Source organism: Peribacillus sp. FSL E2-0159 (genome assembly GCF_038643155.1).
GTDB classification, from domain to species: Bacteria; Bacillota; Bacilli; order Bacillales; family DSM-1321; genus Peribacillus; species Peribacillus simplex.
The window spans coordinates 2,166,346-2,224,016 of the sequence record NZ_CP152053.1; the positions used below are offsets into that span (position 1 = coordinate 2,166,346).

The 57,671-nt window shown below is 37.4% G+C and carries 55 protein-coding genes and 5 pseudogenes (2 of these 60 only partly in view); 55 read left to right on the top strand and 5 right to left on the bottom strand.

What is annotated here, in order from left to right:
* From NYE63_RS10675 to NYE63_RS10835, 33 genes and pseudogenes are all read left to right on the top strand, one after another.
* Window positions 1–644: the 3' portion of a DeoR/GlpR family DNA-binding transcription regulator gene (locus NYE63_RS10675; RefSeq protein ID WP_342605099.1), read on the top strand. Its footprint begins 133 nt before the window's first position; 644 of the gene's 777 nt are visible here — the last part of the coding sequence; its start codon lies beyond the left edge, outside the window; its stop codon occupies window positions 642–644.
* 851 nt (window positions 645–1,495) lie between these two features.
* Window positions 1,496–2,323 (top strand): MerR family transcriptional regulator, encoded by an 828-nt coding sequence (locus tag NYE63_RS10680; RefSeq protein WP_342605100.1) that lies wholly within the window; start codon window positions 1,496–1,498, stop codon window positions 2,321–2,323.
* A 130-nt stretch (window positions 2,324–2,453) separates the two neighbouring features.
* A complete protein-coding gene (locus NYE63_RS10685) occupies window positions 2,454–3,941 on the top strand; it encodes a UbiD family decarboxylase (RefSeq protein ID WP_342605101.1) in 1,488 nt (495 codons plus the stop codon).
* 55 nt (window positions 3,942–3,996) lie between these two features.
* Window positions 3,997–4,572, top strand: a complete 576-nt coding sequence (locus NYE63_RS10690; protein WP_063236062.1) for a non-oxidative hydroxyarylic acid decarboxylases subunit B — start codon at window positions 3,997–3,999, stop codon at window positions 4,570–4,572.
* A gap of 35 nt (window positions 4,573–4,607) precedes the next feature.
* Complete coding sequence (locus tag NYE63_RS10695) at window positions 4,608–5,069, top strand: pyridoxamine 5'-phosphate oxidase family protein (RefSeq protein ID WP_342605102.1); 462 nt, start codon at window positions 4,608–4,610, stop codon at window positions 5,067–5,069.
* Between the two features lie 279 nt (window positions 5,070–5,348).
* The gene (locus NYE63_RS10700; protein WP_342605103.1) at window positions 5,349–6,182 is read left to right on the top strand and encodes an alpha/beta hydrolase; all 834 of its coding nucleotides are present in this window, start codon (window positions 5,349–5,351) and stop codon (window positions 6,180–6,182) included.
* Between the two features lie 240 nt (window positions 6,183–6,422).
* The gene (locus NYE63_RS10705; RefSeq protein WP_342605104.1) at window positions 6,423–7,109 is read left to right on the top strand and encodes a cyclase family protein; all 687 of its coding nucleotides are present in this window, start codon (window positions 6,423–6,425) and stop codon (window positions 7,107–7,109) included.
* A 14-nt stretch (window positions 7,110–7,123) separates the two neighbouring features.
* Window positions 7,124–7,843 (top strand): carboxymuconolactone decarboxylase family protein, encoded by a 720-nt coding sequence (locus tag NYE63_RS10710; protein ID WP_283902250.1) that lies wholly within the window; start codon window positions 7,124–7,126, stop codon window positions 7,841–7,843.
* 21 nt (window positions 7,844–7,864) lie between these two features.
* Entirely contained in the window at window positions 7,865–8,554 is a 690-nt protein-coding gene (locus tag NYE63_RS10715) for a CoA transferase subunit A (protein WP_342605105.1), read from the top strand.
* Window positions 8,547–9,179: a 3-oxoacid CoA-transferase subunit B gene (locus NYE63_RS10720; RefSeq protein WP_283902252.1), complete on the top strand. Its 633-nt coding sequence runs from the start codon at window positions 8,547–8,549 to the stop codon at window positions 9,177–9,179. Before NYE63_RS10715 ends, NYE63_RS10720 begins: the two co-directional genes overlap by 8 nt.
* Window positions 9,180–9,199: 20 nt before the next feature.
* The gene (locus tag NYE63_RS10725; protein ID WP_063236055.1) at window positions 9,200–10,315 is read left to right on the top strand and encodes a muconate cycloisomerase family protein; all 1,116 of its coding nucleotides are present in this window, start codon (window positions 9,200–9,202) and stop codon (window positions 10,313–10,315) included.
* Window positions 10,316–10,390: 75 nt separating this feature from the next.
* Window positions 10,391–10,729 (top strand): DUF3870 domain-containing protein, encoded by a 339-nt coding sequence (locus NYE63_RS10730; protein WP_063236054.1) that lies wholly within the window; start codon window positions 10,391–10,393, stop codon window positions 10,727–10,729.
* A gap of 4 nt (window positions 10,730–10,733) precedes the next feature.
* The gene (locus tag NYE63_RS10735) at window positions 10,734–11,927 is read left to right on the top strand and encodes a thiolase family protein (RefSeq protein ID WP_342605106.1); all 1,194 of its coding nucleotides are present in this window, start codon (window positions 10,734–10,736) and stop codon (window positions 11,925–11,927) included.
* A gap of 27 nt (window positions 11,928–11,954) precedes the next feature.
* Window positions 11,955–12,767: a dioxygenase gene (locus NYE63_RS10740; protein ID WP_342605107.1), complete on the top strand. Its 813-nt coding sequence runs from the start codon at window positions 11,955–11,957 to the stop codon at window positions 12,765–12,767.
* 225 nt (window positions 12,768–12,992) lie between these two features.
* A complete protein-coding gene (locus NYE63_RS10745; protein WP_342605108.1) occupies window positions 12,993–14,360 on the top strand; it encodes an MFS transporter in 1,368 nt (455 codons plus the stop codon).
* A 207-nt stretch (window positions 14,361–14,567) separates the two neighbouring features.
* Entirely contained in the window at window positions 14,568–15,908 is a 1,341-nt protein-coding gene (locus NYE63_RS10750; RefSeq protein ID WP_342605109.1) for an MFS transporter, read from the top strand.
* A 31-nt stretch (window positions 15,909–15,939) separates the two neighbouring features.
* On the top strand, window positions 15,940–16,746 hold the full coding sequence (locus NYE63_RS10755) for a sugar phosphate isomerase/epimerase family protein (protein ID WP_342605110.1): 807 nt from the start codon (window positions 15,940–15,942) through the stop codon (window positions 16,744–16,746).
* Between the two features lie 866 nt (window positions 16,747–17,612).
* Window positions 17,613–18,932 carry an MFS transporter gene (locus tag NYE63_RS10760; RefSeq protein WP_342605731.1) on the top strand — a complete coding sequence of 440 codons (1,320 nt, stop codon included), beginning with the start codon at window positions 17,613–17,615 and terminating at the stop codon, window positions 18,930–18,932.
* A 21-nt stretch (window positions 18,933–18,953) separates the two neighbouring features.
* Window positions 18,954–19,447: pseudogene (locus NYE63_RS10765) on the top strand (nucleotide disphospho-sugar-binding domain-containing protein); the annotation flags it as partial.
* 1,187 nt (window positions 19,448–20,634) lie between these two features.
* The gene (locus NYE63_RS10770; RefSeq protein ID WP_342605111.1) at window positions 20,635–21,792 is read left to right on the top strand and encodes an aminotransferase class I/II-fold pyridoxal phosphate-dependent enzyme; all 1,158 of its coding nucleotides are present in this window, start codon (window positions 20,635–20,637) and stop codon (window positions 21,790–21,792) included.
* Window positions 21,793–21,881: 89 nt separating this feature from the next.
* Window positions 21,882–21,998 (top strand): annotated as a pseudogene (locus NYE63_RS10775) (D-cysteine desulfhydrase); the annotation flags it as partial.
* A 272-nt stretch (window positions 21,999–22,270) separates the two neighbouring features.
* Window positions 22,271–22,603 carry a hypothetical protein gene (locus tag NYE63_RS10780; RefSeq protein ID WP_342605112.1) on the top strand — a complete coding sequence of 111 codons (333 nt, stop codon included), beginning with the start codon at window positions 22,271–22,273 and terminating at the stop codon, window positions 22,601–22,603.
* 413 nt (window positions 22,604–23,016) lie between these two features.
* Window positions 23,017–23,726 (top strand): annotated as a pseudogene (locus tag NYE63_RS10785) (IS4 family transposase); the annotation flags it as partial.
* 207 nt (window positions 23,727–23,933) lie between these two features.
* Entirely contained in the window at window positions 23,934–24,749 is an 816-nt protein-coding gene (locus tag NYE63_RS10790; RefSeq protein ID WP_342605113.1) for an amino acid ABC transporter substrate-binding protein, read from the top strand.
* Window positions 24,750–24,761: 12 nt separating this feature from the next.
* Window positions 24,762–25,445, top strand: coding sequence for an amino acid ABC transporter permease (locus tag NYE63_RS10795; RefSeq protein WP_076370548.1), 684 nt, complete (start codon window positions 24,762–24,764; stop codon window positions 25,443–25,445).
* Between the two features lie 20 nt (window positions 25,446–25,465).
* A complete protein-coding gene (locus NYE63_RS10800; protein WP_342605114.1) occupies window positions 25,466–26,209 on the top strand; it encodes an amino acid ABC transporter ATP-binding protein in 744 nt (247 codons plus the stop codon).
* A 187-nt stretch (window positions 26,210–26,396) separates the two neighbouring features.
* Window positions 26,397–26,828 carry an aminotransferase class I/II-fold pyridoxal phosphate-dependent enzyme gene (locus NYE63_RS10805; RefSeq protein WP_342605115.1) on the top strand — a complete coding sequence of 144 codons (432 nt, stop codon included), beginning with the start codon at window positions 26,397–26,399 and terminating at the stop codon, window positions 26,826–26,828.
* Window positions 26,829–26,959: 131 nt separating this feature from the next.
* The gene (locus NYE63_RS10810; RefSeq protein WP_342605116.1) at window positions 26,960–27,142 is read left to right on the top strand and encodes a hypothetical protein; all 183 of its coding nucleotides are present in this window, start codon (window positions 26,960–26,962) and stop codon (window positions 27,140–27,142) included.
* A gap of 28 nt (window positions 27,143–27,170) precedes the next feature.
* The gene (locus tag NYE63_RS10815; RefSeq protein ID WP_342605117.1) at window positions 27,171–27,752 is read left to right on the top strand and encodes a cysteine dioxygenase family protein; all 582 of its coding nucleotides are present in this window, start codon (window positions 27,171–27,173) and stop codon (window positions 27,750–27,752) included.
* 707 nt (window positions 27,753–28,459) lie between these two features.
* The gene (gene trxB, locus NYE63_RS10820) at window positions 28,460–29,437 is read left to right on the top strand and encodes a thioredoxin-disulfide reductase (protein WP_342605118.1); all 978 of its coding nucleotides are present in this window, start codon (window positions 28,460–28,462) and stop codon (window positions 29,435–29,437) included.
* 2 nt (window positions 29,438–29,439) lie between these two features.
* Complete coding sequence (locus NYE63_RS10825; protein WP_342605119.1) at window positions 29,440–29,781, top strand: thioredoxin family protein; 342 nt, start codon at window positions 29,440–29,442, stop codon at window positions 29,779–29,781.
* A 27-nt stretch (window positions 29,782–29,808) separates the two neighbouring features.
* Window positions 29,809–30,282 (top strand): dCTP deaminase, encoded by a 474-nt coding sequence (gene dcd, locus NYE63_RS10830; protein ID WP_342605120.1) that lies wholly within the window; start codon window positions 29,809–29,811, stop codon window positions 30,280–30,282.
* A 397-nt stretch (window positions 30,283–30,679) separates the two neighbouring features.
* A complete protein-coding gene (locus tag NYE63_RS10835) occupies window positions 30,680–31,081 on the top strand; it encodes an SgcJ/EcaC family oxidoreductase (RefSeq protein WP_342605121.1) in 402 nt (133 codons plus the stop codon).
* Between the two features lie 279 nt (window positions 31,082–31,360).
* On the opposite strand, the gene NYE63_RS10840 is transcribed toward NYE63_RS10835, so the two are convergent.
* Together NYE63_RS10840 and NYE63_RS10845 are read right to left on the bottom strand one after the other, a co-directional pair.
* The gene (locus NYE63_RS10840) at window positions 31,361–32,794 is read right to left on the bottom strand and encodes an aldehyde dehydrogenase family protein (protein WP_342605122.1); all 1,434 of its coding nucleotides are present in this window, start codon (window positions 32,792–32,794) and stop codon (window positions 31,361–31,363) included.
* 27 nt (window positions 32,795–32,821) lie between these two features.
* On the bottom strand, window positions 32,822–34,456 hold the full coding sequence (locus tag NYE63_RS10845) for an acetolactate synthase large subunit (RefSeq protein ID WP_342605123.1): 1,635 nt from the start codon (window positions 34,454–34,456) through the stop codon (window positions 32,822–32,824).
* A 408-nt stretch (window positions 34,457–34,864) separates the two neighbouring features.
* Here NYE63_RS10845 and NYE63_RS10850 point away from each other — a divergent pair, with 408 nt between their 5' ends.
* From NYE63_RS10850 to NYE63_RS10865, 4 genes are all read left to right on the top strand, one after another.
* Window positions 34,865–35,017 carry a YfhD family protein gene (locus tag NYE63_RS10850; protein WP_155726546.1) on the top strand — a complete coding sequence of 51 codons (153 nt, stop codon included), beginning with the start codon at window positions 34,865–34,867 and terminating at the stop codon, window positions 35,015–35,017.
* Window positions 35,018–35,705: 688 nt separating this feature from the next.
* On the top strand, window positions 35,706–35,951 hold the full coding sequence (locus NYE63_RS10855) for a hypothetical protein (RefSeq protein ID WP_342605124.1): 246 nt from the start codon (window positions 35,706–35,708) through the stop codon (window positions 35,949–35,951).
* A gap of 173 nt (window positions 35,952–36,124) precedes the next feature.
* A complete protein-coding gene (locus tag NYE63_RS10860; protein WP_342605125.1) occupies window positions 36,125–36,253 on the top strand; it encodes a hypothetical protein in 129 nt (42 codons plus the stop codon).
* 460 nt (window positions 36,254–36,713) lie between these two features.
* Entirely contained in the window at window positions 36,714–37,208 is a 495-nt protein-coding gene (locus tag NYE63_RS10865; RefSeq protein ID WP_342605126.1) for a transcriptional regulator, read from the top strand.
* A gap of 473 nt (window positions 37,209–37,681) precedes the next feature.
* Here NYE63_RS10865 and NYE63_RS10870 read toward each other — a convergent pair whose 3' ends face one another.
* Entirely contained in the window at window positions 37,682–37,822 is a 141-nt protein-coding gene (locus NYE63_RS10870) for a hypothetical protein (protein WP_342605127.1), read from the bottom strand.
* A gap of 156 nt (window positions 37,823–37,978) precedes the next feature.
* On the opposite strand from NYE63_RS10870, the gene NYE63_RS10875 reads away from it, so the two are divergent.
* From NYE63_RS10875 to NYE63_RS10920, 10 genes and pseudogenes are all read left to right on the top strand, one after another.
* A complete protein-coding gene (locus tag NYE63_RS10875; RefSeq protein ID WP_342605128.1) occupies window positions 37,979–38,176 on the top strand; it encodes an IDEAL domain-containing protein in 198 nt (65 codons plus the stop codon).
* Between the two features lie 779 nt (window positions 38,177–38,955).
* Window positions 38,956–39,555, top strand: a complete 600-nt coding sequence (locus NYE63_RS10880) for a nucleotidyltransferase family protein (protein ID WP_342605129.1) — start codon at window positions 38,956–38,958, stop codon at window positions 39,553–39,555.
* Window positions 39,556–39,690: 135 nt separating this feature from the next.
* Complete coding sequence (locus NYE63_RS10885; protein ID WP_342605130.1) at window positions 39,691–41,850, top strand: xanthine dehydrogenase family protein molybdopterin-binding subunit; 2,160 nt, start codon at window positions 39,691–39,693, stop codon at window positions 41,848–41,850.
* Entirely contained in the window at window positions 41,847–42,314 is a 468-nt protein-coding gene (locus NYE63_RS10890) for a (2Fe-2S)-binding protein (protein WP_342605131.1), read from the top strand. The genes NYE63_RS10885 and NYE63_RS10890 overlap by 4 nt, the downstream gene beginning before the upstream one ends.
* Window positions 42,308–43,174 carry a xanthine dehydrogenase family protein subunit M gene (locus NYE63_RS10895; RefSeq protein ID WP_342605132.1) on the top strand — a complete coding sequence of 289 codons (867 nt, stop codon included), beginning with the start codon at window positions 42,308–42,310 and terminating at the stop codon, window positions 43,172–43,174. The genes NYE63_RS10890 and NYE63_RS10895 overlap by 7 nt, the downstream gene beginning before the upstream one ends.
* Window positions 43,175–43,200: 26 nt before the next feature.
* Window positions 43,201–43,995 carry an XdhC/CoxI family protein gene (locus NYE63_RS10900; RefSeq protein WP_342605133.1) on the top strand — a complete coding sequence of 265 codons (795 nt, stop codon included), beginning with the start codon at window positions 43,201–43,203 and terminating at the stop codon, window positions 43,993–43,995.
* A 1,012-nt stretch (window positions 43,996–45,007) separates the two neighbouring features.
* The gene (locus NYE63_RS10905) at window positions 45,008–45,514 is read left to right on the top strand and encodes a hypothetical protein (RefSeq protein WP_342605134.1); all 507 of its coding nucleotides are present in this window, start codon (window positions 45,008–45,010) and stop codon (window positions 45,512–45,514) included.
* Between the two features lie 363 nt (window positions 45,515–45,877).
* Complete coding sequence (locus NYE63_RS10910; RefSeq protein ID WP_342605135.1) at window positions 45,878–46,228, top strand: PadR family transcriptional regulator; 351 nt, start codon at window positions 45,878–45,880, stop codon at window positions 46,226–46,228.
* Complete coding sequence (locus NYE63_RS10915; RefSeq protein ID WP_342605136.1) at window positions 46,215–47,057, top strand: permease prefix domain 1-containing protein; 843 nt, start codon at window positions 46,215–46,217, stop codon at window positions 47,055–47,057. The genes NYE63_RS10910 and NYE63_RS10915 overlap by 14 nt, the downstream gene beginning before the upstream one ends.
* A 123-nt stretch (window positions 47,058–47,180) precedes the next feature.
* Window positions 47,181–47,318: pseudogene (locus NYE63_RS10920) on the top strand (IS110 family transposase); the annotation flags it as partial.
* 238 nt (window positions 47,319–47,556) lie between these two features.
* On the opposite strand, the gene NYE63_RS10925 reads toward NYE63_RS10920, so the two are convergent.
* Window positions 47,557–48,942, bottom strand: a complete 1,386-nt coding sequence (locus NYE63_RS10925; RefSeq protein WP_342605137.1) for a cytochrome P450 — start codon at window positions 48,940–48,942, stop codon at window positions 47,557–47,559.
* Between the two features lie 870 nt (window positions 48,943–49,812).
* Here NYE63_RS10925 and NYE63_RS10930 point away from each other — a divergent pair.
* The 3 genes from NYE63_RS10930 (at window position 49,813) to NYE63_RS10940 (ending at window position 52,089) form a co-directional block, all read left to right on the top strand.
* Window positions 49,813–50,367 (top strand): GNAT family protein, encoded by a 555-nt coding sequence (locus NYE63_RS10930; protein WP_063236547.1) that lies wholly within the window; start codon window positions 49,813–49,815, stop codon window positions 50,365–50,367.
* An 861-nt stretch (window positions 50,368–51,228) separates the two neighbouring features.
* A complete protein-coding gene (locus tag NYE63_RS10935) occupies window positions 51,229–51,630 on the top strand; it encodes a hypothetical protein (protein WP_342605138.1) in 402 nt (133 codons plus the stop codon).
* 75 nt (window positions 51,631–51,705) lie between these two features.
* On the top strand, window positions 51,706–52,089 hold the full coding sequence (locus NYE63_RS10940) for a hypothetical protein (protein WP_342605139.1): 384 nt from the start codon (window positions 51,706–51,708) through the stop codon (window positions 52,087–52,089).
* A 276-nt stretch (window positions 52,090–52,365) separates the two neighbouring features.
* Here NYE63_RS10940 and NYE63_RS10945 read toward each other — a convergent pair whose 3' ends face one another.
* Window positions 52,366–52,680 (bottom strand): hypothetical protein, encoded by a 315-nt coding sequence (locus NYE63_RS10945; protein WP_342605140.1) that lies wholly within the window; start codon window positions 52,678–52,680, stop codon window positions 52,366–52,368.
* A 221-nt stretch (window positions 52,681–52,901) separates the two neighbouring features.
* Here NYE63_RS10945 and NYE63_RS10950 point away from each other — a divergent pair, with 221 nt between their 5' ends.
* From NYE63_RS10950 to NYE63_RS10970, 5 genes and pseudogenes are all read left to right on the top strand, one after another.
* The gene (locus NYE63_RS10950; RefSeq protein WP_342603074.1) at window positions 52,902–54,197 is read left to right on the top strand and encodes an IS110 family transposase; all 1,296 of its coding nucleotides are present in this window, start codon (window positions 52,902–52,904) and stop codon (window positions 54,195–54,197) included.
* A 489-nt stretch (window positions 54,198–54,686) separates the two neighbouring features.
* Window positions 54,687–55,343: a hypothetical protein gene (locus NYE63_RS10955; RefSeq protein WP_342605141.1), complete on the top strand. Its 657-nt coding sequence runs from the start codon at window positions 54,687–54,689 to the stop codon at window positions 55,341–55,343.
* Between the two features lie 431 nt (window positions 55,344–55,774).
* Entirely contained in the window at window positions 55,775–56,611 is an 837-nt protein-coding gene (locus tag NYE63_RS10960) for a DUF1835 domain-containing protein (protein WP_342605142.1), read from the top strand.
* 8 nt (window positions 56,612–56,619) lie between these two features.
* Window positions 56,620–57,003 (top strand): annotated as a pseudogene (locus tag NYE63_RS10965) (cytochrome c biogenesis protein CcdA); the annotation flags it as partial.
* Between the two features lie 304 nt (window positions 57,004–57,307).
* On the top strand, window positions 57,308–57,671 hold the 5' portion of the coding sequence (locus tag NYE63_RS10970; RefSeq protein WP_342605143.1) for a multicopper oxidase domain-containing protein. It continues 662 nt past the right edge of the window; the window shows 364 of its 1,026 coding nt (coding positions 1–364); its start codon is at window positions 57,308–57,310; its stop codon lies off the right edge, out of view.

The window sequence follows — 57,671 nt, forward strand, 5'->3', positions numbered from 1 at the left end:
AGGAGAGAAAGATCATTCGAATACGGGGTGGGGCGAAAAAGGCTCTGCTTTCCAATGAAGTCCATAATTATGGTGAGCGTATGAACATGGCATCGGAAGCTAAAAGTAAGATCGGAAAATTTGCAGCTTCTTTGATAAACGATGGTGACCATCTTATTTTGGATGCCTCCACAACAGTTCAATTTCTAGCTAAATATTTAACGAGCCGGAACAATACGGTTGTGACTAATTCGATTAACGTTACCAGTGTATTAAGCCCAAGAGAAGATATAAAAGTTAATTTATTAGGTGGAACATTAAGCACTAGACACCAAGCCATATATGGTTCAAGAGCCATTAGAGATGTCCAGGATTATAAGGTGAATAAATGCATCATTGGTACTTGCGGAATATCTTCTGAAGGACTGTCTACTTCCATCGAGGAAGAAGGCCTCCTCGTTCATGAAATGATTAAGCGTTCTGACCAGGTCATTGTGATTGCAGATTCAACGAAATTCAATAAAACTTTTTTTCAAAAGGTATGTGACTTAGACTCCGTTGATATAGTGATTACAGACAAAGAAGTACCAAAAAACATGCAGGAAATCCTAAAAAAACATGTGGTAGAAGTGATTGTGGTTCCAGGTCAAGAAAGAGACAATTGAGTATTAGAAATATGGGTTCGAGTTTAAAAACTACTCCCTTGATATAATGAGTATCAGTAAACTTCGAATTTCTTGGTTTCAGCCTGAAATAGTGTTGAACGACAAGCAACAAGATATGCTTGTGAATCACGTGAAAAAATAATTCATGAAAAAAGAGCGCCTAGAGGTGCTCTTTTTTCAGTGGATAGATTGTAATTTAACTTTTATAAAGGTGGAAGCGGTATACTCCACATTGCTGGTAAACGAAAATAAGCCTTTGGAATTTACCTTTTGTAATCATTTCAGCATCAAGTTGAATGTTGCATGAAACATTTCATAAAGATAAAAAACCATGGTAATTCATTCTCTAAAACCCTTATGTGTAATTCATTATTTTGTTTATACATTTCAAGATAAGCTGGATGACAAATGTTCCAGTGTAATCTTCAAATGGATGTGAAGGGGTTGTATTCTTTATCTGCTCTGAAAGGGACTGGTTTACTTCTTTCATCATTACTTTTATTTTAGCGGTATCTTCTACAGCTCGTTTATGCCTTCAATTGGTTATAATTCAAGGACATCATCATAGATTTAGTACGCAATCTCACTTATTGCCTTTTAATGAAGATGTTGATATGATCCATTTTTTTTCAATAGACAGGGCCTTTGAAAATCCATTCAATATAAATGGGAGAATGGTAAAGTTAGGGCAGGATAGAAGTTTTCTTTAGAATACTGACTCTCTCCAATCGACTGTAGCTTCCGTATGGAAGCAGGGAAATCAAAAAATTAATATATTAAATTATGGTACAAAGTAAATGTAAGACTTAGGAAGAACTTTACAAAAAAGGTTTTGCGGAGGAGGAACACATGTGGGCAATTACTTATCAATCAGTGAAATGGCTTCCATTCACAGTATCTCAAGGCAAACACTCATTTATTACGATAAGATCGAATTATTTAAACCCGTATATATAGATGAACATGGTTATCGATATTATAGTGCAGTTCAGATTCCGTTTCTAAGGGAAATTTGCTTTTTAAAGTCGATTGGCATCAAACTGAATGATATTAAGGACCATATAGGAAATCGGAATTTAACTACTGCCATGTCACTTTTGGAATTTCATCAAGAATTCATTGATAAAGAAATAAATGCCTTGATGAATACACGTACATTTATTCAACAGAGATTAATGAAATATTCAGAAGCCAAAAATATTAAAAGTGAATTGGATAAACCTATTATAGAAGAATTTCCTGAAAGGCATGTCTTATTTATACCATTTGAAAATGAATTGTGCCGTGAAGAATTACATTTGACGCTGATGAAAGCTTGGAATGTATTAAGTAAACATGAGATGCTTCCGTCAGAGGGATTTGGCACGGTTATTTTAAAGGATAAGCTTGGAACTGATGATGTTTTTGAGGGTGCGGGAATATATACTTCATTACCCTTTATAGATCCTGATATGGATAACATGATGACGTTACCTGCTGGTCAATATGCTTGTGTGTATAAATACGGAATGCCATATAACATTGAGTTTTTAAATGAATTGGTTCATTGGATCAGTGAAAATCAGTATAGAATTGTAGGGGACGTCGTGGACGCTTGCTTATTGGATACGACCTTTTACGAGAATGATAATAGTGTTGATTTTTGTCAGCTGCAAATCCCTGTAGAAAAAATTACTTGAATTTTCAAATATTCATTGACTGTATAGTAGAAATACACTTTAGAATATCAGTTGTAACCGATACCATATAGGTTATTTGAATTTGATTGATACATAGGGTACTGGTCATAAAGTGATAGGGGGATTTTTAATGTCTGAAAAAATGAATAAAGTGACAGATTTACGTTCTGCCTTGGAACTACTGAAGTCCATTCCAGGACAATTGATTGAAACGGATGAACCAGTCAATCCTCATGCCGAATTATCTGGGGTTTATCGTCATGTCGGTGCTGGCGGAACAGTAATGCGGCCAACAAAAATTGGACCTGCCATGGTTTTCAATCATGTATTGGGACATGAAGATTCAAGCGTGGTGATTGGCCTTTTAGCCAGCCGGGAAAGAGTCGGCCTCATGCTGAATACAAAACCGGAGCGACTGGGGTTCCTTTTAAATGAAGCTGTAAAAAATCCAATTGATCCAATCACCATTTCAAACGATAAAGCTAAAGCTCAAGAAGTGGTTCACTATGCAGAAGATCCGGATTTTGATATCAGAAAGTTAATACCTGCGCCTACGAATACAGAGGAAGATGCAGGCCCGTATATCACCATAGGTATGTGCTATGCCTCCGATTCAGAAACGGGTGAATCTGATATAACGATACATCGTTTATGTTTACAAAGTAAAGATGAGATGTCCATGTATTTTGTTCCTGGCCGCCATTTAGAAGTTTTTCGTGAAAAGGCTGAAAAAGCAGGAACACCGTTACCAATTTCAATTAGTATCGGTGTTGACCCTGCTATTGAAGTCGCTGCTTGTTTTGAAGCACCTACGACTCCCCTTGGCTTTAATGAGTTGAGTGTTGCAGGGGCGATCAGGAAAGAAGCGGTAGAATTGGTCCAATGCTTGACCATTGATGAAAAAGCTATCGCAAATGCTGAATATGTAATTGAAGGGGAATTGGTTCCCGGAGTGCGCGTTCGGGAAGATCAAAACACCAATACTGGAAAAGCAATGCCGGAATTCCCTGGTTATACAGGTTCAGCTGTTGCGGAACTGCCTCTAATCAAAGTGAAAGCTGTAACGCACCGTGTCAATCCAATCATGCAAACAGTAATTGGTCCAAGTGAAGAACATGTGAATATGGCTGGCATTCCAACTGAAGCAAGCATTCTGCAAATGGTGGAAAAGGCAATGCCAGGCAAATTATTGAATGTATATGCCCATACTTCGGGAGGAGGTAAATACATGGCTGTTCTTCAATTCAAGAAAAGTCAGCCAAGTGATGAAGGTCGCCAAAGACAAGCTGCACTATTGGCGTTCTCTGCCTTTTCTGAACTTAAGCATGTATTCATAGTAGATGAAGATGTGGATCCCTTCGATAGTAATGATGTATTATGGGCGTTAAATACTCGTTACCAAGGTGATATGGATACGGTTTTCATTCCTGGAGTGCGCTGTCACCCGTTAGATCCTTCACAAGATCCCGCATACAGCCCTACCATTCAGGAAAAGGGGATTTCCTGTAAGACCATTTTTGACTGTACAGTACCGTTTCATTTAAAAGATGAATTTAAAAGGTCTGAATTTAAAGAGGTAGATCCAAGGCGATTTGTGCCTGGATTCTCCAATGTATAAGTTCTCAATATTTTAAAGTTTCGATTCAATGACTAATGAATAAGGAGGGGAATTAATGAAAATCATTGTTGGGATAACAGGAGCGACTGGAGCCATTTTCGGAATTAGGATTCTTCAGATGCTTAAAAGCAGTGAAGTGGAGACCCATTTAATCATGTCCCCTTGGGCACATGCCACCATTCAACATGAAACTTCATATTCTGTTAAAGACGTGGAGGGATTAGCTGATCATTCCTATTCTTACAAAGATCAAGCAGCAAGAATATCAAGTGGATCCTTCCGGGTTGATGGCATGATCGTAGCACCTTGCAGTATGAAAACACTAGCTTCCATTCGCATGGGACTAGCGGATAATTTATTAACGCGATCTGCTGATGTCATGTTGAAAGAAAGAAAAAAATTATTACTAATGACAAGAGAAACCCCTCTAAATACGATTCATTTGGAGAATATGATGGAGCTTTCCAAAATGGGGACTATTATATTCCCTCCGATGCCAGCCTTCTATAATCATCCTGAAAATGTTAACGATATCATTGATCATCTTGCTTATAGGGCGTTAGATCAATTTGAAATCGATGCTCACGGTGCGAAACGGTGGGATGGAATGAAATATCGCACCAAAATATAGCAGATTACTAGTGAATTAATGAAAAAGGTGAAAAAATGAATGGGATGGAAATGCCAGTAGAGGTATTCGACTTGTTAAATGGTAAAGAACTTGTCGACAAGCAGCATGAAGCCATGATGCTGTTGACGGTAAGTGAAGAAGGATGGCCACATACTGCAATGATTAGCGTGGGTGAGATCGTAGCGTTAAGCAGGAACGAATTAAGAATTGGCCTATGGCCGGATACTTCGACTACAGCCAATGTCATTCGTACCCATAAAGCTACACTGGTTTTGTTTTGGAAAGGTAAAGCACAATATATTCGACTTTCATTAGAGAGATTAAAAGAGCTGCCAAATGTCCAATACCAAAGAGAAAGATTCCACGCCAAAATAGTAGTTGCACGGGAGGATATTGCTAAGTATGCAGAAATAACCTCTGGAATTAAAATCGACTTGAAAAACCCTAAAGAAATTGTTGAACGATGGAGTGAGACCATAGAGGACCTCCTTCAATAAAATTCCCAGGTACCGAATTTAAGTTACTAAGAAATCAAAATTATCAAATTATAATTGAAAAAATTAGAACTTCATGTAAAATGGAATCATTACATGTATTTATACCTTGCCTATTCATTAATCATTAAAAGAAGCCCTTTTTTAATGAAAATTAATGAACTGACTGGCTATCTTAATTTCTCGATCAAGTTACCTTGATGGTGAAATTAAGATAGCTTTTTTTTATTAAATATGCAGGCTGGTTTATGTTAATAATCATGGAAATGGAGGAGTGTAACTATGGAAATGTATGTAAAGGAATTGGGGGATCATAGAATCCAAATTGCAGATTATCCTGGAACGAAAGGGCCAATCATCGCCATACATGGTTTAACGGGTAATCATAAGCAAATGCATTATTATGCAGAAATGTTAAAAGGCGAGTACAGAGTCATTTCGATTGACTTAAGAGGGAGGGGAAATAGTTCAAGGGCAGATGTGCAGTCTTCTCTATACAAACATGCAGAAGATGTAATTGAGTTAATTCAAGAGTTAAAGATTAAAAATCCGATTTTAATCGGGTATTCAATGGGAGCCTTTATCTCAAGCGTTGTAGCCAGCAAATTAACTTCGGTACAGGCCCTGATATTATTGGATGGTGCGGCCATTTCCTCTCAACAACAAAGGGACATCGTGCAGCCATCACTAGGACGATTGAGTAAAGAATATGAATCTCACGAAAGCTATATTGCAGAAATTAAGGAAATCTATAGCCGTTTGGGTATTAAATGGACGGATCATCTGCAAAGTGTGGTGGAGTATGAGGTTCATGAAGTGGATGGTCACTGGGAGAATAAATCATCAGAAGCTAGCATTCTTACAGATTTCAATAGTTTTTATTCTTTTGTTCCTAAAGAAGTTTGTAGACAAATTTCCTGTAAAACCTTATTGGTTTATGCCAGTGGGAAAATAGGAGACTTTCCTCCATTATTTTATGAAGAGGCCTACGATGATACGAAGAAATATACACCTGATATTGAAACAATCGTTTCAACTTGTAACCACTATACAATGGTGTTTGAAAATAGGGCGGAGATTAACAAAGAGATAAAGTCTTTCTTGAAACGAATTTGATTTTTTTTGAAGATATTTTAAAAAAAATATTGTAATTAACAGAAAATAGTGTAATATTATGAATATACAAAAAACTTAATTATTGCCTATTCATTAGCTATTAGAAAATAACCTTTTTTAATAACAACTAGTGAACAACTGGCTACCTTAAACACCTGCTGTCAATTATTGATAGTAATGTTTAGGGTAGCCATTTTGTCGTGATAATGTAAACGCTTAATGAATTTGGGGGTTTTATCGTTGAAAATCATTGATTTAACATTGGAACTTTACGATGGTCTAGTTACGAATAATGATTTACCTGCAATAGGGATTAAAGATGAACCTCTTGAACATAAGGGGAAATATGATTCACTTCCTAAAGGCTACCGTTCCAAGTTGATTTCTTTTTCTGACCATAGTGGGACACATGTGGATGTGGCTTCACATTACTCAGAAAACGGGGAGTCGGTTGAAACCATCAATCTGAAGAATATGTTTGGGGATGCCCTCATACTGGATGTAAGCATGTTAAAAGCGACACATGAACTAGTTACGAAAGATTTACTTGAAGAGGCCGAACGCAGGCAGGGAGTATATGTTGAAAAAGACGATATCGTCCTGATCAGGACATGGGGCAAATCATGGGGGGAAGAAGGCTTTTTTGAAGCGCAGGCATTAGATGATAGTGTGGCACAATGGTTAATTGAAAAGCAAATACATATTGTCGGGTTGGATTTGCCAAATGCCGATTTGAACCAAGATTCAGATAGCGGAATTCATCAAAAGTTACTGAACAATGATATATATATCGTTGAAAATCTAGTGAATCTGGAAAAATTACCCAAGCATTCTCGTTTTCTTTTTTTCGGGATTCCTTTGAAACTAAAAAATGCAACAGCCTCACCAATAAGAGCACTATCGATACTTGACTCTCAATTAATTTAAAGAGGTGCAGACGAATGAGCGAAGGATTATTGTATTTCAAAGAAGTTTATGATGTGGTACCAGGCTGGGTGCAAAAGATGCACGATTATAGCCCTAATGCACTTGATCACTATACCAACTTGCGCAGTAACATCATGCAAGAGGGAGCCTTGACAAAGAAGGAGAAAGATATATTACTGGTAGGCATGAATGCTGCGAGGTTGTATGAACGGAGTATGGTTTACCATACAAAAGGGGCAATGGATGGTGGAGCAACAGTACCGGAACTGGTGGAATACCTAATAGTTTCATACTTATATAACGGAACTAAGGCTTTGAAAACAGGGATAAAGTCTTTGGAATATGCCCTTACACTTAAAGGCATTCGATATCCCGAAGTAAGTGGCCATAAAGAAACAGAAGAAGAAATCCTGCTTTATATGATTGAATTATTAGGTGATGAGGAGACGGGATTTGTCTCGAATGTTTTGAAACTGGTTAAATCGGAAGACCAAAACTCCCTCAAAGATTATATATTAAGTGATTCAGTCGTTTCAAAAAGGCTAAAACATATCCTGATGACAGGAATATTCATTACAGAATTAAAAGGGAAACAGGTTGGGGAATGGATGGAGGCGGCAAGGTTAAATGGAGCTTCGGAAGAACAATTAGCGGAAGTGGGACTAATTTGCTTATTGACTGCTGGAATACCTGCATGGTTTGAGGCAAGTGATTCATTAATTGAAAATAAGTAACGTGAGATTGGTGGGGAAAACATGACGAAGGTACATCAAGATATAGAAGCAGCTTTATCTTGTGTGAAGAACGGTCATACATTAATGGTGGGTGGATTTGGCTTGATCGGTGCCCCACTTACATTAATTGATGGTTTGGCTAGAAAGGATGTAGCAGGCTTGACAGTAATCAGTAACAATTTAGGCGAGAAAGGGAAAGGTCTGGGAGTTCTCCTAAACCAGAAGAAAATAAATAAAGCGATCGGCTCTTATTTTACAAGCAATCGTGAAATTGGGGAGTTTTACCAACGTGGTGAAATTGAATTAGAACTATTACCACAGGGGACATTAGCGGAATCCATTCGTGCTGGCGGTGCTGGCATAGGCGGTTACTATACGAAAACGGGTGTAGGGACCGATTTAGCAAAAGGAAAAGAAGAAAGGGAAATAAATGGGGTTACATATATTTTTGAACCTGCCATAAGAGCAAATGTAGCTTTAATCAGGGCATGGAAGGCTGATACACTTGGTAATCTTGTTTATTATAAAACGGCTCGAAACTTTAATCCAGTTATGGCAACAGCCGCAGATGTCGTAATTGCAGAAGTGGATGAGATAGTTAAACCTGGAGAACTCCCGCCAGAGGAAATTGTAACACCGCATCTATTCGTCGATGGAATTATTAAGGCAAAGAAAATCCTGACGAAGGAAGGTGTGAAAGATTATGGGTGAAAAAGAATTAATGCAAAATATGATAGCAAGACGCGCGGCAAAAGAATTGACGGGTCCTTGTATAGTGAACCTTGGAATCGGGATTCCGACCTTGGTTGCAAAATACATTGATGATGAAACTGTTTTTTTCCATACGGAAAATGGATTATTAGGGGTTGCAGAAGTGGATGAAGATAAAATCGATCCCAATTTAGTTAATGCAGGCAAGTTACCAGTAGGGGAATCGATTGGTGCATCATTCTTTAATAGTGCAGAATCGTTTGCAATGATCCGTGGAGGACACATTGATGTTGCTATCTTAGGTGTTTTGCAGGTAGGTCAAACCGGGGAAATTGCAAATTGGGCGGTACCTGGAAAGAATATCATGGGTGTTGGAGGAGCGATGGATCTGTTGGTTGGCGCCAAAAAAGTGATCGTAACAATGACACATACAAGTAAGGAAGGTAAAAGTAAAGTTTTAAATGAATGCACCTACCCCATTACTTCCACTAGGAGCGTTGACTTGATCATCACCGAGTTGGCTGTCTTTGAAGTTATTGACAAACAGTTGACACTGATAGAATTAATGCCCGGTGTTACGATCGAAGAAGTAAGAGCAAAAACAGAAGCAAATTTTATCTATTAAATTTTAAAAAGGTGGATTAAATGAAAATACGTTCAGTCGATGTATACATTATTGATTTACCCACAATTCGTCCTCATCAGCTTGCCATGCATACCATCGTGGAACAAACGATCATTCTTGCCCGTGTCATGGATGAAGAGGGTGCGGAAGGTTGGGCAGAGGTGGCGACAATAGGCGGGGCTTCATATGGTGAGGGGACACCTGAGGCGATAAAGGTGAATATTGATACATATATCGCCCCACTTATCATTGGTAAAAACCCCGTCCATTATGACAAAATCATGCATGAAGTTTCACTAAATGTTAGAGGAAATAATTTTGCGAAGGCTGTCGTTGAATCAGCCATGGTGGATTTAGTAGCTAGAAGGAGAAACATCCCTGCTTATGAATTATTCGGTGGACAAATTCATAAATCATTGCCAGTGGCATGGACTTTGGCAAGTGGTGATACGAATAAAGATATCGAAGAAGCGAAGGAATCCTTACACCAAAAACGTCATAATATCTTCAAATTGAAAATTGGCAAAGGTAATCCATATAAGAATGTGGAGCATGTATTGAAAATTATTGAAGCCGTAGGAGCTCAAGCACGCATTACGGTTGATGTTAATCAAGCATGGGATGAAACAACGGCTACGTATTGCATTGAAGCTTTACAGGAAGGTGGGGTTTCCATGGTCGAACAGCCGCTGCCAGCTTGGGATAATGAGGGGATGTCAAGATTGACCGAACGTTTTAAGGTCCCGATCATGGCCGATGAATCATTGAATACTTTACAAGATTCATTCCAAATAGCTAAACATAGAGCAGGTAATTCCTTCGCCTTGAAAATATGTAAACATGGTGGAATGACCCAAACGAAAAAGGTTGCTGCAATTGCTGAAGGTGTTGGTTTTGGTTTGTATGGCGGAACGATGATTGAATCATCATTAGGAACCGCCATTTGTGCACAACTTTATTCAACCATTCCAAAATTCGAATTCGGTACTGAATTATTTGGACCATTACTTTTCAAAGAAAATATTACCCTAAACCAAATTAAATATGAGAATTATGAAATAATCATCCCGGATGGCCCAGGATTTGGCATGGAGATAGATATGGAAAAAGTAAAACATTTTTCAAGAGGTCTTTAATTAATATAAACTGGAGAGGGGATTATGGAACACCCACTAGTTTATGCAAGTAATCTTGAGAGGATGTAGTTTTTTATGGGACAGCCAACATTATTAATCACAGCCTATGCGAAGGCACCGCAAAATACGAGCATGTATGAAAATTATAAATACGCTGGGATGGTACTTGAAATCCACAAGGAAAGTCACATTATCATTAATGCAGAATTTACGTTTTTAACAACTTTGGCCCAGGATTTTTTTAAGCGAATGATAGTTGGTTTTGATTTTAGTAAAGATATTGATTCCTTAATAGAGAATATTAAAACGGACTTTTTAGCTCCATCGCAGCAGTCGGTGATTGTTGCCTTGAAAATAGCTCACCAAAGATATAAGGATAGTTTAGAAGAAAGAAATAAAAATAGCAGGGGGTAGAAAATTGAGCAATGTAGTTATTATAGACTCGGTTCGCACCGCTATCGGGAAATTAGGGGGAGCATTGGAAAATGTTCCTGCCGATTTCCTGGCAGCTGCTGTCCTTGATGAAGTGATCAAGAGAGCGGACATTCCTAAAGAGAGTATTGATGAAGTGATTATGGGACAAGCCAAACAAAGTTCAGACGCGTCAAATTTGGCAAGAGTTGCATCGCTCCGAGCAGGTTTTCCTGTGGAAGTACCAGGTTATACCGTTCACCGACAATGCGGATCCGGCATCCAGGCGATCAATTCTGGAAGTCAACAAATACAGTGCGGATTCGGAGATGTAATCATTGCAGGTGGAGCGGAATCAATGAGCACGGCTCCATACTATATGAGAAATATCCGTTTTGGGTTGAAATCAGGCAATGGACAGTTATTGGACCCGAATACGGAAAGCCAGCCAGGTTCACAGCCCATTGAAGATTACGGTATGTTAACGATGGGAATGACAGCCGAAAATCTGGCTGAAAAATATTCCATTTCAAGGACTGAACAAGATGAATTTGCTTTAAGGAGCCAAGAAAATGCAAGACGGGCAATTTCTACTGAAATATTTACGAAAGAAATCGTTCCCTATCAAATTAAAACGAAAAAGGGGTTAATCGAATTTAATGTGGATGAGCACCCAAGAGAAACCAGTCTGGAAAAGTTGGCTAGTTTAAAACCGGTGTTCAAAAAAAATGGAACTGTAACCGCAGGAAATAGTAGTGGAAGAAATGATGGTGCATCCGCTCTGATACTTATGTCGGAAGAAGCAGCAAAAAGGCGTGGTAAAAAGCCAAAAGCAAGAGTGATTGCTCAAGCGGCTGCTGGCGTATCACCGAATTTTATGGGGCTGGGGCCTGTCAACTCTACCTTGAAAGCGCTTCAAATGTCAGGGCTGAAACTGAATGATATTGATTTAATAGAACTGAACGAAGCCTTTTCTGCACAAGCATTGGCAGTAATTAAAGAATTGAAGCTTGATATGAATAAGGTGAATCCTAACGGCGGTGCCATTGCCATGGGCCATCCAATTGGTGCCACTGGAGCAATTTTGGCAACCAAATTGATACATGAGCTAGAAAGAACCGGAAAAAGATATGGGCTAATCACATTATGTATAGCAGGTGGATTGGGAATCAGTACCATTATTGAAAATAAACTGATATAAAAACTTATAAAAATTGGGGGAATTATTATGAAGAATCAAAAAGTAATCGACGTTTATAATGGATTGGTAGTTAAATTCAAGGAATTAGTTAGTGAACACGAAATTGATCATAATGACTATCAAGCTCTTGTTGATTGGATGGATCAATTAGGCAGGGCAGGGGAAATTCCATTGTTTATGGATGTTTTCTTTGAAACTCATGCTCTTCAAGAAATGTATAAAAGTGTAAAAGGAACTGAACCTACTATTCTAGGACCATATTACATTGAAAATACGCCAGTCGTTCAAAATCCTGGTGTGCTGCCACAACGTGAAAATGAACCAGGTGACGCCCTATTCTTTTCAGGATCAGTGAAAGATGTTAATGGAAATCCGTTGGCAAATACTAAAATCGATATGTGGCAGGCTGATACAAATGGTGAATACTCATACTTCGCCGAAGGTATTCCAGATGATAATTTACGTGGTGTTTTTTATACGGATGCGAATGGTAATTTTGAAATTAAAACAGTTGTACCGGGTAATTATTCAATTCCAACAGATGGGCCTTCTGGTCAGTTCTTAAAGTGGATTGATCATCATTCATTTCGTCCAGCACATTTGCATCTATTGTTCCAACCGGAATATGGCGATAGATTAGTAACACAAATATATTTTGAAGGCGATAAATATTTAGAAAATGATGTTGCACAAGGTGTTCGTGGAAGCTTAATTACGAAGTTAGATAAACATTCCGGTGCAGAAAAAGGATTGAAAAATGATTATTATACGGCTCATTTAGATTTTGAACTTAGATTACAAGACAAACCAGTTTTCAATAAAGCTGTCGTGAAAAACTAATCATCCCTAAGAATACGCAGGCAAAAATTCTCGGCAAAAAGGGTAGTAAATATAACTATTAATCCAACGAAAGTGCCTAAGTGGGTACTGAAATGAAAGTAGTTTGCTAAAGAAACAATTTCACTCTTTGTTATCTGATTTTTCCGATATTTTCCGAGTTTCAATATATTGGAACTCGGAAAATACATTCTAAACAGATATTTTTAAAAAGATGGGAGGCGGAACATGCGTAGTGTAGTTGCTTCGGATATTATTGCTGCCAGTAAATTTAACCGCTTTCATTTACTTGTTTTTCTTTGGTGTTTTTATGCCATCGCTTTCGACGGGTATGATATTGCGATGTATGGTGTGGGTTTGCCTTGGATGATGGAAGAGTGGGGTTTAACTTCCATTCAGGCAGGGGCAGTCGGCAGTTACTCCTTATTCGGCATGATGATAGGTGCCCTGATTTTAGCACCGATTGCAGATAAATATGGCCGGAAAAATGTTCTCGTTATTTGTATGATTTTGTTCAGCGTATTTACCTTGGGGGCAGGGATTGCACCTAACCTCACGTGGTTCACCGTCATGCGTTTCATTGCAGCAATTGGCATGGGAGCCTTGATGCCGAATGTTATATCGCTAATGACTGAATACTCCCCAAAACAAAATCGTGCCATCATTGTAGCTGCGATGTATTGTGGCTATTCAATCGGTGGAATCATGGCATCATTAGTGGGAATGTATATCATTCCTTATACGGATTGGCGTGTATTGTACTTTATTGGAATTCTGCCATTACTTACACTTCCAATATTCATGAAGCAGTTTCCTGAATCCCTTTCCTACTATTTAGTAAAGAAGGAAATTAGTAAGGTTGTTGAAATCCTCAATAAAGTCAAACCAGAAGGGGATTTTAAAGAAACAGATGATTTCAGGCTTAGTGAAGCTGTACATAGGGGGAAAGGATCTCCAGTAAAAAAACTATTTACGAACAAACGGGCATTCAGTACGATTTCCATATGGGTGGCTGTGTTCTGTACATTGATGATGGCTTATGGATTAAATACATGGCTTCCAAAAATGATGCAGGATTCCGGATTCAGTATCACCTCAAGCCTTTCATTTAATCTGGTTTTATGCCTTGGTCAAATTGGAGGTTCCTTAGTAGGAGGTTATTATGCTGGGAAAATGGGACATCGTAATATTCTTGTTACACTATTCTTAATAGGGGCCGTTACCTTTGTCGCATTGAGTGCTACGACTAATACCGTCGGAGTATATATACTGATATTTGTGGGGGGTGCCTGTACTGTGGGTGCCATGAACTTAGCCAATCCGTACATCACAGAATATTACCCCCGTGAAATCCGTACGACGGGTATGGGCTATTCGCAAGCTATAGGCAGGATTGGCTCAATTATCGCTCCTACTTTAATTGCCTTTCTTCTGTCAACAGGCATGAATCCAAAGGTGGCTTTTGCTACATTTGCCCTGCCAAGTATCATCGCAGCGATCGGTTATATTCTGGTCCAAGAAAAATATGGATCTTTTGACAGGGTAGTCAAGGAGGATAATGAAGAGGTAGAATCAGAGAAGACTGTAACTATCTGAAGAAATGATTCACAATTCAAAAAACAATCCCCAAGTTGCTTAACTTTGCAACAAAGGGATCTACTATCAATGTTCCTATAGGCTGCTCTTGAAAATATTAAACTCAGATTGATAAGTAATTGCAGGAAACATACAAGCTTTTATGAAAATTCAATAAAATTAGTAGAACGATGTACTAATGTTGGGCATTAGGTTAGGGGGAAAATATTGAGCTCAGAATTAAAGGCAATAATAGAAGATCGAACACAGGAACTGGTAACGGACAGATCAAAAAAAGGCAAACAGAAAACTGTTCGATGGTTTATCCTATTTTTAATTGCTTTAGTCACTTGTATAAATTACATCGACCGTGCAATCATTTCGCTTGCGGCTCCGAATATACAAGCCGATTTACAAATAGATCCGGCATTAATGGGAATCATATTTTCCGTATTTGGCTGGAGTTATACCTTCTCCATGTTATTTAGCGGCTACTTTCTTGATAGATTTGGTCCTAGAAAGGTATACACGGTTTCCCTCATTTTTTGGTCTGTATTTACATTCATGGTAGGAACCGCAAAAAGTATATCGTCACTGATTACATATCGCATAGGACTGGGTGCATTTGAATCTCCCTCCATACCTACTAATGCCTGGTGTGTATCCGAGTGGTTTCCTAAAAAAGAACGTGCCACTGCGGTAGGGATTTATACGGGTACCCAATATATTGGGTTAGCCTTCCTGACTCCAGTTTTTACTTGGATCATCATAACCTTTGGCTGGAATTACCTTTTTTATATCGCCGGAATTATAGGGATTCTTATTGGATTGGTTTGGTATGGATTCTATCGGAATCCAAGGGAACATAAGCGTATTTCTCAGCAGGAGCTAAACTATATCAAAGAAGGCGGAGGGATGATCGGTACCGAAGAGAAGCACCCTTTCTCCTGGAAACGGATTGGCCAACTGCTTAAACACCGTCAAATTTGGGGGATGTTCATCGGGCAATTTTCCATTCAAACTACTTTGTTTTTCTTTATGACTTGGTTTCCCTCCTATTTGATTGATGAAAAGGGAATGACGATGTTAAAAACCGGAATTTATGCAAGTATCCCATACATAGTAGCGATACTAGGAACTCTGATTGGCGGCCGATGTTCCGATTGGATGATAATACGCGGGTTATCAACCGGAATGGCACGGAAACTGCCCATTATTGTCGGATTGTTACTTTCTTGTTTGATTCTCGGGGGGAATTATACGGATTCACCAAACATAGTCATCACCTTTATGGCAATAGCATTCTTCGGACAGGGGATGGCATCAACGGTTACCGGTGCCCTTTTAGCTGATATTGCCCCGAAAGGGATGGTAGGCCTAACGGGTTCTTCACTATATTTTGTAGCTAACATTGGCGGGGCGTTATCTCCGTTAATCGTCGGTTTAATCATTAGTGCGACACATTCTTATACAGCAGCGCTAACCTTCATATCCGTAGTGGCCCTAATTGGTGCTTTTGCTTATATCTTTCTTCTCGGAAAAGTCCAGCGTATTGAAATCACTGAATGATAAAAATAAAAAGGAGAAAGGCGGAATTTCATTGAAACTGAGTTTATGCACAACAGGATTTAAAGAATGGGACATAGAGGAAATAATAAATTGGCTGCTTCCGTTGCAAGCGGATGTTAAAGGACTTGAATTATGGAATAAACATATAGAACGATTTCAGGAGAAGCACGGACCACTGGACAAATTAGCCAAATTACTTGAAACCAATGATTTACAAATACCTTCCATTAGTGGATATACGACTTTTTCGAAACTCTGGAACCAAAAAGAACATCAAAACGAAATCAATCAAGCAAGAAAATTGTTAGATATGGCTCATCAATTAAACTGCCCATTAATACGGACTTTTGCAGGACATATAGCATCAAGGAATGCCTCACCAGAGCAATGGTCGGAAACGGCAACCGAATTAAATAAATTAGGGCAAATGGCAGATCTCTATGGAGTGGATGTTGCAATAGAAATTCACTATGACTCCTTTGCTGATAACCTCGAAGCCATTCATAAGCTTTTAGAAGATATCGACCATCCACGGATAAAACTGATTTTCGATGGTGCTAACTTATACGTTGATCAATTGAATCCGAAAGAGGTATTGGAATCCATTTTCCACCATGTCAGCCATGTACATTTAAAAAATTATCACTACAGTCATAAAGAGCGTTATAAAAACAAACCAGCACCCATTTTTAGTGGGGATGTTGACAATATTTGCTTACTCGAAGAATTGAGAAAGCGCAATTATACAGGCTTTGTTTCTCTGGAATATTTCGGTCAGGAAGGAATGCCTAACTTGCTTGCCTCATTAGAACAATGGAAACAACAACTGACATATTGATTCTTTTGGTATTTTAGATGAAGATCAATGGTGGAAATTCAACTTTTATTTAAATGATTTTGGACGATTCCGAATTCTCTATGGAAAGAACCGCGACAAATGGATTTAAAAAGGATTCCACGGGTACATTGCGCTGCATAATTGACAACTCTTATGATGCTGAATTAATTGAACAATTGAAGTAATTAGTGAAAGCTGCCGTATTTGGTGGCTTTTCATTATAATTGTGTTTTAATCACAGCTCTGGGGAAATGTAAAATGGTTGTGTGCGACCACTATCAACTATATGGACCGAGAGAACCTGGAGTGGCAGGTTCCACTCTTCAGCAAGAATTAGGGCTATCTGCAACACAGTTGGGTTGTTATTCTCAGCTTTCTATTTTATTTTTAACAAAATTGTGGTGAAAAGGGATAATTTTAGTTAAATTATCATGCATTATCAGCCAATGAGAAATAAAATAAATGTGTAAAGCTATAGTAAATTTGGATAAATATTAAAACTATAAATAGCTTTCTTATTGGCTATAACTCAACATGGCAGTAGCTTCTTCTGTAATCCAAGATGAATTTATTAAATTTAAAATTGATGATTGGTGTCCTTATTAGCTAGGCTCAAGGTTGTAGAAAAGAATAATAAACTGTTTCTTTTCTAGAGATGTAAGCGTTTTATTTGAGCGCCCTAAATTAATTATAAAATCACCAGTAAATTTGATCCATTATAATAAGATCCTTACTCTATTAATTGATTAGATTTAGTTCAAGAGCGTTATGACCCAAAAATGAGATTATAGGATCATCCAGCAGAAGGGAAGACTTCAGGTTTTAAAAAAAGAAAATCTTAAGGAGGATTAACTATGAGCAATCCAATGAAGGTAGAAAATGAAAATGTGTCTATATCCATTAAACATAGAAAACCATCTCGTGCTAGATTTATGATTCTTTCCCTTTTGTTTTTTGGAACTGCAATAAACTATCTTGACCGTACAAACATGGCAGTCGCCGCTTCTGCTATTCAAGATGATTTGGGGTTAGATCCAGCTATGTTAGGGCTAATTCTTTCCGCCTTTGGTTGGACGTACGCGTTCATGCAAGTTCCCGGAGGATGGCTAACCGATCGTTTTGGCCCTCGGGTGGTATATGGTATATCTCTTTTATTGTTTTCACTTTTTACTCTTCTACAAGGATTTGCCAAAAACTTTGGGACCTTATTCGGACTGCGTCTTGGCCTTGGATTTGCAGAATCACCTGCCTTTCCTGCAAATAGTCGTGTTGTCGCCTCTTGGTTTCCACAACGTGAACGCGCACTAGCTACTGGGGTTTACACAGCAGGTGAATATGTAGGGTTAGCAATCGCAACTCCTTTTCTATTTTGGCTATTGTCCTCTTTCGGCTGGCATTCAATCTTTATCGTGACAGGTATAATTGGATTAATTTTTGCTTTAGTTTGGTACAAGTTTTACAAGGATCCGAAGGACAGTAAGTATATTAACAAGGAAGAAATGGATTATATACGTGAAGGAGGTGGACTAGCCGATAGCGCTAGTCAAGGTCAAAAAATCAATTGGTCAAAGGCACGGCATCTTTTTAAGCATCGTCAATTCTGGGGTATCTATATTGGCCAGTTTGCCGTTGCATCAACTCTTTACTTCTTTCTCACGTGGTTTCCAAGCTATCTTGTTCAAGAAAAAGGGATTACTTTGCTAAAAGCTGGCTTTGTTGGTTCTATTCCATACATTGCTGCAGGGATTGGTGTGCTTGTAGGTGGTTTTTGGTCTGATAAAATGGTAAAACGTGGAGTATCCGTTGGTGTTGCACGAAAAACCCCAATTATCCTTGGATTGTTGGGTGCTTGTACAATTATACTAGCCAACTATACAACGTCTATTGCTTTGGTTATCGCGGTTATGTCGTTCGCATTCTTTTCACAAGGAATGTCAGCCATAACATGGACTCTGGTTTCAGATATGGCTCCAAAAGAGCTAGTAGGCTTAGCGGGCGGGATATTTAATTTTGCAGGAAACTTATCAGCAATTGTTACGCCTATCGTCATTGGAATAATTTTGAGCGCAACTAATTCATTCAATGGGGCCATTGTTTTCGTAGGTGTAGTTGCCTTAATTGGAGCTTTATCATACATCTTCATTGTAGGCGATGTTAAAAGGATTGAAATATCGGATAATGAATAAACGCTATTTTTACAGTGGAAAATTTACATTTCACTGGGTACGGTCTTTAACCAAGCAATTGATTTCTATAAGCTTTGTTTTAAGGCATTTGGGAACACTGATTATAACCTTGGCATGTCTATTGGGCAAAAAGATCAAATATCTGATTTAGGGGAGATTCCTAAAAACTTCATTGTAAAAAAATTATGTTCCACAAACTGAGGTGCTGAAATACACTAAATTATTTATTACACATGGAGGAATGAACAGCACCCATGAAGGTATCTATTACGGGGTTCCGCTTATTGTAATCCCACAACCAAAAAAGTTTCCAATATCGGAGCCGGAATTAAATTACAAATGCAAAGCTTGACTCCAAATCAACTACTTGAAACCGTAGATCATGTGTTAAACCACCTATCTTTCAAAAAAGCTGTTGCAAATATTAGGGAATCCTTTCAAAATCGAGTGGGTATCACAAAGCTGTTGATGAGATTTTCAAATTTAAAAGTCAATTTGATCTAAATGATATCTAAATATAAAAATTTTTCAACTACCGTTTTAATGATAACTTTGACATTCAACAATCATAACAACGTCCACTGGGTTCCTTTTTAAACCATTCTTGCCTTTTAAATATGAAGAAATTAACGATTCCAGGGAATGCTCCATTATAAGACCTATTAAGGCCCAAATAATTGGTCCCCAAACGAAAATAAATCCATAAATGCTACCAAGTAACATAAAAATTGTACCTAGTATAAAAGCCAATTCGTATTTACTGGCACCTTCTTTATGAAACCTCTCTATATTCTTATTTAAGGGTGCAACAAAAACTTGCTCTTTTGTAATACCTTTTTGTTCTAAATCGGAAAGAGCAAGTTCTAAATATGCGCTATGCTGAAACGCTGATATAATGTTTCCATTTAAATAGATTTTGCTTTTCCATAATGATTACGTCCTTTTTTAGAGTATTAGTATCAATATGTCTAAGATTTAAAGATTAATTGTAAGTGTCTTTAAATTTTACACCAGAACCGGAATTGTTTATTTTATATCAAAATGGCATTTTTCCTAGTTGATCTTCTAATTGATAGACATTCTTAATATTTTTGAAGGCTGTATTCGCATTGATCGTTGTTTTTAACTACGTTCAAACTCCAAAAAAGTACGATATAAGGGTTTAATTCACTTCTTTAAAGTAATTAGATAGTTTATTAGCGGATTTCGAAAGTTTATCAGCGAATCAAAAAAGGCAACCATATTTTAGATAAGAGCCTTCTTGAAAAAATCTATGCAGTGGGCAAATTATTAGGCAGCCCGCATTAATGCAAAAGGCGAGTAGTTTTTTTTAATACAGAATAATAACAATGGACCATGCTGATATTTGAGCAGGGTTCCTTTTCTTAGGTAGTGCAGGAGAAGGAACAGTGACTTGTCTGCAAAAAGAAATACCAAGAAGTTAGAAGGGCAGCTAAATTCTTTTCAATTTTAGAAAAATATTATCAATATTGCTAAATTGGTAATTTCGATAATTACTATGTTTTGCATTGCACCTTGCCAAAAATGAAAATAAATAAAGAATTTTAATATTAAAACTGTAGATTTTATAAGGGTTTACAGAATTGGCATAATTTTTGCATATAAAGATTTTCATACAACTAATGGGAAGAAATAAAAAAGGCAGCATTTCAGATTACTAAAATTAGGAGGCATAATAATAATGAACTATTCATCAAAGCTAGTAAAAGTAAATAAAGATCCAGGGCATGGCTCACACATCTCACCTGTTTATATGACTTCAACATTTGTTTTTGATAATGCAGAAGTAGGAGCACAACGCTTCGCAGGAGAAGATCCAGGATTTATGTATTCACGCCTGGGAAATCCAAATGTAAGAGAACTGGAAGAGAAGGTAACGGCATTGGAATTTGGTGAAGGTTGTTTGGCTTTCTCATCTGGAATGGCTGCCATAACTGGCTGCCTTTTGAGTGTTTTGCAGGCAGGAGATCACGTTGTTGCACACACAGCGTTGTATGGGGCGACGCACGCATTTCTATCCAAAACAGTAAAGAAATTTGGAATTGATGTAACATTTGTACCGTTTAAGACAGGGGAAGAGCTTGAACCACACATTACAGATAGAACGAAAGTGGTCTACTTTGAAACTCCTTCTAATCCCACGCTTTCCTTAGTGGATATGAAGAGTGTAGCGACGATCGCTAAGCAAAAGGGAATCTTGACTATTGTTGATAATACGTTTTTGTCCCCATATTTACAAAATCCTATTCTATGCGGCATTGATATTGTTGTCCACAGTGCAACGAAATATTTGTCGGGTCATGGATATCTTATTGGCGGACTAGTGATTTCCAGCAAGGAAATTATTGATCCGATGAGAAAAGAAGTGCAGAAGACTATGGGAGCAAATTTGTCCCCTATGGATGCCTGGCTTCTCTTTCAAGGGATACGTACATTGCACATTCGCATGGACCGCTCACAAGAAAATGCACAAATTTTGGCTGAACGCTTGGAAAAACATAAGGCTATAGAGAAGGTTTATTTTCCAGGGCTAGCAAGTTTTGAAGATAAAAATATCATGGAGAAACAAATGAAAGGTCCTGGAGCAATGATTTCTTTTGTCTTGAAGGGTGGATACGAAACAGGTGTTAAAGTTATGAATTCTGTAAAATTGAGTACTTTAGCAGTTTCCCTAGGAGATGTAGGTACATTAATTCAACATCCAGCTTCGATGACACATGCGATAATCCCTAAAGAAGAAAGAGAAAAAGCGGGTCTTTATGATGGACTCGTTCGTTTTTCAGTTGGAATTGAAGATGTAGAAGATATATGGAAGGATCTCGAAATGGCATTAGAATAACTGTACGGCTGGAGGGTTTGTCAATTACATTGCGGTTAAAGGAATAATAATGCTGGCATGAATATGCAAATTAATTCATATTTAAGAGATTTTATATACTGGGCGCTGAAAAAGTCAAGGTTGTGCCGAATGGGACAGACTTGATGAAAGAAATGCAACAAGTAGCGAAAGAGGTAACAGAAGAAGGACATATACCCTATATCCCTGCAGCCTAAACTTCTTAGGGTATTACAGGAAAAAGAGATTGAAAGAGTGGGAGGAAACAAATCACTGCCTGTAAATATTCGTGTGATAAAGCAACACATCGTAATTTAGAAGAAATGGTTCAAAACGGTACATTCCGTAAGGATTTATATTATCGAATCAATGTTATCCCGCTGTATACAAAGTTATTGAAGGAGAGGAGGGACGACATTCCCTTCTTTCTCTAGTACTTCATTTGTAAGTATTGTTCGAACTTAAGTCGTCGTAATTAACTATGGATCCACAATTAGATCAATGGCTAATCCAATATGATTGGCCAGGGAATATTAGACAGTTAGAAAATGTTGTGGAGTATATGGTGAATATGGCAGAATCGGATGTACTTGGCTTTCATGATCTTCCGGATTATTTGTACCAATTTCAAGCTCCTATTCATACCAGAGGGTTAAGTTTAGATGAGATGGTGGTCGAATATGAAAAATCCATTATCCAAAGTTTCTTCTTAGGTGGTCAAGATCGAAAAGGTAAGGAAAAAGTAGCGGAAGAATCAAAAATTAGTTTATCGACACTTTATCGTAAGCTAAAACGATACAATTTAAAAGTTTGATTCACTTTACCTAAGATTGCAAATTTTATTTGCAATTTTTTTTCGTCTACGTGGGGATATTTCGCATATTTGGAAATATTTTTTCCGAAATTAGGAACCGAAAAACAGTACGGAGCGGCAGGTTATCACTATATTCGTCGCGTAAATGGGAATTTTTCAACTAGTTCGATAGTAGGGATGTTGAATTAACAAGGATTTTATTTTGGCACAACTCTTGCATAATATGATAACGAAAAGGAGGAGGTGGAGTCCATTTGAAAAATATAGACAAAATTTAAAGAATATTAGAATGATACAGAATAATGAAACTGGAAATCTGCAAATCGTCCATTTTTATATAGGGGGGAACACTAGTGTTGTATTAATTTGAATTATTTATTAAAAATATTCAAAATATTCAATTTTATCATTTTGTGATGCCATTAAAAATCATCGATTCAAGCACTTTGCCACTCAATTTGACGAATCATAAATGGGCAGAAATCCGCAAAACAAAGGCGGGAGTGAAGTTGCATCTGCGTCTTGTGTTTATGGTAAAAGGAATTTCCTATCCTGAAAAAGCCGTTATGACAACTGCCAAAGAACATGACGGCGGCCAGCTTGAAATCATGGTAGATGACAAAAAATGCATGTATGTCTTTGACCGTGGTTACCTAGATTATGAACGTTTTGACTGAATGACCGATGATGGCTACTTCTTTCTTTTAAGGCTCCGGAAAAACCCTGTAATACGTGAAGTTTTCAACTTTAAACTTCCTAAAAATACATCTGTTTTATCGGATCAAATGGTGTTGATTGGTACGACACAAAACCGTGCTGAAAATTATTTTCGCCTTTTAAAGGTCTTGGATTCAAAAGGTAATGAGCTCAATTTAATCACCAATCGGTTTGATTTAAGTGCAGACGAAATTTCAACAAATCACGCTGGGCCATTGAATTGTTTTTCAAAGGGATTAAAAAACATCTCAGCATCAAAAAGTTCTACGGTCAAAGTGAATGTACGATTCAAAATCAACTATTTATCGCGTTTATTGTTTTTTGCCTACATGTTCTTGTACAAATTGAAACAAAAAGCAAGCGAAAAACTTTACAAATTAGCCGTTATTTGAGGGCTGTATTATAGAAACCAGCGTATATCTGGCTTCGAAAGATTGAAGGAAAAGCCGTCCCTTAATGAGCAATTTTGTTGTTGTCGCACAGGTTTAATTGTAAATAAAATTCCAAATGGACAGAACCACCTTTTATAAGGTATTTACCTTTTTGGCTCTAAACAGATAGAATGATTAAACTGAAAATTATGACACTATTTATACAGAGGGGGGAATTATTTATGAAAAAGAGTTTCATCATCATCGCTTTTTCGATACTTGTAGCACTTGTATTATCTGCATGCGGAAAGGATCAGGCAGCAAGTCAACCAGACAAACAGGCAGATGAGAGCAGGGATATGCTAGAGCAAATTAAATCGAGTGGGATCATTAAAATTGGAACAGAAGGAACCTTTGCACCTTTTAGCTACCATGATTCTTCAGGGAAGTTAACCGGTTTTGATGTTGAAATCGCGGAAGAAGTAGCAAAAAGACTTGGTGTGAAACCAGAATTCATTGAAACCCAATGGGACGGTATGTTCGCAGGACTCGATTCAAAGCGGTTCGATATTATTGCTAATAATGTAGGAATTACTCCTGACCGCCAGAAAAAATACGATTTTTCAGTGCCGTATATTATGTCAAAACCTTTCTTAATTGTTCACAAGGAAAATAATACGATTAAATCTTTTGAAGATTTGAAAGGAAAAAAATCAGCTCAGACTTTAACTAGTAACTATAAAGATATAGCAGCATCTTATGGTGCTGAGATCGTTGGAGTAGAAGGTTTTAATCAATCCATTGATTTATTACTTTCAAAACGTGCGGATGCGGTTGTAAATGACGGACTATCCTACCTAGATTTCAAAAAGCAAAAACCTGATGCACCGGTTAAATCTGTCGCAGAACTTGATGATCCGGCAAAAATGGGGGTCATGATGAGAAAAGAGAATAAAGAATTGGTAGAGGCCGTAAATAAAGCGCTTTCCGACATGATGAAGGATGGTAAATATTTAAGTATTTCACAAAAATATTTTGGAAAAGATGTATCAAAATAGGGAGGGTTCTACATGTTTGCTGATGAAAGAATGGACCAAATTGTTGACATCATTGTAAATTCCTTTTTCCCGATGTTAAAAGCTGGGGTTGCGTTTACGGTTCCCTTGACATTAGTATCCTTTTTACTGGGACTCCTTCTTGCTTTACTTACGGCATTAGCTCGAATCTCGGGAATTAAACTCCTAGACGCTGTTGCAAGATTTTATGTATGGGTGATTAGGGGAACACCGCTGCTTGTTCAGTTGTTTATCATTTTCTATGGCCTTCCGAGTATAGGCATTACGATTAGCCCCCTTCCTGCTGCGATTATCGGTTTTACGCTTAGTGTTGGCGCCTACAACTCAGAGATTATTCGTGCGGCTATACTCTCCATTTCCAAAGGTCAATGGGAGGCGGCTTATTCTATTGGGATGAGCTATCCGCAGGCATTAAAAAGAATTATTCTCCCTCAGGCAACAAGGGTATCTGTCCCGCCTTTGGCAAACAGCTTTATTAGCTTGGTAAAGGATACATCGTTGGCTGCTACCATTACGGTGACTGAAATGTTTAGAGTTGCTCAGCAAATTACCGCAACAACCTATGAACCATTGGTACTCTATTGTCTAGCAGGATTTATTTATTTGATTTTCAGTACCGTTCTTTCGAATGCACAAGGACAGATGGAAAAACGACTCGATCGTTATGTGACGGGCTAATTTGATAGGGGGAAATATACATGATTGAAATAAAGAACCTGCATAAACAATTTGGACAAACAGAGGTTTTAAAGGGAATCGATCTAAAAATTGAGGAAGGCAATACAGTTTGTATTATTGGGCCATCGGGTTCAGGGAAAACAACCTTGTTGCGTTGCCTGAATTTATTGGAAACGCCTACAAAAGGGACCATTAAGCTTGGAAAGTTTTCTTTGGATTTTCAGGATAAAAAACCAGTCCCAAAAGATAAGGTGATTAAGTTCCGTCAACAAACGGGTATGGTTTTCCAAGGTTACAATTTGTTCCCTCATATGACTGCACTTGAAAATGTTATGGAAGGTCTTGTTTACGTTCGTAAACAAGACAAGGAAGCCTCTCGTACGAAGGCTCTTCAATTGCTGAAAAAGGTAGGATTATCGGAACGGGCGAACCACTATCCATCCCAGCTATCCGGTGGACAACAACAACGTGTAGGAATTGCACGGGCGATGGCTATGGAACCTGAAGTTCTGCTTTTTGATGAACCTACTTCCGCGTTAGATCCTGAGTTAGTTGGTGAGGTTCTAAAGGTCATGAAAGAACTTGCTAAAGAAGGAATGACCATGGTTGTAGTGACACATGAAATGAATTTTGCGCGTGAAGCAGCGGATAAAGTCGTATTTATTGATAAAGGTGTAATCGTTGAAGAAGGAACACCTCAACAAATTTTTGAACATACAGGGCATGAACGGACATTACAATTTTTAAATAGACTTTGTTCATAGGTAAGGGCCGGTACCCCCAAGCTGCGGAAGAATGGAAAACTCGTTACTCGCCACTTTCCCGCAGGTTAGAACGACAGAATCTTATAACTTACCATAGGATTGCAAATTTCAATTGCAATCTTTTTTTGAATAATTAAGAAAATATTTTCAAACTTGGGAATCGAAAAACAGTACGGAACGATACACGATGGATTTTGCAGATTTAGAGGCTCAGATTGATTCTTCCGTTAAAGTGTTAATCCTTTGCAGCCCTCATAATCCGGTGGGAAGGGTCTGGACACGAGAAGAGCTCACACGTCTTGGGGAAATCTGTCTTAAAAATAATATTTTGATTGTTTCGGACGAAATTCATTTTGATCTCGTCTACAACGAATATAAACACATACCAATCGCCTCTATTTCAGAAGCACTAGCTAAACAAACCATCACTTGTTTTTCTCCAAGTAAGACTTTCAATATTTGGGGAGAACAAACATCTATTGTTATTATTCCAAATCGTGATTTGAGAGAACGCTATAATCGTGAAATCAACAGTATGGCGATTGGCTGGGCAACCCCGTTTGGTATAGCAGCTTTGGAAAGTGCCTACCGATTCGGGGAAGAATGCTGGCTGGATTAGCTTATTGATTTTTTAAAAGGAAATGTTGATTTTGTTCAATCGTATTTGAAAAATCATATCCCTAAAATCAAACTTGTCGAACCGGAAGGACTTACCTGCTATGGCTGGATTTCCGGGAACTTGGATTTAGTATGGAAGAATTAGATCAGTTTATGCTGCAAAAAGCAAGATTGGCCTTGAATGAAGGTCACATTTTTGGTCTAGGGAGAGAAGGCTTTATGAGAGTGAATATCGCATGTCCCCGCTCTAATATGGAAAAAGCTTTACTTCAGTTAGAACAAGCAGTCAAGCAACTTTCCCATACAGGAAAGTAAAACATAAGAATATTGGGGAGGAATTAAAATGGATCACACGAATGAATATGATTTCAAAAATTTTGTTCAAGATATGACGGTTATGGTGGAACGGAGTCAGAATGATAACGAATGTGTTGTGGAAGCAGAAAGGTTAGTTGGTAAATTAATTCAATCCCAATCATGGCTTCCTTCTGAGAAAAGAAGACCAAGTGAGGAAGGGTACTCGCGGCATCTGTTGTATTGTGACCCAGAGGATCGTTTCGAAGTGATCACGCTAGTCTGGAAGCCCGGCCAGAAGACCACTCTTCATGATCACGATGATTCATGGGGAGCAGAAGGAGTTGTCGCGGGTAAGGTTAAAGTGACTAATTATATACGATTAGAGGAATTTTCTGGGGGCAATATTGTTAAGTTACAGCATACTGATACCATCATTGTAAACGAGCAGAATACAGGAAAGCTACTGCCTCCAGCAGACTGTCATATCTTGGAGGGGGTAGGTAATAAACCAGCTATCACGATCCATGTTTATGGAAAGCAATTGAGAAAATTTCGGGTATTCACCCCTTTAGACGAAGAGGGGCTATATCTTGCTAAAGAAAAGCGGGTTGAATACTCCCCTGCTTAGAATCGATTAAATAGTGAAAGTGTGGTCCGGTCTGTCCTTACATACTAAGTAGAGGCGGGCTTTACAGTTTAATGAGCTCATTCTTTGTTGTCCTTTTAGCCATGTGTGTAATGGGGATTCTGGAACAATCTGGGATTATTAGTTCTTTAGTGGAGTCATTAGTCAAACGAACCCTCGGCTCTACATTTAGAACACTAGCTACAATGGTAATCGCATTAATCACAAATATGATTGGCTCATCGATGTTAATAACTTCAATTGTAGCGGGTTCCCTTATGAAAAATGTCTTTAAAAATAATAATTTGGCCCAGAAAATCTTTCGCGTAATATCGCATCAGTTATTCCGTGGAAATCCAACGCAATCTATTGTTCGCAGATGTATGCCTATTTCCTATATGTCTTTCTAGCCTTCTTTGTCCCATTATTCGATTTAGTTTATGGTGCCACTGGATTTGTAAATATTGTTCAAGTAGTTACAACAACTATCTTGTATCTTACCTTTAAAGCTTTCTTGGCTTTTAATCGACCGTTTGAAATTTGTGTTGGTACATGTTTTCTTGTTATTGAAAAAAATTTTCTCAAACGTGATAGGAAATAGGAATGATTAACCTATAAGAGGCTGAAAAAATAGTGATTTTGCAAGGGATTAAAGATTGGCACGAATATTGCAAATTAATATTCATGACTAAGAGATAAGGAGGTAAGCGATGTATAAAGCCGTTATTCTAGGGACTGGACCTGCTGGGTTAACCGCAGCAATCTATTTAGCACGTGCTAACATAAGTCCTTTGGTCATTGAAGGGCCTGAACCAGGGGGACAATTGACATTGACAACAGCTGTCGAGAATTTCCCTGGTTTTCCTGAAGGGATTATGGGACGAGAGTTGATGCAGAACATGCGAAAGCAAGCTGAGTTTTTTGGAGCAAAGTTTAAAAGAGGCTGGGTTAAAAAAGGTGACTTTTCCAATACCCCTTTTACCTTAACGGTGGAAGGAATAGGGGAGCTTAAAACGCAATCTTTAATCATTTCAACGGGAGCTTCAGCGAAACTTTTGGAGATTCCAGGGGAAAGAGAAAATATTGGGCGTGGGGTAAGCACTTGTGCAACATGCGATGGATTTTTCTTTAGAGGAAAGAAAATTATCGTTGTCGGGGGCGGAGATTCTGCTATGGAAGAGGCAAATTTTTTAACGAAGTTTGCTTCGGAGGTTCAGGTTGTCCACCGCAGAAAGGAGCTTCGCGCTTCCCAAATTATGCAAGACCGTGCAAAAAGGAATCCAAAAATTACGTGGAGCTTAAATTCCATTCCTGAAAAAGTGATCGCAGGGGATCGACACGTTACTGGCTTGAAAGTAAAAAACAGTGAAACAGGAAAAGAGGAAGTTCTGGAAACTGATGGTATTTTCATTGCCATTGGGCACAAACCGAACACAGCATTTTTAGACAATCAAATCAAAACTGACGATATGGGATATATCATGGTGAATCCTGGTACAACCGAAACGAATATCCCAGGTGTATTTGCCTGCGGGGATGTTCAAGACCATAAATACCGCCAAGCCATTACAGCTGCGGGAAGTGGTTGTATGGCTGCTCTGGATTGCGAAAAATATCTTGATGCAAGTGAATTATGTAGTGGAAACAATCAATCTATCAATGAGAACCAAATATGGGGAGGATATTAATAATGAAAGAGATTAAAACAAAACAAGAGTTTGAAGAGGCGATTTTATCAACAAAACCAGTTATGGCCAAATTCTATGCCGAATATTGCCCAGACTGTCAGCATACCGATTTATTTATGCCCATCTTGGAAGAAGCGTATAGAGAAAGAGTAGATATGATTGCAGTAAATCGTGAACATTTTCCAGAGGTATTAGAGAAGCTGGATGTGTACGGAATCCCAAGCTTTATTGCTTTTAAAGAAGGGAAGGAACTGAACCGCTTTGTAAGTAAACTTGGAAAAAGTCAGGAAGAGGTTGAACAGTTTCTTAATCAAATTGTAGAGGCAAGTGGAAAACTAGGATAGAAAATCCTTGCCTGGAGCCAATAAATATTGAGCAGTCACTCAATATTTATTGGCCATCTTTTTAGTGTCAACAATCTTAAAGAAAATAAAGGAGCAAGAGCTTATCTTGAACCACTAAAAAAATCCCAACTACAACCAGCTTCTATTGATTTACGGATCGGAAATCATTTCTTGGCGATTGATGAATACTCCACCCTCTTTATTTCACTGGACAAACCAGCTGCTTATAAAGAAAATTATAAAGATCATATTATTATTCCGCCTCGAGCTTTTGTATTAGGAACAACCATAGAAGTTATTAAGTTACCAAATAACATGTCTGCTTTCGTTGAGGGCAGAAGCTCTATTGGAAGGTTAGGTCTGTTTATTCAAAATGCTGGATGGGTTGATCCCAGTTTTGAGGGACATATTACATTAGAACTTTACAATTCAAATCGTGTGCCAATTGAGTTAAAGGCAGGGAGACGAATATACCAGTTAGTTTTAGCTTCTTTGGATTAAGAAACTGCTACATACATAGGAAAATACTATGGTCAAAATAAAGCAACCGAAAGCCAAACCCACCTTGATGAGGAGTCTGATGATGTAAGTCTGAATCAAAAAGGAAATTTAAGGAGTTTGATTAATTTATAGGTTTACTCCAGCCTTAGGATTTTAAATTATGTCAGCTATCATGAAGCTATAAATGCAGGATGTTTAGACAAGTTTACTGATATTGGACGGTTTGCGTAGAGAGTTGAAACTCGATCATAGCTGGAATGGCACCATTGTATTTCATTCTTACTTTGGTCTGTACTTTGTTTATTTTTCTCATTGGGCAGGAAACCCCATCATGGCAGTCGAACATCAATTAGTAAAAGAGCGGTCTAATTAAGAGAAGCTGAATAGGATGGTGAATATGCAGAATCATGAGCTGGAACAAGTCATTAAAAATGCGGACAGGGCAATAAATAATGAGGATTTCGATCATTTAATGGAGTTCTATTCAGAAGATGCGACTTTAGTTGTCAAACCTGGAACATTCGCAAAAGGGAAAGAGGAAATTCGTCGGGCATTCATTGCTATCGCTGAATACTTTAATCATAGTTTAATCGTCAATCAAGAAAAGATGGTAATAATCGAAACGGGTGATACAGCATTGGTTGTGGCAAAAGCCCAGTTAAGTGCCAATCAAAAGGAAGATTCCGAATTCTCTATGGAAAGAACCGCGACATATGTATTTAAAAAGGATTCCACGGGTACATGGCGTTGCATAATCGACAACTCTTATGGTGCTGAAATAATTGAAGAATTAAAGTAATTGGTGAAAGCTGCCGTATATGGTGGCTTTTTATTTTTTTCCACTAGAGTACATCAGTAGTAACTAAGAGGCATTTTGAAAGAGAAAACAAAAAAACAGTTTTTAGTTATTAAAAAATCGCTTATGTATAGAAGTGATGATGAAATGAGGAAATGATTGTGCCCATTAATAATAAGAACAAAGGCTACAATAAGAACATTTATTTACAAAAAAACAAGAAGACGAAATCTTTAAGATATCGCCGTCTCATATACTCCGGGTTTATAATTTTACCTATGTTCATTTGTCACTTATTTTAAAGCTGATAAACTTCTGCTCCATCATTTCATGCATCGCATATTTGACCCCTTCTCGGCCAACACCGCTGTCCTTCCAGCCGCCATAAGGCATATTATCAATCCGATAAGTTGGGATATCATTGATTACGACTCCACCTGTTTCCAAGCGTTCCGCGGCATAAAAAGCTCGTTCTATACTCGGTGTCATCACTCCTGAGTTCAATCCGTAACGCGAATCATTTGCATCATTGATGGCATCATCCAGCGTATCGAACGGGAAAATGCAGACAATTGGACCAAATACTTCGAAACGAAATACCTTTGAGTCACGATTTACATTGGTTAAGACGGTAGGCAAAAGTACATTGCCTTCCACTGTACCGCCGCACTCAATTTTTGCTCCTTCCTGTACTGCCTCGTCAATCCAACTTTGTAACCGTTCCAATGATTTTTTTGAAATAACCGCTGTTATATTTGTATTTTCCTCGAGTGGGGAACCGATGACTAGCTGTTTTGTTGTACTTACGAATCGATCTAAAAATTGTTGGTATAGTGACTTGTGGACATAAATTCGTTGAATCGAGATACACACCTGCCCATTATTCGTAAATGAACCCATCACACTTCTTTGAATAATTTTTTCGATGTCGACTCCTTCATCAATGATGAAAGGCGAATTGGATCCGAGTTCAAGGGTAAGCTTACGGAAGCCAGCCTGCTGCTGGATAAGGTGTCCGACCTCTACACTGCCTGTGAAAGTCACTTTTTTTACATGTGGATGTGTCGTCAAGGCTTCACTTAATACATCCCCTTTGCCCGGTATGATGTTCAATACTCCATCTGGCAGCCCTGCTTCTTTAAAAATATCGGCAAGAACCAGTGCACTCAACGGGGTTTGTTCGGCAGGTTTTAACACAATCGAATTTCCAGCGGCAATAGCTGGACCAACTTTATGGGCGACCAGATTAAATGGAAAGTTAAATGGGGTAATTGCTGTAACGACGCCAATCGGGGTACGAACCGTGAAGCCAAAACGGTTTACCCCACCCACTGCCGCATCCATCGGGATCTGTTCTCCATAATTGTTCTTTGATGCTTCTGCAGCAAAACGATAGGTCTGAACCGTACGATTCATTTCTTCACGAGCATTTCGAATCGTTTTCGCCGCCTCTAGAGAAATGATTTTCGCAAGTTCTTCACTGCGTTTTTCCATGATTGCTGCAGCTTTAAATAATATTTCTGCTCGTGCATGAGCCGGGTAGGATCGGTATTTCTGAAAAGCTGAATTTGCCTCAACAATCGCTTCAATGGCATCCGCTGGTTCAGCCTGTCCGATTTGTGCAATTTCTTCGTTTGAATGGGGATTATATAATGGCTCATATGATTTAGCCTCCCGCCACTTACCACCAATCCACAATTGCCACTTTTTCTTCATCTGAAATCCCTCCAATAATATCTGCCTTTATAATTTACAAATATAATCACCTAGTGTTTTCGAGAGCTTTACATTTTCCGAATAATCGACATCAACATCAATCAAGACAATTTCCTGACTTGAAATCGCTTCTTCTAATGCATGAAGCAATTCATCTGAGTGGGTTACTTTAACTCCTTTAACCCCAAAACTTTTTGCGAACCCTAAAAAGTCTGGGTCTGTAAATTCAATCGCATTCGTACGATCAAATTTATTCAATTGCTTCCATTCAATTAGGCCGTATTTTGAATCATGGAAAATGACTATCACGAAGGCAAGACCTAGACGTTTTGCAGTTGCCAATTCAACCCCATTCATCAGAAATCCACCATCCCCTGTAACCGCAATGACAGGTTTATCGGGTTTTGCCATTTTGGCTGCAATTGCGCCGGGAATGGCAATTCCCATCGATGCAAAGCCATTAGAAATGATAGTGTGATTAGGCATTTCCGGCTGATACATCCGGGCAATCCATAATTTATGGGCACCCACATCCGATATGACAATGGCATTACCTTTTTCCGCCCTTTTCAAATCGGCGATAATTCGCTGAGGGATGATAGGGCTTCCTGATACATCATCAGAAGAATGAAATTCTTCAATGATTTGAGACCTTAACTTTTTCACTTCTGGCCAAAGCTCTTTTTTTGCTACACCAGTGGTCAAGGCTTCAAGTGCCTCCGTAACGTTCCCGACCAATTCAGCTTGAACGGGGTAATGAGCATCAATCTCAGCTGGTCGAGCATCAATATGAACAATCGGATTCATTGCCTCATCGTTCCAATACTTTGGCAAATACTCGACGAAATCATAGCCAACGGTGATAATAAGGTCGGCCAAATCAAACCCGCATAAAACATAATCCCTTGCTTGCATCCCTACTGTAAAAAGGGTCAATGGATGGTTAGAAGGTAAAACTCCTTTGGCCATGAACGAATTCACAACAGGAATTTGCTTCTCTTCTGCAAATTTCCGTAAGGACTCAGCAGCTCCATCGCGGATTACGCCATTACCAGCTAGAATAATAGGCCTTTTAGCGCGATTTATTAATTCGACGGCTTTTTTGATTTCTTCCTCGGCTGGGCGGGATCTAGGCATTGGTGTAACCGGAAGAGGTTCACCTTCTGTATCCATCATCGCCACATCTTCCGGGAGTTCTATATGAACAGCTCCCGGCTTTTCTATGACTGCAGTTTTAAATGCTTTACGGATAATTTCCGGAATCGTATGCGGCACCTTAATTTGTTGATTCCATTTCGTTACTTCATTAAAAACCCCAATAATGTCCACATATTGATGCGACTCCTTATGAATTCGATCAAGGCCCGCTTGACCTGTAATCGCGACAACAGGGGAATAATCCAGATAAGCACTTCCTATCCCTGTCAATAAATTGGTTGCACCTGGACCCAATGTGCCCAAACAAACGCCAGGCTTTCCAGTTAGTCGGCCATAGATGTCTGCCATAAAAGCAGCAGCTTGTTCATGATGAACCAAAATAAATTTAATATCAGAGCTTATTAGAGAATCAATAAGATCCGTATTTTCCTCACCAGGGATCCCAAAAATATACTGAACCCCTTCATTCTCTAAACATCTTACAAACAAATCAGATGCCTTCAAATTATTCCCTCCTCGACCATTTCAATTTCTTTCCCTATATGTTGGCTTTGCCTACTAGAAATTATGTACTTGCGTGTATTAAAACCAATTCGAAAATTTGCAACTCTGTATAAAGAAATTCAGGTTCAAGTAAATTAACCTCAATATTCATAACGAGGATGGGTAAAATGGATATCGCAAGTCGTTAATTATGGTAAGTATAGTGATATGGCGATGTTCAATTCTTAGGAATGAACATCTGAAAAATTAGCTTAATGAACTAACGGGTGCGTAAGTAGTAGGAAAAGGAGCTGTCCCCAAAAACTGTTTTTAAGATAAAAATGTTCGCTCATGAGCAAATCTAAAGATATATAAATGTGATTCTTAGCCATACTAATAAAGATTAAAATTTCATTAGGAGGCAATATTATGGGAAGATCAAAAAATCAAAAACCATCTAGCAGTAAAAATTCATTACCTCAAACTCCCAAAAACTTAAAAATAGAACCGGATCGTGTGGATGAAGAGTTTTCTCGTGAGCTAGGTGAAAGTGGGAAAATAAGAGCTACAAGACCTAAATGAAACTACAAAAAAAGTGAAAAGATACGGATTGATTACACTCCACTTTAAATTTTAGTAAAACAGATAAAAAAAGGGGCCACCCATAAGTTATTTCATTCACTAACGTACAAAAGGAGCCTAAAAGGCTCCCTTTTGTATGCAGTTTAACTTTTTAATGATCGCCATTCTGCCCATTTGCAGAACTTGATGTTTTATGGTTCCCCTTTTTACCCTTATGCTTTCCTTTCTTACTCATGAAAGAATTCCTCCCTAATACAAAATGTTATTACTTGATTAGTGTTCGTTGAAGAGCTTTCAGGTATTACGGGAACTGAAGGAAACTCATTCACATTTTGGATGTTCTTCATTTTATGAAGGCATTGATTTCGATAAATAAAACCAGATCATTAACACAATGATGCCACCAAGACTGCCGTATGTAGCAGGCTTAAAGAAGTATTCGCAAAGGATTTTGATATCATTAGTTTTAGGGGAATGAAAAAGATTACTCAACCAAGTGAATTTTTCGGAGAAAAATTTTTGTGGACGAGCTTAATGCAAATGAAATAGTTGTTGAACTAACATGTGCGATACTTCAATAACGAAGCGTCGCTTTTTTCTTATAGAGCTAAAGGGCAGGTTAGTTGCATAAGGATTATGGAATATATGGTGAAATGTAGGTATCGACTTTTTGATTGGGGGAGGTTAAATGCAATACTTTGTACTTGCATTAATTATCGGGGTGATTATTTTTACTCTTTTTAGGATGTTTAAGAAGAATAAAACTATACCAAGTAATCAATATACACCTATTGATGACATCAATATTGGATTGGTTCGAAATTACTCAAGCGAACCTCAAGAAATAGAGTCAGAAAAGAAATACCTTATGAAGCAATTGATAAAAAGAGTGATTGAAATAAAGCCCTATAGAACTAACGGGTGCGTTAGCTGAAGATCGGAGCTGTCTTTAAGGCAGCTCTTTTATCGGGGCAGGTTAGTTGAACAAGCTATGTAGACACCAACTGAATATGTAATGGTAAAAGGGATTTTTGACGGTTATGTGAACAGGTAGGATTAGCAACTAGACATAGAGAATACCTATTTATCAAAAAGGGGGCTTCTATAATGGAAAAAGAAAACTTACTACCTGTAAAATGTTCGTGCTGCAAAAAAGAATTGGATGCAATAGACTTGGTATTAATCAATGAATCACTTCAGCTGACTCATATTCAATCCCAAATAAAGGAGAAATAGCAATTATTGATGTAGGATATTTTAATGCTGTATTCCGAAAATACCTGAACTGTACTCATGAAAAGCCACTATTAAGTAGGGGCATGTAAAGTCCATGGCAATCTTTCTTAGCTATTGCATTGTGGGATTTTGTTCTTTGTAGTGTTTGGGGATTCTTAAAAAAATATCATAAAACATATTTAAAAGGACTTATAAACTGAATTTCTTATAGAACTAACGGGTGTGTTAGCTGAAGATCGGAGCTGTCTTAAAGACAGCTTTTTCTTATGGAACTATCGGGGCAGGTTAGTTCAACAAGCCTTAATTAAGAAATATTTCCATTTCAAACTTATTTAGAGCAAGGTTATTTCTTGCTTTTTTCTTTGTGTTTTAAAGTTGCTTTTTATTCAAAAAGGGTATTTTTTATTGAAAAATAATACTATTAGTGTAAAATTACACTAAAAAGGAGTATTTAGTATATATGGAAAAAGAAGAATTCATCAATTTAATATCAGAAAAAATGAAACTTGTCCGAACAGAACAAAGTTTTTCTCAAGATAAGATGTCTGAAATTCTAGGGATTTCAAAAAAAACACTAGTTCAAATTGAAAAAAGAAGAACAGAAGCCAATTGGACCACCGTTGTTGCATTTTGTGCTTTGTTTAATCATAGCCAATTGTTGATATCATCAATTGGTGACAATCCAGTTGATTTTGTTCAGTTAATTACTAGCAAAAATGGTGGTACGCCTAAAGAAAAAACAATGGGTGGTAAGATATGGTGGCAAGAAATCGAGTATAGAGGGGATTTTCGTTTGCAACAAAATTTGATTAGTAACCATTACCGTATATTGGATCAATATGATTATCGTTGGCATAGTTCTTTTAATAAAGAAGAGAGTTTAAGTCGTTTAATTGAATTACAGGAGGTGGGGACTATCGAGATAGACAAAGGTATAGGGATATATGAAGAATAAGATTTTGCTTGTTCTAAGAAAAATAGTAATTGGTATTCTAATAGTCTGTTTATACTGTTTTCCTTTTGTTTATTTTTCAATGCACCAAGATTTTGCTAACCGTTCAATGCTTGGCTATTTAATTATGATTGTAGTGACTTCACTTCTTGCTTTCTTCGGCAAACTCTTTAATAATTCAATCTCTCTTATTATTGGTAATATATTATCTGTAATAATTTCATTATATTTCATAAGCGAGATGACAAGTAACGAACGATGGGGTGGCTATTTTAAGCCACTAACTCCATATCAATTATTATTCTTGGTTAGTTTTTTGAATTTGATTCCTCAGTTCTTCGCTATGAAGTTAGCAAATAGACACAAAAATAAAGTTAAAGATTAATTTGATTAAGAAGAGTAACTTCTTGTTTGAAAGAGAAATGTTAGAAGAAACAGGTTATAAAGTATTCTTAGGTTCTTTTAGGGTCATCGCTTCATCCTTGAAACATAAGATAAAATAATCTCCCAGTCGATGCTGTAACCCAGTATAAATCATCCATAGTTTCTGAAATAGTATCGATTACTAAATTCTCTGCTTCTTTTAAAAGATTAATATATTTATCTTCAGTATTCATATGTTAACACCTTTAATCCTATCTATTAAATCTGTTTTTTCACTTATATTTTTCACTGACTCATTTTCATTGAGTCATTGGAACTACTCGAATAATTATTTGAATAGTTTGAAAACTTTTGGTATAATAGAAAAAAGGTCAAGGAGTTGGTTTCCTATGGAAAAGAATTTGGCTAATACACCACTACAACCTGAAATAAACGTCAAGGATTCTGAATTTGCTGAAATGGTGATAAACAAAGCCCTTCTTAATTTCCGAAAAGAGCAAATCCGAAAAGAGATTGACCAGTCATTACAGGATAAAAACAAAGAAGAATTCCTACGATTAACAGAGGAATTGAAAAACATTTCTTGAAATATTTATAAAATGAACTTAACATATTTGTAACTTTAAGAAGTACGCCAAAACGCCAATCCCATATCTATAAGGGATTGGCGTTTATTTGATTTTTATCGATTAAGAACGATATTATAAATAAGTTATTATTTGTTCCAAAACTCGTCCTTTTCTGAACACACCACTGTTCGATTTGAAAAAGACGTTTTTTATTGCCTTTCTCGTAACAAAACTTTGTTCATTATGAAATCATTAAATGACTCTAGTGTGGATTTTTACTTGTTCAACTAACGGGTGCGAGCTGAAGATCGGAGCTGTCTTTAAGGCAGCTTTTTCTTATGGAACTAACGGGGCAGGATAGTTTAATAATCATGGATAATTTTCCAATTTTCATATAATGTAGAAGGAAGAATAGAAGAAACTCGTCAAAAAAAAGTCTTTGCTCATGAGAGCAAAGGCTTCTTTATATTCTAAAAAATTTATCGTTCTCTGATAATTCAATAATTTTAGCTTCTTCGATTAAACCTTGGTCAATACTTGACACTCTTTCTCTTAAAATAGGGACTATGTATTGTCCTTTTATATCTTTTGATAATTTAAAAATAGTATCAAGTTGGTTAATAAGTAATATAATGAGACTTTTACGCATATAAAGAAAAAACACTATCCAGATTCTTTAATTAAAATTCAAAGCATAAACAATTAATGATCTCTTAATAGTCCATACAGCAAATCCTTACTCCGCTTGTGCTTTTATTGTGAGAATTCAGAAAAATGATAGGTAGAAGGTGACAAACATGGAAGCAATCGTCCTAGCTGCTGGATATTCCAGCCGAGCGAATGCATTTAAAATGACTTTGCCGATGGGGCAAATGAGCGTGTTGGAGCAAACGATCTCTAAATTTGAAGGATTATGCAGCAGGGTCATCGTCGTAGCTGGGTTTCAAGCGGAAATCATCCAAGAGGAGATTGCCAAAATCATCAGTAAAAATGCCTATTCATTTCAGATCAAGTTTGTTTATAATGAAAACTTTAACCAGGGAATGTTTCATTCCATTCAAAAGGGCTGCAACGAAGTAAATGCCCCAACCTTCTTTATAACGCCCGGAGATTGTCCGCTTGTTAAAAAAGAGACTGTTCAGCTACTAGCAAAACACAAAGGAAACGTGGTTATTCCCAGCTTTGACTATAAAGGCGGCCATCCCATTAAATTATCAAGCGAAGTGAAACAGAAAATTCTCGAAACCAATCCAGAAAGTAATTTGCGTGTGGTCCTGGACGGTTACGAAAAGCAATACATGAATGTAGATGATGCGGGAGTATTAATGGATGTTGATACACCGGAGGATTACCAAAAGGCCATTGATTATGATAAAGCTTTAAATTTCTCGAAGTAAAAATATAATTAAAAACTACGAAAATCTTGAATAGAAATGAATCATAAAAGATCATTCTCATTGATAAAATCGTAGGAAGAGGTTTCTATTCAGAATATGTCCCTTTAAAAAAATGAGTCGAAGGGTGTTGTTGCAATGAATCTCAAAGACATAAGCACCTCAGTGCCCAAAAAGGACCATAAAGGTAAAGTATCGGGCCAGTTGCCCTATATTAGTGACGTGAAAGTGGAAAATATGGTTTATGGTGTTTTGTATCGATCGCCAATTGCTTATGGAAAAATCATATCCATTCAATTACCTAACCTTCCGGAAGGGTATGAAGCTGTTGGAGCAGAGCATATCCCCGGACCGAATTATGTCAAAATTATCAAAGAAGATCAGCCCATTTTTGCCAATGAGTGGGTCAATTATATTGGTGAGCCGATTCTCATGCTCACGGGCAAAGACCTGGATATCCTGTACAGTTTGTTAAATGAAGTGAAGGTTGAATTTGAAGAACATCAGGCTATCTATACATTGGACGAAGCGATCAAGCAAAAATCAGTACCCTTAGTTTTGGCAAGCTATGAATTTGGGGAAAGCTTAGAGAACATTTCAGCTATCGAGCAGGGAGCCCATCAAATCATCGAAGAAGAATATGATACGGGTTATCAGGAGCATGTCTACCTTGAGCCGCAAGGAATGCTCGCCGTTTATAAGGATGATGAAATTGTCGTCCAGGGATCGATGCAATGTCTTTATTATATAAAAAATGCATTGCTAAGCGCATTAGCCTGTAGTGACGATGAAGTCAGAGTTGTTCAAAGTCCTACCGGCGGAGGTTTTGGCGGCAAAGAAGATTATCCTTCGATGATGGCTTGTCACGTAGCCGTTGCCGCAAGAGCAGTCAAAAAATCGGTAATGCTCGTGTTCGACCGTTCTGAGGATATGCTGGTTACAACGAAAAGACATCCGGCCAAACTCAAATATCGAACGGCCCTTGATAAGGAAGGAAATATTTTGAGCATGTGTGTTGACATCTTTCTCGATGGAGGGGCAAATGTGGGATTGAGCTCTGTCGTGCTGCAGCGCGCATTAATAAACAGTGCCGGTGTTTATAAAATTCCGCATTTTCATGCAAAAGGCTATGTCTTAAAAACCAATACCGTTCCGAACGGCGCCTTCAGAGGCTTTGGTGCTCCACAAAGCTTTGCCGGAATCGAAAGTCATATTGGACATCTTAGTAAACTGGCAAAAATCGACCCGCTTGAATATAAACGAAAATACCTCGTCAAACAAGGAGACCCCACCATCACCAAAGGTAAATTCCGCGACCCGATATTAGTGGGAGAAATGATTGAGGACCTACTCAACGTGTCAGAATACAAAAAGAAAAAAGAAGACTTTCAGCGCTTAAATCAACAAAATCAGCGCTATAAAAAAGGCATAGGAACTTCGCTGTTCCTTCACGGCTGTGGATTTACAGGCAGTGGCGAAAGAGATCATATTAAAGCAACGGTGAAGCTGGTTAAATCAAAGGACGACCAGGTATCACTAAAAATCTCAAACTCTGATATGGGACAAGGTATTTTGACGACGTTGTGTAAAATTGTCGCCAAAGAACTTAACCTCCCGTTCGAAGATATTTTGTACCCTTATCCCGACACAAAAGAGGTTCCCGACTCGGGTCCGACCGTAGCTTCCAGGACCACGATGATTGTCGGAAAATTGCTTGAACGGGCCGCAAAAAAACTTAAGGATCAGTGGCAAACAGGGCTGGAACAGGAAGTAGTTGAGCACTATGTTCACCGTGAAATGATTCCTTGGGACGAGAAAACCTTCACTGGAGATGCCTACCCGGCTTATTCATGGGGCGTTAATATCGTTGAAGTAGAAGTTGATACGTTAATAGGAAATATAAAGTTAGAAAAAGTATACGGTAATTATGAAGTTGGGAAGGTCATCGATGAACGGATTATGAAAGGCCAAATTGACGGTGGTTTGGCTCAAGGGCTAGCATACGGTTATCTAGAAAAGATGACGTCAAAGCAAGGTAGAATCCAACAAAAAAGCATATCGGATTATGGACCGCCGACTTCATTGGATGTTGTTTCAATTGAAAGCAAGGTCTTTGATAACCCCTATGCTGATGGTCCATACGGGGCGAAGGGCGCAGGTGAATTGACTTTAATCGGAGGCGCTCCAGCAGTCCAAGCTGCGATCGAGGATGCCCTGCAAACTTCTTTTCAGCAAATTCCGATTACACCGGAAGTCATTATTGAAAGTCTTTGGATGAAAGAAGGTGAAGAGGGTTGATTAAATTCATACTAAATGGAAGAACGGTAGAAACTGACGCCCCTGCTACAGCAAGATTACTAGATTTATTAAGAAATGAGTTTGAGTTAATCGGAACAAAGGAAGGCTGTGGTGAAGGGGAGTGCGGAGCCTGCAGTGTTTTTGTGAATAACCTCCTGCAAAACAGCTGCCTTATACCAATTGGCTCGATTGCTGGTACCGATATTCAAACGATCGAAGGCATCATTGAAACGGAACAATTTAAAATTTTAGATGAGAGCTATTCCATCGCCGGGGGAGTGCAATGCGGCTATTGCATTCCGGGGATGATTATGGCAAGTGCAGCTTTGTTATCTAAAAATCCTCATCCTTCAGAGGCTGAAATTCGTGAAGGCATCTCCGGAAATCTGTGCCGATGTACGGGCTACAATATGATTGTTGAGGCGATTAACCTAGCAGCTAAAAAAGGTGATGGCTTATGGTAGAGAAAATAAAAGCGTATCGCTTCGAGCGTTTAGACGAAACGTTGAGCCAATTGAATAGAGAAGATTGTGCAATCATAGCCGGAGGCACCGATGTTATGGTTCTTCACAAAAGTAGAAGGGGAGTACCTCCGAAAATCCCTAAACCGATTGTTTTTATTAATCATCTTTCCGAATTAAAGCAGGTGTATCAACATCACAAGGATCTCCACATCGGGGCCTGCTGTACCTATAGTGAATTACTTGAAAATCCGTTGATTCCTTTTGCTTTAAAGAATGCAATTAAAACAATTGCTGCCCCAGCAATTAGAAACCGGGGAACATTTGGCGGTAATATTTGCAACGCCTCTCCAGCCGGTGACATGCTTCCTTTATTATATGTATACAATGCAAAGCTTCTGTTGCGCTCCGTAAATGGTGATCGTATGGTTGCGATTAGCGATTTTATTCAAGGTCCACGACGGGTTCAACGCTTTCACAATGAAATAGTAACGGAGATTATTCTGCCGTTCGTATTAGAAGATTCACATGTCGTTTTCGAGAAAGTCGGCAACCGCAACGCAGATGCCATTGCCAAAGTATCGTTTGCGGGTTTCGTCCGGATAAGCAAAGATCGAATCGATGACATTCGATTTGCCTTCGGGGCGGTCGGACCTACGATGGTTCGTTCCATTGATATTGAGAAGAAGCTGGTTGGAAAAACGATACCATTAGCCGATGCAGACATCGCTGTGATTGTGGCAGCCTTCGATAAGATCATTAGACCAATCGACGATCAACGCTCCACTGCGGCTTACAGAAAAACCGTTGCGTTACATCTTTTACGTTATTTTCTTAGCATGAAGCAATATCAACCGAATTAATGTTTAAAAATAGGGGGGAGCTTTTCATGCTGCTGATAGAAAAAGTGGCCATGCTGACGCGTCAAAACGAAACCTTTGCTTTAGCCATGATTATTGAATCAAAGGGCTCGACTCCCAGGCATGTTGGAAAAATGATTGTCTACCGGGATGGTACCATTGAAGGGACTGTCGGAGGGGGCTTGGCTGAACACTATGTGATCGAAGATAGTGTAAAGGCGATCCAAAATGGCCAATCGAAAATCGTTGAATATAAATTGAATAAACATGCAAAAGACGGAATTCAGATGAATTGTGGCGGCACGTTACGGGTCTTTATTGAAGTCTATACAAGCAGGCCTGAACTCATTCTGGCTGGGGCCGGTCATTTAGGCTATGCGTTGGCAAAGCTCGCTGATTTCCTCGAATATCCTTATTGCATTGTCGATGATCGCGTTGGTTATTGTACGAAGGAACGCTTTCCTAATGCGACAAACCTTTTTGTGAACGAGGATATTGGAAAGGCTTTGCTCGCAGCCAATCTAAATGAAAAGTCATATGTGGTTATTGTTACAAAAGATTGTGATGATATTGTATTAAAAACGGCATTGCAATTTCCGATTGCATATGTTGGGATGGTCGCCAGTAAACGCAAGGTCATAAGCATATTTGAAAAGTTAAAAAGTGAAGGGGTCACGCAAGAACAGTTGGAGCAGGTCCATTCTCCAATCGGATTGGAAATTGGCTCGGAAACATCAGAAGAAATTGCCATCAGTATTATCGGACAAATCATCAAAGTAAGCAAGGAAAAAAAGCCTGTAAAAGTGAAACAATTAAATAGATAAGTAGAAAGGTATAACACCTGAGGCAGATAAAGCTAAAATCAAAATGTCTAATAGACAATGGGGTCGTCAGTTCCCGCTGTGTTAAAGTATTAACTCAGTGGGACTGACCTTTTTTCTTTGATAAAAGCGGATGTAAAACGAATTGATGAGGAAATAGACCATATGAGAGATTGGGAGGAACGTAGGAAAAAATGTAATCATGTATTCGATAAAGAGAAGGTTTCTGGCAACACTCTCAATATGGTGGAGGTCTTTCTTGGTATTCTAGGTGTAAGGATTGTGGTGGGTTCTTTGTTACTGGCGAATATTATGATTAACACCGATATAATATTCTTAAACCTTTAAACTTACTCAAGGATACATACAAAAACAGTTATCTAATAAGCAAGAAAAAGTAATAAAAAAGCCTACGATCCCTGAATAACAAGGATCGTAGGCCTTTTTGAGATAAAGTAAAGGACTTCAGCCATCATGTTGGGGCTTTTAAGGCCCCAGTCTTAGATAAAATGGGAGAACGATTATTAAAAAAACATTTTACAGATGAGCAAGAAGTAAAAGGCGTGCAAACATTTTTGAAAGTGAAAGAAAATGAAAAAGTGATGAACAGAAAAGAAAGAGGGATGGATTTCGAGAGATAGGAATTATGGTTCTTTTTTTTATGGAAACAGGCACACCTTAAAGGCATTCCTTTGATATGATTCATATCCAAAGAGAATTTTGAAAAACTAACAAACATTAAAGGACCGTCAATAGACCTGTTTTTTGTACGAAAGAAGGATAGCCACCAAGTTTCGACGAATATATCAATATACTTTTTGGAGGTGTTGGATATGGCGATTTGTTGTGGAGAGTGTCACGTTGAATTAAAGAGTGATGATTATGTCACATTAGATGAATTTAGCACGCTGAGGCACACATATTGCGGTTATGATCTTATTGCCGAGCTGATCAAAGACATTGGGACTTATCGAAATATCAAAACAAAGTATTGGTTTTCCCGTGAGCGTACTAAATGAAAATCGGTGAAATCTTGGAGTTAATTAAAACTGATACACCAGCGAATATTGCCAAAAGGGCTGATGTTCATCTTTCAGAAAAATTACTAAGTAAAGCATTGAATAAAGCTGGTTATAAGTATAGAAATTCAGGCGAAAAAGGCTGGTATTTCGTTGGTGAAGGTGATGAGGAAACGGTACAAGAGCAGCTTATTTATGACTTTGCAACAGCAGGAAACGCAAAGGCGAACGTTTCAACTAATGTAAATAAAGAACCTATTAACGATACCAACCAACGTTCTAACGTTGGCATAAAACGTGGTAAAGAACAGGTCGAACAAGCGAACGAACAATCAGCACCAACCATAGAACGAACCAACGTTATAAGAAAACGTTCTTCATTCGATATGGATGTTGAACTTATGAAGGAACTAAAAATACAAGCAATCATTCATGATAGGACGGTTTATGAACTAGTTGAAAGTGCCGTAAGACACTATTTAGCTGAATTAAAGGGAAAATGATGTGGCTTTGAAATAAAGTCGCGATGTTTATAATAAAGTTGCACCGTTTAACCCCTTTGGATAATATCCTCTAAAGGGGTGTTTTTATGTCCAAAAGATAAAGTACATCTGAAATTAAAAAATGGATCAAGGGAATTTTGAGTGGTAATAGAGTTGTTCCGTTAAAGGGCGCGATTCTTTAATAAGAATACTTTTCTTATAGAACTAACGGGTGCGTTAGCTGAAGTTCGGTGCTGTATTTAAGACAGCTTTTTCTTATGGAACTAACGGGGCAGGTTAGTTAATTAAAAACCTGTTTTTTTTGAAGGAATACCTTGCATTATAAGGTAATGTAAAATATATTTATACCAAGAGGTGGGAAAATTGGAAATTAATAAGGAAGTCTTGAAAGGTCATATAGACACTCTCATCCTTTCTCTTTTACATAGGAGGGATATGTACGGCTATGAATTAGCCAAAATCGTCCGAGAAAAGAGTGATGACCAATTTGAATTAAAAGAAGGTACGCTTTATCTATCTTTAAAGAGATTAGAAAAGAATGAATGGGTTTCTTCTTACTGGGGGGATGAACAAGGACCAGGAGGAAGAAGAAAATATTACAGGCTTACAGCCATGGGTGAAGAAGAATTTGAAGAAAAGCGTTCGGAATGGAAATTTGTAAAAAAATTAATCGATACGTTTTTGGAAGGGGGAGAAAAGATTGAAGCAAATTGAAGAGTATGTTAATTCTGTTTATCGAAATGTTGATGGTGATAAAAACGAAATTGACGAATTAAAAGAGGAAATGCAATCGCATTTATTAGAGGCTGCCTATGAGTTAAAAGAAAAGGGAGTATCTGAAGAAGAAGCGAGCAGAATGGCTATTGAAAACTTCGGAGATAAAAAACACATGATTAAAGGATTATCAGAATTTTTTAGTGTACAAAAGAGATTTGCTCGTTATATCTTATTATTTTCATTGGTTTCACTTGTGCTAGGAGCTATCATTTTTGTAAATACCTCCTTAGAAATATATAATTTCAAGGAAGAAAGAAGCATCATCATGAACGATGTGTTAACCATTGTAGGTGATGATGATGTGATTTCTGACTCCAAAAAAGAGGATATTCAAACTCTTTTCGACGAACATAAGGATCATTTGAATTATCTTGCAATATTTAACACAGAAGAGAACGCTCAATTAAAAGATTGGTTGAAAGAATTTAATATAACACAAAAACCTTCTACCACTTCCCCCATTGAATATCAGTATGCAACATTTATGATTGAAGATCCGTATGAAATTTTTAATAAAGAAGGAATTGTTAGCGATGATTATGATTTAGGAACAGTGGCGAGTACAAAGGATAATTGGATTGTTCAATATGAATATAAGGATACCTACCAGAATGTTATTGAAGCAAATAATTCATGGGCATTAGGAGATTACATGGCTATTTTTCAGCTGCCGATTTTGTTCTTTGTAGTGTTTGGGGTTCTAATTATTGTTTGGGGATTCTTAAAAAAATATCATAAAACATATTTAAAAGGACTTATAAACTGAATTTCTTAATGAACTAACGGGTGCGTAAGCTGAAGGTCGGAGCTGTATTTAAGGCAGCTTGTTCCTTATGGAACTAACGGGGCAGGTTAGTTTATTAAGCGTAGTGTATTCGGACTGTTCGGTAGTTCAAGTAACAAAAAGCTTAAGAAAAAATCAGAAGGAAAACCGGCCAAAGTGTCAATCGTTGCCTGTATTAATATGTTGCTTCATTGGATTTACGCTTTATTAAAGAGAAAAGAAACGTTCCTAGATTTAGCCTAATTAACGGTTTTGTGAAACAGAGAAAATCCCTCCAAAAGGGTTTTGGAGGGTTATTTGGCATGGCCAAAAATAGTATATCATAGGGGAATGAAAATTTTAGACAAAGATATTGACATCCTATTAGCTGGTTTACTTCAAAAACTAGGGTTGATGCGGCAGTCTTTTTTATGGAACTAAAGGAGGGATCTTCCTTAGGTGTAGAGTGACAATTTTGTTCATTAATACAACATATATTCCTTTAAATTTCAGAAGCTTCTGGTTGGATACCTTCTATATTTCTTTCTTCGACTACCATGCGCAATCCACGTTTCGGTCTGAGTGTAATAGACGGAAGTGGCTTTACTTCATGATGGTCAGGCGCCAGCCTTATCCGATATCGTTGAGCAATGCATGCTAGGACAAGCACAGCTTCCATCACTGCAAAATGATTACCGATACAAACTCTCGGACCTCCGCCAAATGGAAAGTAAGCGAACGGAGGTAGGGTTTTCATAAAGTTGTTTTCAAATCGCTCAGGTTTAAAGGAATCTGGATTATCAAAATACTCAGGCTTGTGGTGCATCACATACTGACTTAACAGGATCATATCGCCTTTTTTAAAAAGATACCCTCCAATTACCACATCCTCCGCCACTTCCCGTTGTATGATATAGGCAGGTGGGTATATGCGCATTGATTCATAGATAACATTTTGTGTGTATGTTAATTTCATAAAATCGCCAGGTGTTGGATTACGGTTGCCGATTACGCTATCTATTTCATTGAAAAGTTTAGTTTCCACATCAGGGTGTTGGGAAAGCAAGTATAAGGTCCAGGAAAGCGCGTTTGCTGTTGTTTCGTGACCGGCAAGGAAAATGGTCATTAACTCATCACGTAACTGCTTGTCTGTCATAGCTAAGCCATCCTCATCATCTCGAGCATCCATTAGAATCCCAAGCATATCCTCATGTCTCTCTGCCTCTGTTCTGCGTTTTTCAATAAAGCTATAAATCACCTTATCAAGTCTCTGTTTCGCAATGTTATATTCACGGTTGTTTTTAGTTGGAACCCATAGTGGCATTTGAAGTGTTCGCATTCTTTTAACGGCAATTCGCATGAAGGCTTCTATAGGTTCCCCGAGCATGCCATATCCTTCTTTGAGGTTCATGCTGAACATGGTCTTGCTGATAATACCCAGTGCAAGGCTCATCATATCCTCCGTAATTATCCTTTCTTCGCTGTTCTTCCAAGTGGAAATATAGTCCATTGTTATATCAATCATATCCTGAGCATAATTGATAATATGAGACTTTTTGAAAGAGGGTTGAATAAGCCTTCTTTGGCGCATGTGAATTTCTTTTTCACTTGTAAGAAGGCCTTCTCCGATTACTGGTTTTAAAGCAGAGAAGTCCTTTGATTTCAAGAAGGATTTTTGTTTTGTTACAAGTACCTGCTTAATTAAATCTGAATTTGAAATAAGGTAAACATTATGGAAAGGTCCAAAACGAATTTTAGCAACTTCTCCATATTCTTTTGCTAAACGGGTAAGAAAGCCAAGTGTATCTGAAATAAACTCCTTTGAATGGCCAGTAATTAATTTTCCTTTTGGGCCTGGAGAATCATTTGAAAAATTTGTGTCACTCAATGGTTTGTTTCCTCCATTTCGATATAATTACTTGTATTCATTCTATGAGGAAAGTATTGATTGGTTTGGACAAGTTGTTAATAAGAAGACTAACAAATACAATATTTTTTTAAGATAGCTAATCAATTTGAATGAAATTATAAGTGTGTATAAAGGAATACTATTAATAAACGAAATCAAAGTGTTTATGAAATTGTAAAGGCACCCATCCCTGGTTTTCACTTTCTTTTACTAATGAAAGCAGGTATGTATGGAACTAACTTATAAAAGTTATTATTTTGTTGAACTAACAAATATGGGGTTGGAAACAGCTCCATTTTCTTATTCAACTAACGGGGCAGGTTAGTTGAACAAGTAGATGTTTTTGATGTGGTATTATATGGGTATAAGAATAATTTACATAATTTAAAGGGAGATGATTTAATGTCACTTAATATTTTAATACCAATTATTATAATGGGTATCATAATTCTTTGCGGCTGTGGAATTTTCAAGGTTGCCAAAATCATAAAAAGGTAATAACTATATTTTTATACCTTTCAATAATTCCACTATAAGGTGCAATAGTTGGGAATTGAGGCTGGCGGAAGGAACTAACGGGGCAGGATAGTTCCATAAGGAATACTGTTAAGTGACATTAAAGTTGTTTAATTTACAATAAAGTCGTTTAAAACATAATAAAGTTGTTTAAAAACGTCAGTCATGTTATTCCATTAAAGGGCCAGATTGCCGAGGAAACAGTTGAAACATATATTTGGAAAATTATTTGAAAGGATATACTAAGATGAGTGCGATGATATTTAACCTTAATTGGGGACATTTTCGCTCCATCGGAGGTTCATTAACAAAGCGTAGTTAGAGGAGGTTAAAATGGAGAAGCAGGCTGTTTTATTTCATTCATTAGAGGGTGAAAAAATCTACTTCAAAGCACTAAGGATAGAGGATGTTCAAGAGATACATCATTATGCGTCAGATCAAGAGGTCTCACGATTTATTGGCTGGAATTTGATGAGTACTTTGGAGGAAACTCGTCAGTTCATTGAAATAATGTTAAAACGTGAGTCGGCAGGAACTCATTTATATTCCTCCATTGTTGAAAAATTAACTCAAGCAATTATAGGAACAGCCATAATTTTCAATTTTGACCAAGAAGCAAACCAAGCTGAAATTGGTTATGTGTTGCATAAACATCATTGGGATAAGGGGTATGGAACAGAGATTGTTGCGTTGATAAGTGATTTTGCATTTAAATCACTTAATCTTCATAAGCTCCATGCTATGGTAGTGCATGCCAATATTGGCTCTGCACGGATACTTGAAAAGAACAGGTATGAGTTAGAAGGACGATTAAAAGACCACTATTTTATAGAGGATAAGTATTATGATGCATTACTTTTCGGCAAAATTACTAACCTGGAAACTTAGCGGTCTTGTACAGATAAAATGAAGAGGTTTGTTGACGATAATTTCAATAAAATATAGTCCCTTCTTATTCAATTAAAGGGCGCATTTCTTTAATAAGAATTGCTTTTCTTATAGAACTACCATGAAAATAAGTTTCTTTAAAAATAGAAAAATGACAATACTTAAGAAGACCCTGCTCAATCGTTTAAAAAAGAGGAGAGCGTTAATTAATTAGTCTATGGATTAGGGTTGACTGGATTAAGGTCAGTATCAGTATTGACACTTCCTAACCATTTTCATTCTTTGCGATTCATGGATGGCTAACGGGTGCGTTAGCTGAAGATCGGTGTTATTGGTAATTATATATGCTTACGATGCTGTTTAAGGAGTGAGATAAAATATTAAATTTACCAAACTTTTCAGAAGTAAAGATATTAAAACTATCTGTTAATGCATTGTTAATAGGTGTTTTATTAACTTTAGTTAGTTTAATTGTTAATGATGTTATTTCAATTGTTTTTCATGAAAGAATTACATTGAATTTATTTTTTATTAATTTAATTATGGTTTTTTGGGCAATGCAAAATACAAAATATAAAAAACAATGAACTTGAGTTTAGTTAAATAAAGTGTTTTTTATTCAGATAACGGGTGCTTTACTTCTATAAGAGAGGTTGCTGAGGCAGCCTTTTTCTTATGGCACTAAAGGGGCAGTTTAGTTCATTAAGAAATTACCCTGTTCAACGATCGGGTATAGCTAAGGAAGAGAAAATTATTAGTTCTGAAACAGGTACGTCCACTGACAAACCATTAAAGGTGAATTTAGCAAGGCATTCACCTATGTTATAGCATAGACATATATATAGATTGAGGTGAAAAACAGTGGATTTTCAGACAGAAACTAATAAGCAAACCGAGGAAAATACTGAAAATGAGGAATTGAAATTAAAACTGGAAAAACAAATTTCCATTGCAGTCTGGATACAATTTATTGGTTCAATAATGGAGGCGGTCTTATTATCAAAAATTATGTTGATTAGCGAGGAAGTTAGATCAGATCCTAATGAAAGAGAAGTATTACGAGGAGTTTGGATTTCAACCATTGGACAATTTTTAGACGGTGTTGGTACTACCAAACAGGTTATGACAAGTGATGAAATTATGCAGCTAGAAGGAGAAGTTATCTCAAACATAGGGGATTGGATAAAGGTTGCCGGTGGAATACTAGATGCACACGGAGGGTCACAGATAATAGCAAAGGAAAGAGCGGAATTCTTCCCATAAAAATGGTTTAGAATGCGGTCAACTTATAAAAAAAGCATAACAAAAAAATCTTAAACCGAGTAAGGAGGTTTGACGATGCAAATCAGTGTCATTGAATATGGAGAAACACTAAAAAAAATTGGTGGGGGATTAGTTCAAGTTTCAAAAGGTTTAAGTTTTATTGATTCAGAGGATGTCTTAATAAAATTGGAACTTGAAGTATCATTACTTGAAAAAAGTATAACTGATTTAGAATTAGTATCTCCCCCAAAGATTATAGAAAAAGAACATTTAGAATTAATAAGTGTTTTTAAAGACTTAACTGAAGGAATGAAATATTTAATTCAATATATAAAATCAAATGCCGACATTATGAATTCTAATAAATTTTCTAATATGTTGAAAGATATTAATAATAGAGGTAATAATATTATAAATATTTTATCATCAATTATTTTAAAATTAGTTATTACCCAGTAGAGAAGGATATCTAGAGATGGTTTTTTAATTCCTTATTCAAATAATCGATGCAGAAGATAGAAAGTACAGGACCATCTTTATGTGCGATTATTCCAGTTTAAATGAACTAACGGGTGCGTTAGCTGAAGATCTGAGCTGTCTTTAAGACAGCTTTTTCTTATGGAACTAATGGGTAGGATAATTCAGTAACGTCACATAAGACATATAGTGAACAAATAAAAAAAGACAGTGTACCACGCTGCCTCTTTTTGTATGTGGGTTAAAGAAAACGAAGAATTATTTCATCTTATCTAGTGAAATTATTCTATGTTTTAATTCTGAATTCATATTTAAAACACCTATCACAATTTGATTATCTTCCGTCAATGTTATGTATCTGAAATAATCATCATCAGAAATCAACAAATCGGTGTCATTCGTCATTTTTTCCATTTTGGCAAATACATCTACTGTGTACTCAATGTGAAAAAAATCATCAAATCCCTTGCTTGAGCTACCTACCCAGGTATACAGAAAATCTTTCAGTGTGATTTGTTCAATCCCCGATAATTGTTTCTTGAATTTTAACTTATCTACTGTTACGCTTATCATCTTTCATCACTCCTTAACGAGTCTTAATTATATATATTGAAGTCTTCTCCAACAATGCTATTAGCGTAACAATCCGTTTACAGTTTAGTTACTATACTAACGGGGCAGCATTCCTGTAATAACTGAAAATGAGGTTTGAACGATAAAAGACCTCTTGATAAGATGAATGTGTCCTGAGCTGGCCAGCTAAAAAGGACAAAAACATCTATCGGAGGCCTCAAATGAATTATAACCAAAATCATAAAATCACTCAAATTACTTTTGAAACCTTAATTGTCGGAGTAGACATCGCCAAACACAATCATGTCGCGAGAGCACAAGATTATAGAGGAATGGAATTGGGTAAAACGTGTTTCTTTGAAAATACGAAAGCAGGATTTCATTCGTTTCTAGATTGGATTAACCACCTAGTTAAAGCGTGTAAGTTAAATCAAGTGATTGTAGGCATGGAGCCAACCGGTCACTACTGGTTAAATCTAGCTCATCTCCTGAAAGAGAATAATATTAAGTTCGTATCTGTCAATCCACTACATGTTAAACGAAGTAAAGAATTAGACGATAATTCACCTACAAAGAATGACGTGAAAGATGCAAAAGTCATAGCACAGTTAGTCAAAGACGGAAGATACGCCGAACCAACAATTCCACAAGGAATTTATGCAGAACTCAGAGTGGCCAAAAAACTTCGCGATCTTCTCAACGTTGACTTACAGGTCGTTCAGGGACAAGTTCATAACTGGCTTGATCGTTACTTTCCCGAATTTTTGACGGTGTTCAAAAGTTGGGAAGGCAAGGCAGCTATTCATTTTCTAAAGCTAGAAGCCTTGCCACATGAACTTGTAAAGTATACGGATGAAGAGCTCTTACTTTCCTTAAGACAAGTGGTAAAACGCAGTATAGGCTTAAAGAAGATACGAGCACTTAAAGAAGCAGCCAATCGTTCGATTGGTATTCGTCAAGGGGCAGCTATGGCGAAATTAGAGTTGAGAGCTTTACTAGAGAAGTATGATTTTATTCAAATGAAATTCGAAGAATTAGATCATCAATTAGATCAGTTATTAGACCATATCCCAGGTGTCACACAGATGTTAGAGGTGTCAGGGATTGGTCGGGATACAGTAGCAGGTTTTTTCGCAGAGGTCGGCGACCTCAGAGACTATCAACATCCTCGCCAAATTGTAAAATTAGCAGGTTTAAGTTTAAAAGAGAACACATCCGGAAAGCACAAAGGTCAGACCAAGATTACCAAACGGGGCCGAAAGAAATTGAGGGCTCTCTTATTCCGAGCATCCATGATACTGGTGGCAAAGAACAAGGCTTTTAAAGCCCTTCATATCTATTACACAACACGTTCTCACAATCCCTTAAAGAAAATGCAATCTCTGATAGCCTTGTGTAACAAGCTTATTCGAATTCTGTTTTCAATCGGTAAAAAACAATTTACGTTTCAAGAAGATAAGATGTTAAAGGATATCCCTCATATGGAAACATTTGTAGCACATCAAACAGTCGCATAGATTATTGAATTTTAAGGTTACAAGTCATTTAATTAACACTCATTTAAAAGTGAAGCACGGATTAGTCGGCAAAGCAACTAACGTGAGGACTTAGATCCTGTGGGGCAGCATGACCGACATCCACCTCATGGAAAGGTTGAACGAAGGAATGTAGGAGCATCGACTCTGTGAGACATGGGAGGGTTGACCTCCATGAGACATGTGGATATCCAAAAGTGCGATCATAACATTGATTAAACCAATTTTTTCCTATAATTGGCTAGTTTAGCATACACTTTTTTCGATAAATCCCTATCCTTGAGGAGTAATGCCGAGCTTACATAGATAACGGTTAATGATATGACTATGAAATCCTAAGAATTCTAGAGCAATCGTGAGATTGTGTTTAGTTTATTGAGGGAGGTTAGTTTAATAAGCCAGCGAAAACAACGATTTCACGTGGTATTATAAAAAAATAAACTATTCGAACCTTTAAGAGAGGCGATTAAAATGAAGGTAGAAATAAGCTACTTCCCTCCTGAAAAAATAATAACTGTGCCGGAGGAAGAAGCCACTTATCCTTTTGAGATTAACGGTGAGTTCCAATATATCGTAGAGTTTTATACAGATACCCATGAAGAATTCTTTTGTAATTGGATGGATAGCCCAGATTATTACCCTATTTATTCACTTGCGGAAATCTATGATTTTCAACAAGCAGAGTACGAAGAGCTGTTTAAGATGCAAAATATAGAGTTTAATTATATGAAGGGGAGTCGTAAAGATACATTCTTTGTAAAGGCAATTATACGCAGCCCGCAGCAATTTAAAGAATATTATCCTTATTTGTACGGGAATGGAGGCATGTTGAACTTATCATTATGGTCCCTAAAACAGGATGTATTCAGACTAGAGGAAAGGGAATATGAGTCACCTTATCCTGTAAAAAAGACTAAAAATAACCGAACCAGACTAGTTAAATTAAAGTGGATAGCCAATACCCCGATAGCAACTTTAGCTGCAAGTTCCACTTTGTTTTGGGTAGGGTATGATGGTGATTATATTACCGCGTTCTCAAATGATGAACACTTTTCAACAATAGACTCTCTTCAAAAAATAATACCAGAAAAGGTAGAGCTGGTAACTGGTGATTATGAGTATGAGTAGTGTTCTCCCATTCCATAAACTTGTTGAACTAAAAGGTGCATTGGCTGAATATCGGAGCTGTCTTTAAGGCAGCTTTTTCTTATGGAACTATCGGGGCAGGTTAGTTGAATAAAGAGCTGTGTATAACTGAATGAATCCTATAAATCCATGTGTCATAAATACTACTCCTTTAGTTCAATAAGGGGTACCATCACATGCCTATCAAGCTAAACTAACTTTGTATCCCCATAACGAAAAAAAATTTTCATTTCTATGGTATTACTGGGCGTACAAAAGAAATAATTATCTTACGAAAATGTAATGTATATGTAATATGTAATTTCATATTCCTTTTTATATCACATATAATAAAGTCAGTAAGAGCAATTCATATATACTTGTTCTTTCGATATAAAAATAGCTATATTAAGTCAGTAAGGAGATATTGAAATATGAATGTTATACATATTAGCTTTGGAGATTCTGCGTGTGGAAATTTAAAAAGTGCTTTTCATAAAAGTAAGGAACACCAAAACGAACAAATCATTTGTATTAACAAGGACTTTTCTATAGGCCCTATTTATAAATTAGAGTCAAATAAAGGGATGCAAGAAAGAAAACAATGGCTGAAAGAAGTGTTAACAAAAACAGGCCCAGCCTCAGAAAGAGATTATTTGGATTGGATTGAAACAACCCTTAAAAAAAATTCACAAATTGCAACAGAAGTTCCAACTGATAGTAAAGTGATTTTATGGCACGGTGGTAATGTATCTGATGAAATCGGTTTGAGATTTGTAGCATTTTTACTCCAAAATAAAAATATTCAATTTGAAGAAGTGAATGTTACAGAGTACAGTCGCCATATAGAATACAAGGTGCGTGATTTACAGAACCAATATATTCCACATGTGATAAGAAGTTTAGGGGAAATGCCGCCAGAACTGGTTCAAGATGCTCTTCAAATGAAAAAAAACATGTCCCATCTAACAATTGAAAGTTTGATAAATGATTGGGAAAAATGGTCTCAAACGAAAGATGTATTGAGAATATTATTAAATGGAAAAATAGTAGCTGTATCTGAAGATTATTATGATGCATCTATTTTAGAAAATACATCAAAGGAATATCAAAAAGCATCTCGTATCGTTGGGGAAGTAATGGGAGAAAGTGATCAATGTATAGGGGATACGTATTTAGCTTTTCGAGTATACCAATTAATTCAACAAGGAAAGTTAAGTTACCAAGGTGATTTAGGTTTTTTAGGGAAATTTGAGATTCGATTACCTTAATAAATATAAACTTTCTAATGAAAGATAAAAGAATTCAATTCAAAAGAAGTCCATCTGGTTTTCTTGGTACAATTTTAATTGGAATGGGATTCGCAGCTGGCTGGACACCTTGTACAGGGCCAATTTTAGCATCTGTTATAGCTATGGGAATGACAAAGCCGAGTGCTGGGCTATTTTATATGCTCTGGTACATTATTGGATTTTCAATTCCTTTCTTACTCTTAACCTTTTTTATCGGAAAAATTAAATGGATTAACAAGTATAGTGAGCGAATAATGAAAATAGGTGGTTACATAATGATTGTAATGGGGGTTTTCCTGTATTTTAATTGGATGACCAAAATTATATCATTCCTCACTAACTATCTCTTTGGTGGATTCACTGGGTTTTAATAGATTGTTAATCATCCGTTGGAATAATATACAAAAAAGCACAGTCATTTGGCTGTGCTTTTTGTTTTAGAACGGCTTATTATCGAAACAAATCTGTTAGTCAGGGTGTACTCTAAATGAACAACTTATAAATAGAGTTGGTCCATGAATTACTCATGCGCGTCTCGCAAATCCGTAAGTGCGTGTCATCGCATACGAAGCATTTTGCAAAAAAAGAGTTGACATAAAACTTGCACCTGACTTAAAGTATAGCTAATACAACAAAAAGTTTCCTTAAGGAAACTTTTTGGGAGGGGGTCAAGTAATGTCTGATGAGAAAAAGGTTTCCCGTAGAGATATTTTAAAGATGGGGACTGCTGGAGCTTTTGGGATAGCTGGATCTTATTACTTAAATAAAATGGCGCAATTTCCAAATGTGGCTCAAGCATCCAGTGATTCGTCTCACAAAACTAGCAATCATTCCAATCATGCTAATCATGCAAATATGAGTGATAAAACAAAAACCACAGGTTATAAAATGGCAGAACGGCTCCTTACTGACTTTGATTATGGAGAAGTCACCAAGTTGCCAAACGGGCAAATACTCCGGGAATATAAAGTCGTGGCAATTGATAAAGAAATCGAAATTGCCAAAGGAATTAAATTTCCAGGCTGGACTTATAACGGGA

Excerpts from the sequence above, each read along its gene's own strand:
- NYE63_RS10685 (WP_342605101.1), top strand. The coding sequence starts at position 2,454 with ATGTCTGAAAAAATGAATAAAGTGACAGATTTACGTTCTGCCTTGGAA.
- NYE63_RS10690 (WP_063236062.1), top strand. The coding sequence starts at position 3,997 with ATGAAAATCATTGTTGGGATAACAGGAGCGACTGGAGCCATTTTCGGA.
- NYE63_RS10695 (WP_342605102.1), top strand. The coding sequence starts at position 4,608 with ATGAATGGGATGGAAATGCCAGTAGAGGTATTCGACTTGTTAAATGGT.
- NYE63_RS10700 (WP_342605103.1), top strand. The coding sequence starts at position 5,349 with ATGGAAATGTATGTAAAGGAATTGGGGGATCATAGAATCCAAATTGCA.
- NYE63_RS10710 (WP_283902250.1), top strand. The coding sequence starts at position 7,124 with ATGAGCGAAGGATTATTGTATTTCAAAGAAGTTTATGATGTGGTACCA.
- NYE63_RS10715 (WP_342605105.1), top strand. The coding sequence starts at position 7,865 with ATGACGAAGGTACATCAAGATATAGAAGCAGCTTTATCTTGTGTGAAG.
- NYE63_RS10720 (WP_283902252.1), top strand. The coding sequence starts at position 8,547 with ATGGGTGAAAAAGAATTAATGCAAAATATGATAGCAAGACGCGCGGCA.
- NYE63_RS10725 (WP_063236055.1), top strand. The coding sequence starts at position 9,200 with ATGAAAATACGTTCAGTCGATGTATACATTATTGATTTACCCACAATT.
- NYE63_RS10730 (WP_063236054.1), top strand. The coding sequence starts at position 10,391 with ATGGGACAGCCAACATTATTAATCACAGCCTATGCGAAGGCACCGCAA.
- NYE63_RS10740 (WP_342605107.1), top strand. The coding sequence starts at position 11,955 with ATGAAGAATCAAAAAGTAATCGACGTTTATAATGGATTGGTAGTTAAA.
- NYE63_RS10745 (WP_342605108.1), top strand. The coding sequence starts at position 12,993 with ATGCGTAGTGTAGTTGCTTCGGATATTATTGCTGCCAGTAAATTTAAC.
- NYE63_RS10760 (WP_342605731.1), top strand. The coding sequence starts at position 17,613 with ATGAAGGTAGAAAATGAAAATGTGTCTATATCCATTAAACATAGAAAA.
- NYE63_RS10770 (WP_342605111.1), top strand. The coding sequence starts at position 20,635 with ATGAACTATTCATCAAAGCTAGTAAAAGTAAATAAAGATCCAGGGCAT.
- NYE63_RS10780 (WP_342605112.1), top strand. The coding sequence starts at position 22,271 with ATGGATCCACAATTAGATCAATGGCTAATCCAATATGATTGGCCAGGG.
- NYE63_RS10790 (WP_342605113.1), top strand. The coding sequence starts at position 23,934 with ATGAAAAAGAGTTTCATCATCATCGCTTTTTCGATACTTGTAGCACTT.
- NYE63_RS10795 (WP_076370548.1), top strand. The coding sequence starts at position 24,762 with ATGTTTGCTGATGAAAGAATGGACCAAATTGTTGACATCATTGTAAAT.
- NYE63_RS10800 (WP_342605114.1), top strand. The coding sequence starts at position 25,466 with ATGATTGAAATAAAGAACCTGCATAAACAATTTGGACAAACAGAGGTT.
- NYE63_RS10805 (WP_342605115.1), top strand. The coding sequence starts at position 26,397 with ATGGATTTTGCAGATTTAGAGGCTCAGATTGATTCTTCCGTTAAAGTG.
- NYE63_RS10810 (WP_342605116.1), top strand. The coding sequence starts at position 26,960 with ATGGAAGAATTAGATCAGTTTATGCTGCAAAAAGCAAGATTGGCCTTG.
- NYE63_RS10815 (WP_342605117.1), top strand. The coding sequence starts at position 27,171 with ATGGATCACACGAATGAATATGATTTCAAAAATTTTGTTCAAGATATG.
- trxB (WP_342605118.1), top strand. The coding sequence starts at position 28,460 with ATGTATAAAGCCGTTATTCTAGGGACTGGACCTGCTGGGTTAACCGCA.
- NYE63_RS10825 (WP_342605119.1), top strand. The coding sequence starts at position 29,440 with ATGAAAGAGATTAAAACAAAACAAGAGTTTGAAGAGGCGATTTTATCA.
- NYE63_RS10835 (WP_342605121.1), top strand. The coding sequence starts at position 30,680 with ATGCAGAATCATGAGCTGGAACAAGTCATTAAAAATGCGGACAGGGCA.
- NYE63_RS10840 (WP_342605122.1), bottom strand. The coding sequence starts at position 32,794 with ATGAAGAAAAAGTGGCAATTGTGGATTGGTGGTAAGTGGCGGGAGGCT.
- NYE63_RS10850 (WP_155726546.1), top strand. The coding sequence starts at position 34,865 with ATGGGAAGATCAAAAAATCAAAAACCATCTAGCAGTAAAAATTCATTA.
- NYE63_RS10855 (WP_342605124.1), top strand. The coding sequence starts at position 35,706 with ATGCAATACTTTGTACTTGCATTAATTATCGGGGTGATTATTTTTACT.
- NYE63_RS10860 (WP_342605125.1), top strand. The coding sequence starts at position 36,125 with ATGGAAAAAGAAAACTTACTACCTGTAAAATGTTCGTGCTGCAAAAAA.
- NYE63_RS10865 (WP_342605126.1), top strand. The coding sequence starts at position 36,714 with ATGGAAAAAGAAGAATTCATCAATTTAATATCAGAAAAAATGAAACTT.
- NYE63_RS10870 (WP_342605127.1), bottom strand. The coding sequence starts at position 37,822 with ATGAATACTGAAGATAAATATATTAATCTTTTAAAAGAAGCAGAGAAT.
- NYE63_RS10875 (WP_342605128.1), top strand. The coding sequence starts at position 37,979 with ATGGAAAAGAATTTGGCTAATACACCACTACAACCTGAAATAAACGTC.
- NYE63_RS10880 (WP_342605129.1), top strand. The coding sequence starts at position 38,956 with ATGGAAGCAATCGTCCTAGCTGCTGGATATTCCAGCCGAGCGAATGCA.
- NYE63_RS10885 (WP_342605130.1), top strand. The coding sequence starts at position 39,691 with ATGAATCTCAAAGACATAAGCACCTCAGTGCCCAAAAAGGACCATAAA.
- NYE63_RS10895 (WP_342605132.1), top strand. The coding sequence starts at position 42,308 with ATGGTAGAGAAAATAAAAGCGTATCGCTTCGAGCGTTTAGACGAAACG.
- NYE63_RS10900 (WP_342605133.1), top strand. The coding sequence starts at position 43,201 with ATGCTGCTGATAGAAAAAGTGGCCATGCTGACGCGTCAAAACGAAACC.
- NYE63_RS10905 (WP_342605134.1), top strand. The coding sequence starts at position 45,008 with ATGAAAATCGGTGAAATCTTGGAGTTAATTAAAACTGATACACCAGCG.
- NYE63_RS10930 (WP_063236547.1), top strand. The coding sequence starts at position 49,813 with ATGGAGAAGCAGGCTGTTTTATTTCATTCATTAGAGGGTGAAAAAATC.
- NYE63_RS10940 (WP_342605139.1), top strand. The coding sequence starts at position 51,706 with ATGCAAATCAGTGTCATTGAATATGGAGAAACACTAAAAAAAATTGGT.
- NYE63_RS10945 (WP_342605140.1), bottom strand. The coding sequence starts at position 52,680 with ATGATAAGCGTAACAGTAGATAAGTTAAAATTCAAGAAACAATTATCG.
- NYE63_RS10950 (WP_342603074.1), top strand. The coding sequence starts at position 52,902 with ATGAATTATAACCAAAATCATAAAATCACTCAAATTACTTTTGAAACC.
- NYE63_RS10955 (WP_342605141.1), top strand. The coding sequence starts at position 54,687 with ATGAAGGTAGAAATAAGCTACTTCCCTCCTGAAAAAATAATAACTGTG.
- NYE63_RS10960 (WP_342605142.1), top strand. The coding sequence starts at position 55,775 with ATGAATGTTATACATATTAGCTTTGGAGATTCTGCGTGTGGAAATTTA.